This window comes from Novosphingobium lindaniclasticum LE124 (assembly GCF_000445125.1).
GTDB lineage: Bacteria > Pseudomonadota > Alphaproteobacteria > Sphingomonadales > Sphingomonadaceae > Novosphingobium > Novosphingobium lindaniclasticum.
The window spans coordinates 1-57,671 of the sequence record NZ_ATHL01000024.1 but is presented as its reverse complement, the minus strand read 5'-3'; the positions used below and the strand labels follow the sequence as shown (position 1 = coordinate 57,671).

Annotated in this window: 47 protein-coding genes and 1 pseudogene (1 of these 48 running past the window's edge); 29 read left to right on the top strand and 19 right to left on the bottom strand. The window is 65.0% G+C overall.

The annotated features are described in order from the left end of the window. On the top strand, positions 1-595 hold the 3' portion of the coding sequence (locus L284_RS27785; RefSeq protein ID WP_152524597.1) for a Crp/Fnr family transcriptional regulator. 452 nt of this gene lie to the left of the window's left edge; only the last 595 of its 1,047 coding nucleotides appear in the window; its start codon lies off the left edge, out of view; it ends in the stop codon at positions 593-595. Positions 596-1,572: 977 nt separating this feature from the next. Here L284_RS27785 and L284_RS27780 read toward each other — a convergent pair. From L284_RS27780 to L284_RS27755, 6 genes are all read right to left on the bottom strand, one after another. Beyond that, positions 1,573-1,770, bottom strand: coding sequence for a hypothetical protein (locus L284_RS27780; protein ID WP_152524596.1), 198 nt, complete (start codon positions 1,768-1,770; stop codon positions 1,573-1,575). 152 nt (positions 1,771-1,922) lie between these two features. Beyond that, complete coding sequence (locus L284_RS27775) at positions 1,923-2,795, bottom strand: BadF/BadG/BcrA/BcrD ATPase family protein (protein WP_021232544.1); 873 nt, start codon at positions 2,793-2,795, stop codon at positions 1,923-1,925. Further along, positions 2,792-4,504 carry a D-lactate dehydrogenase gene (gene dld / locus L284_RS27770; RefSeq protein ID WP_031341453.1) on the bottom strand — a complete coding sequence of 571 codons (1,713 nt, stop codon included), beginning with the start codon at positions 4,502-4,504 and terminating at the stop codon, positions 2,792-2,794. The genes L284_RS27775 and dld overlap by 4 nt, the downstream gene beginning before the upstream one ends. A 26-nt stretch (positions 4,505-4,530) precedes the next feature. Further along, positions 4,531-5,595 (bottom strand): beta-N-acetylglucosaminidase domain-containing protein, encoded by a 1,065-nt coding sequence (locus L284_RS27765; RefSeq protein WP_021232542.1) that lies wholly within the window; start codon positions 5,593-5,595, stop codon positions 4,531-4,533. Further along, the gene (nagA, locus tag L284_RS27760) at positions 5,592-6,743 is read right to left on the bottom strand and encodes an N-acetylglucosamine-6-phosphate deacetylase (protein ID WP_021232541.1); all 1,152 of its coding nucleotides are present in this window, start codon (positions 6,741-6,743) and stop codon (positions 5,592-5,594) included. The genes L284_RS27765 and nagA overlap by 4 nt, the downstream gene beginning before the upstream one ends. Further along, complete coding sequence (locus L284_RS27755) at positions 6,740-7,777, bottom strand: SIS domain-containing protein (protein WP_235054280.1); 1,038 nt, start codon at positions 7,775-7,777, stop codon at positions 6,740-6,742. The genes nagA and L284_RS27755 overlap by 4 nt, the downstream gene beginning before the upstream one ends. A 151-nt stretch (positions 7,778-7,928) precedes the next feature. Here L284_RS27755 and L284_RS27750 point away from each other — a divergent pair, with 151 nt between their 5' ends. From L284_RS27750 to L284_RS27720, 7 genes are all read left to right on the top strand, one after another. Then, a complete protein-coding gene (locus tag L284_RS27750; RefSeq protein WP_021232539.1) occupies positions 7,929-8,108 on the top strand; it encodes a hypothetical protein in 180 nt (59 codons plus the stop codon). After that, positions 8,108-9,214: an anhydro-N-acetylmuramic acid kinase gene (locus L284_RS27745; RefSeq protein ID WP_021232538.1), complete on the top strand. Its 1,107-nt coding sequence runs from the start codon at positions 8,108-8,110 to the stop codon at positions 9,212-9,214. Before L284_RS27750 ends, L284_RS27745 begins: the two co-directional genes overlap by 1 nt. 161 nt (positions 9,215-9,375) lie before the next feature. Continuing rightward, positions 9,376-12,096 carry a TonB-dependent receptor plug domain-containing protein gene (locus L284_RS27740; RefSeq protein WP_031341452.1) on the top strand — a complete coding sequence of 907 codons (2,721 nt, stop codon included), beginning with the start codon at positions 9,376-9,378 and terminating at the stop codon, positions 12,094-12,096. Between the two features lie 108 nt (positions 12,097-12,204). After that, positions 12,205-13,782: a sodium:solute symporter gene (locus L284_RS27735; protein ID WP_031341451.1), complete on the top strand. Its 1,578-nt coding sequence runs from the start codon at positions 12,205-12,207 to the stop codon at positions 13,780-13,782. A gap of 28 nt (positions 13,783-13,810) precedes the next feature. Next, a complete protein-coding gene (locus tag L284_RS27730) occupies positions 13,811-14,701 on the top strand; it encodes an N-acetylmuramic acid 6-phosphate etherase (protein WP_021232535.1) in 891 nt (296 codons plus the stop codon). A gap of 6 nt (positions 14,702-14,707) precedes the next feature. Next, complete coding sequence (locus L284_RS27725) at positions 14,708-15,436, top strand: GntR family transcriptional regulator (RefSeq protein ID WP_021232534.1); 729 nt, start codon at positions 14,708-14,710, stop codon at positions 15,434-15,436. A gap of 719 nt (positions 15,437-16,155) precedes the next feature. Continuing rightward, positions 16,156-16,431 carry an HU family DNA-binding protein gene (locus tag L284_RS27720; protein ID WP_031341449.1) on the top strand — a complete coding sequence of 92 codons (276 nt, stop codon included), beginning with the start codon at positions 16,156-16,158 and terminating at the stop codon, positions 16,429-16,431. A 253-nt stretch (positions 16,432-16,684) separates the two neighbouring features. On the opposite strand, the gene L284_RS27715 is transcribed toward L284_RS27720, so the two are convergent. Next, positions 16,685-17,779, bottom strand: coding sequence for a sensor histidine kinase (locus L284_RS27715; RefSeq protein WP_021232532.1), 1,095 nt, complete (start codon positions 17,777-17,779; stop codon positions 16,685-16,687). 230 nt (positions 17,780-18,009) lie between these two features. Between L284_RS27715 and L284_RS27710 the strand changes: the two genes are divergently transcribed. From L284_RS27710 to L284_RS27695, 4 genes are all read left to right on the top strand, one after another. After that, positions 18,010-18,597 (top strand): cysteine hydrolase family protein, encoded by a 588-nt coding sequence (locus L284_RS27710; RefSeq protein WP_021232531.1) that lies wholly within the window; start codon positions 18,010-18,012, stop codon positions 18,595-18,597. 72 nt (positions 18,598-18,669) lie between these two features. Continuing rightward, complete coding sequence (locus tag L284_RS27705) at positions 18,670-21,843, top strand: DEAD/DEAH box helicase (protein ID WP_081673872.1); 3,174 nt, start codon at positions 18,670-18,672, stop codon at positions 21,841-21,843. 141 nt (positions 21,844-21,984) lie between these two features. Next, entirely contained in the window at positions 21,985-23,538 is a 1,554-nt protein-coding gene (locus L284_RS27700; protein ID WP_081673871.1) for a sensor histidine kinase, read from the top strand. Further along, positions 23,528-23,893 (top strand): response regulator, encoded by a 366-nt coding sequence (locus L284_RS27695; RefSeq protein ID WP_021232528.1) that lies wholly within the window; start codon positions 23,528-23,530, stop codon positions 23,891-23,893. The genes L284_RS27700 and L284_RS27695 overlap by 11 nt, the downstream gene beginning before the upstream one ends. 78 nt (positions 23,894-23,971) lie before the next feature. Here L284_RS27695 and L284_RS27690 read toward each other — a convergent pair whose 3' ends face one another. From L284_RS27690 to L284_RS27670, 5 genes are all read right to left on the bottom strand, one after another. Further along, complete coding sequence (locus L284_RS27690; RefSeq protein ID WP_021232527.1) at positions 23,972-24,763, bottom strand: SDR family NAD(P)-dependent oxidoreductase; 792 nt, start codon at positions 24,761-24,763, stop codon at positions 23,972-23,974. Between the two features lie 12 nt (positions 24,764-24,775). Continuing rightward, complete coding sequence (locus tag L284_RS27685) at positions 24,776-25,960, bottom strand: zinc-dependent alcohol dehydrogenase (protein ID WP_021232526.1); 1,185 nt, start codon at positions 25,958-25,960, stop codon at positions 24,776-24,778. Beyond that, positions 25,960-26,553: an SRPBCC family protein gene (locus tag L284_RS27680; RefSeq protein ID WP_021232525.1), complete on the bottom strand. Its 594-nt coding sequence runs from the start codon at positions 26,551-26,553 to the stop codon at positions 25,960-25,962. Before L284_RS27680 ends, L284_RS27685 begins: the two co-directional genes overlap by 1 nt. Positions 26,554-26,683: 130 nt before the next feature. Beyond that, the gene (locus L284_RS27675) at positions 26,684-27,424 is read right to left on the bottom strand and encodes a Crp/Fnr family transcriptional regulator (protein WP_021232524.1); all 741 of its coding nucleotides are present in this window, start codon (positions 27,422-27,424) and stop codon (positions 26,684-26,686) included. A gap of 542 nt (positions 27,425-27,966) precedes the next feature. Then, positions 27,967-28,860, bottom strand: coding sequence for an SDR family oxidoreductase (locus tag L284_RS27670; protein ID WP_031341443.1), 894 nt, complete (start codon positions 28,858-28,860; stop codon positions 27,967-27,969). A gap of 176 nt (positions 28,861-29,036) precedes the next feature. Between L284_RS27670 and L284_RS27665 the strand changes: the two genes are divergently transcribed. The 6 genes and pseudogenes from L284_RS27665 to L284_RS27645 all read left to right on the top strand — a co-directional run bounded on the left by L284_RS27665 (position 29,037) and on the right by L284_RS27645 (position 34,639). Next, entirely contained in the window at positions 29,037-30,860 is a 1,824-nt protein-coding gene (locus L284_RS27665; protein WP_081673875.1) for a glycoside hydrolase family 15 protein, read from the top strand. Positions 30,861-31,302: 442 nt separating this feature from the next. Next, on the top strand, positions 31,303-32,718 hold the full coding sequence (gene nhaA / locus L284_RS27660; RefSeq protein ID WP_021232520.1) for a Na+/H+ antiporter NhaA: 1,416 nt from the start codon (positions 31,303-31,305) through the stop codon (positions 32,716-32,718). A 375-nt stretch (positions 32,719-33,093) separates the two neighbouring features. Further along, positions 33,094-33,297 (top strand): annotated as a pseudogene (locus tag L284_RS27655) (DUF3131 domain-containing protein); the annotation flags it as partial. A 287-nt stretch (positions 33,298-33,584) separates the two neighbouring features. Continuing rightward, on the top strand, positions 33,585-33,995 hold the full coding sequence (gene sdhC / locus L284_RS0123670; RefSeq protein ID WP_031341439.1) for a succinate dehydrogenase, cytochrome b556 subunit: 411 nt from the start codon (positions 33,585-33,587) through the stop codon (positions 33,993-33,995). 4 nt (positions 33,996-33,999) lie between these two features. Beyond that, positions 34,000-34,386: a succinate dehydrogenase, hydrophobic membrane anchor protein gene (gene sdhD, locus L284_RS27650; RefSeq protein ID WP_021232517.1), complete on the top strand. Its 387-nt coding sequence runs from the start codon at positions 34,000-34,002 to the stop codon at positions 34,384-34,386. Positions 34,387-34,444: 58 nt separating this feature from the next. Beyond that, complete coding sequence (locus L284_RS27645; protein ID WP_021232516.1) at positions 34,445-34,639, top strand: hypothetical protein; 195 nt, start codon at positions 34,445-34,447, stop codon at positions 34,637-34,639. 606 nt (positions 34,640-35,245) lie between these two features. On the opposite strand, the gene L284_RS27640 is transcribed toward L284_RS27645, so the two are convergent. From L284_RS27640 to L284_RS27630, 3 genes are all read right to left on the bottom strand, one after another. Next, positions 35,246-37,606 (bottom strand): FdhF/YdeP family oxidoreductase, encoded by a 2,361-nt coding sequence (locus L284_RS27640; RefSeq protein WP_021232515.1) that lies wholly within the window; start codon positions 37,604-37,606, stop codon positions 35,246-35,248. Between the two features lie 240 nt (positions 37,607-37,846). Then, on the bottom strand, positions 37,847-40,162 hold the full coding sequence (locus L284_RS27635; RefSeq protein ID WP_031341437.1) for an arylsulfatase: 2,316 nt from the start codon (positions 40,160-40,162) through the stop codon (positions 37,847-37,849). A gap of 77 nt (positions 40,163-40,239) precedes the next feature. Further along, a complete protein-coding gene (locus L284_RS27630) occupies positions 40,240-42,768 on the bottom strand; it encodes a TonB-dependent receptor (protein ID WP_052018307.1) in 2,529 nt (842 codons plus the stop codon). Positions 42,769-42,929: 161 nt separating this feature from the next. Here L284_RS27630 and L284_RS46765 point away from each other — a divergent pair, with 161 nt between their 5' ends. Together L284_RS46765 and L284_RS27620 are read left to right on the top strand one after the other, a co-directional pair. Next, entirely contained in the window at positions 42,930-43,613 is a 684-nt protein-coding gene (locus L284_RS46765) for a TetR/AcrR family transcriptional regulator (RefSeq protein ID WP_160172087.1), read from the top strand. Between the two features lie 63 nt (positions 43,614-43,676). Beyond that, the gene (locus L284_RS27620; protein ID WP_021232511.1) at positions 43,677-44,408 is read left to right on the top strand and encodes a TonB-dependent receptor domain-containing protein; all 732 of its coding nucleotides are present in this window, start codon (positions 43,677-43,679) and stop codon (positions 44,406-44,408) included. Between the two features lie 105 nt (positions 44,409-44,513). Here L284_RS27620 and L284_RS27615 read toward each other — a convergent pair whose 3' ends face one another. Next, a complete protein-coding gene (locus L284_RS27615) occupies positions 44,514-45,266 on the bottom strand; it encodes an SDR family NAD(P)-dependent oxidoreductase (RefSeq protein WP_021232510.1) in 753 nt (250 codons plus the stop codon). Between the two features lie 113 nt (positions 45,267-45,379). Here L284_RS27615 and L284_RS27610 point away from each other — a divergent pair, with 113 nt between their 5' ends. Continuing rightward, positions 45,380-46,288 (top strand): LysR substrate-binding domain-containing protein, encoded by a 909-nt coding sequence (locus tag L284_RS27610; protein ID WP_021232509.1) that lies wholly within the window; start codon positions 45,380-45,382, stop codon positions 46,286-46,288. A 49-nt stretch (positions 46,289-46,337) separates the two neighbouring features. Here L284_RS27610 and L284_RS27605 read toward each other — a convergent pair whose 3' ends face one another. Further along, positions 46,338-47,681 (bottom strand): MFS transporter, encoded by a 1,344-nt coding sequence (locus L284_RS27605; protein ID WP_200861624.1) that lies wholly within the window; start codon positions 47,679-47,681, stop codon positions 46,338-46,340. Between the two features lie 136 nt (positions 47,682-47,817). After that, positions 47,818-48,534 (bottom strand): GntR family transcriptional regulator, encoded by a 717-nt coding sequence (locus tag L284_RS27600; protein ID WP_052018306.1) that lies wholly within the window; start codon positions 48,532-48,534, stop codon positions 47,818-47,820. A gap of 218 nt (positions 48,535-48,752) precedes the next feature. On the opposite strand from L284_RS27600, the gene L284_RS27595 reads away from it, so the two are divergent. From L284_RS27595 to L284_RS27560, 8 genes are read left to right on the top strand one after another with little or no spacing between them, the layout of a single operon-like run. Further along, positions 48,753-49,736: a PDR/VanB family oxidoreductase gene (locus L284_RS27595; protein WP_021232506.1), complete on the top strand. Its 984-nt coding sequence runs from the start codon at positions 48,753-48,755 to the stop codon at positions 49,734-49,736. A 13-nt stretch (positions 49,737-49,749) separates the two neighbouring features. Next, positions 49,750-50,844, top strand: coding sequence for a Rieske 2Fe-2S domain-containing protein (locus L284_RS27590; RefSeq protein WP_021232505.1), 1,095 nt, complete (start codon positions 49,750-49,752; stop codon positions 50,842-50,844). Positions 50,845-50,854: 10 nt separating this feature from the next. After that, positions 50,855-51,733 carry a gallate dioxygenase gene (locus L284_RS27585; protein WP_021232504.1) on the top strand — a complete coding sequence of 293 codons (879 nt, stop codon included), beginning with the start codon at positions 50,855-50,857 and terminating at the stop codon, positions 51,731-51,733. After that, positions 51,733-52,095, top strand: coding sequence for a hypothetical protein (locus L284_RS27580; protein ID WP_021232503.1), 363 nt, complete (start codon positions 51,733-51,735; stop codon positions 52,093-52,095). Before L284_RS27585 ends, L284_RS27580 begins: the two co-directional genes overlap by 1 nt. 22 nt (positions 52,096-52,117) lie before the next feature. Then, a complete protein-coding gene (locus L284_RS27575) occupies positions 52,118-53,170 on the top strand; it encodes an aromatic ring-hydroxylating dioxygenase subunit alpha (protein WP_031341431.1) in 1,053 nt (350 codons plus the stop codon). Then, entirely contained in the window at positions 53,167-54,189 is a 1,023-nt protein-coding gene (locus L284_RS27570; protein ID WP_021232501.1) for a PDR/VanB family oxidoreductase, read from the top strand. Before L284_RS27575 ends, L284_RS27570 begins: the two co-directional genes overlap by 4 nt. Further along, positions 54,186-55,370 carry a formaldehyde dehydrogenase, glutathione-independent gene (gene fdhA, locus L284_RS27565; RefSeq protein ID WP_021232500.1) on the top strand — a complete coding sequence of 395 codons (1,185 nt, stop codon included), beginning with the start codon at positions 54,186-54,188 and terminating at the stop codon, positions 55,368-55,370. The genes L284_RS27570 and fdhA overlap by 4 nt, the downstream gene beginning before the upstream one ends. Before the next feature lies 1 nt (position 55,371). Beyond that, positions 55,372-56,316 carry a LysR family transcriptional regulator gene (locus L284_RS27560; protein ID WP_021232499.1) on the top strand — a complete coding sequence of 315 codons (945 nt, stop codon included), beginning with the start codon at positions 55,372-55,374 and terminating at the stop codon, positions 56,314-56,316. Between the two features lie 7 nt (positions 56,317-56,323). On the opposite strand, the gene L284_RS27555 is transcribed toward L284_RS27560, so the two are convergent. Further along, the coding region (locus L284_RS27555) for an alginate export family protein (RefSeq protein ID WP_021232498.1) at positions 56,324-57,671 on the bottom strand (1,348 nt) is incomplete at its 5' end.

The window sequence follows — 57,671 nt, the reverse complement described above, 5'->3', positions numbered from 1 at the left end:
CATGATGCCGGGCGATTTCTGCGATCTGCATGCCACGATCCTCTGCGCGATGGATCACGGCATCATGGCGATCACCGATTGCAAGGTCGCCTATGTCGCCAATGAGGATATCGACCGGATCACCCGCAGTTCTGCAACTCTGGCGCGCGCTTTCTGGAGAGCGACGCTCGTCGACGAAGCCGTTCTGCGTCAATGGCTGGTGAACAGCGGTCGGCGCGTGGCCGTCGAGGCGATCGCGCACCTTCTGTGCGAACTCCATCTCCGTGCGCAATTGGTAGGGCTTGAAAGCAGGGACCGCTTCAATCTGCCGCTGACCCAGGAAGATCTTGCCGATGCGACCGGCCTCACCACCGTTCATGTCAACCGCATGTTGCAGGAATTGCGCAAGCAAGGGCTGATCGAGATGGATCGCGGCCAGTTGTTCATTCCCCATGTGGCGGCCTTGCGCCGCGCGTGCAACTTCGAAGATGACTATTTCCATCTGAAGATGTCGGATGAGTATCCTACGGACCGGCCGCGCCATTCGCGGCTTGCAGGAGAGCGCCCCGACGCCGACTCTTCGGGCGAGATAAGGTTTAGCCCCGGCCGGCGGTGAAGCTCTTCCGACGGGGCAGGCCTTGAGGAACCTCCCTGGACTCACACCTCGCGGGAACATCGGGACCGCGGCTCGCGTTGGATCGGTTGGAAAGGAACCGTCATGCCGAACCGTCGAAAGGCAGGGAAAGCCCGCTTCGTCCGTCCGAGACCGGGGCAGATCTGGAGTCCGTCACTGAGGAAAGCCTGGGCGGTGTGCAAGGAGCCGAACCGGGGGGAGACAGCGGGACAAACGCGCAAGTCGCCAAGCCCGGTGCCCCTGCCGATCAGCCGGCTCCGGACGCAGGTGAGATCGAGTGGGCCGGTCAAGTCATCAGGAAACCACCTTCTCCGCAGCGGTGAATGCCGACATGGATGAGCATAAGTCCGAAAACGCGGGCCTGGAGGCATGCCGGTAGAATGGTGAACTTCCGGATTTGTCCGGAGACACGGATCAGCCGGGGCTGGACCAAGCGCGGCACAAAGCCTGTCGCGTCGGTCGATCTGCGTCGGCCTTAAGCCTGCTGTTCGGCGCAATCCGTCACGCTGAGGCAAATGTACCGGGCTGGTCATGCCGCAGTGTAACGGCCAGCAATAGCGTGTACTTTGCCCCAATCAGCAGTGAGATTGGGCCCGGCGCTCGCGCCGTGCTCATGCTCGATCAGGCTGGATGGGATATGTCCGGCAAGCTCGGCCTTCCGCCGAACACGATTATCTTACCATTGCCCCTGTCTCGGCCAAATGCGCCTCCGATCCTGAAGCAGTTCATGTGTGACGAGTGGCGCTCGAACCCGCGTCCCTGCTCGCCGACGTGGAACCGTCGCGTCGACCGATGGTGGATCACGTCAACGGGCTTAGGCCCGTGTCCCGTGGACGGTCATCAGAGAGCCCAGGTGTCAGCTTCATCACACGGGCAGCACCGGCGAAGAGGTTGCTCTTGTCAGGCGAACCTGCTCCGCCGGCCTCTCCCGTACCGCTGCAGGCTTTGCGGCGGCAGCGTCAGCGATGACGTCCCGGCCGGTGCGGACCTGCTCCGCCCAGGCCTCCGCCCGTTTCCGCGCCTCGCGGATTGTTGGTTTCCGGATCGTTGCGCCCTGAAAGCTGCGAGCCCTTGACGGATCCGTGGCTTTCGTCTGCCTGTGCCTCGGGGCTGAAGTCGGGCTTACCCTCTTCTGCGGGATTTTTCGGGTGCGACATCGGCTTCTCCTTTCGGAAGATCCAACGCACCGGGGCGAAGCGCGTATCCTCGGCTTGATGGAAAGCAATGATGGGCGGATCCGTGTCTTACCGCTTCCCGATCCCGGCATCGATCGAGCAACCCGCCAACGCGGCGGCGCCGGCCGAGCGCATTATGGAGGATCAATCGGCGCAAAACCGGCCAGGCGCAGGGCGCCGTCCAGTGAATCGCCGAGCGCCGGGCTCAGGCGTTCGACGGTGCGCCAGCGAAGCCAGGGCTGCATGCGCGGTGCAAGGCCGCCCACCAGCGTGCAGCGAGTGGCGCCGCGCTCGAAGATCGTTTCGATGAACCGCTCGATGTGGCCCGCGGCATGTTCGACGATCGAGCGGGCGATGGCGTCATCCGCTTCGGCATAATCCATGACCAGCGGCGCGAAAGTTCCGTAGTCTCGGGGGGCGGCCTGGTCCATCCAGGCGATGGCCTGTGCCGTATCGTGACCGAATCGCTCTGTCACGGCGGCGCTCAGAGGGGTCTTGCGGGTGCGGCCGTCCAGAGCGCGCAGGGCGTGGCGCATGGCGGAAAGACCGAGGGCGGCGCCGCTGCCCTCGTCGGAGATCGGGAAGCCGTAGCCGCCGATGGTGAAGTCCTTGCCGTCCAGGCGCACTTGCGCGGCGCTGCCGGTGCCGATGATGAGGATCGCGCCGTCCCGTCCGCCATGGGCGCCAAGATTGGCGATCAGCGCATCCGTGGCGTAGTTCACCGATGCCAAGCCGAAGTCCAGTTCGGCCAGAGCCTCGCGCACACCGGGACGGGTGATCCCGGCGATGCCCATGCCGGCGCGGATGGCGGCGCGCTGTTCGCGGCCCAGCCCTGCTTCGGCGACCGCCTGATCCACGGTTTCCTTGAGCGTGTCGTAGAGCGCTTCCATGCCGATCCGGGCATTGGCCGTGCCGGACTTGCCGTGGCCGATCTCCGTCCCGGCCGCATCGACAAGCCTGGCGCGGCAATTGCTGCCGCCTGCGTCGATGCCGAGGAAATAGGTCATGGCTGTTCTCCGTGAGGCCCCGTCCAGTCGCGGCCACGGGGGGTATGGCCGATGCCGGGGTTGAGCTGGTTGCGCGGGTCGATCTGGCGGTAGAAGTCCGCAAGGTCCGGCTTGGCGACGTAAAGGTGGCCGACATTGTGCTCGGCGGGATACTGGGCGCCGCGCGCGTCGAGCAGGCTCCACAGGGCATGTTCGAAGGCGAGCGGATCGGCGCCCTTCTTCACGATGTAGTCCTGGTGGAATACCTGGCAGAAGAAGTGCCCGTAATAGAGCGCATGGACGGTGCGAGCCGCGAGTTCCGGCGGCAGCTGCTCCACCCATTGGCGATTGTTGCGGGGCAGGGCGACGTCTAGCGCGACGATATCTTCCACCTCCTTGCGGTGAACGGCGCGGTAACGCACGGCTGCGCCTGCCGCGACGAAGCGGTGGAGGAAGGCCTTCGCGGCTTCCTGCGGCGTGCATTCGAAATGATCGCCGCCTGCGCCGGGGAACAGTTCGGCAAGCAGTACGCGCGCCGCGTCCACCTGATCGCGGGGGACTTTGAGGATCAGATGATGCTCGAAGCGCTGGCGGAACGCGCGCATGCGGGCAGGGAGATGATCGGGGATGAACCTGCTCGACCATTGCATGACACGATCGCTGAGGCCGCTTCCGAGGATTCCGTCGAAGCGGGACTTCGCGGCGAAGAGGGCGGGCAGGCGATCGGTGCCCAGCCGTTCGATGGCGAAGAACATGTCGCGGCCGTAGCGATCCGCAATGTCGAAAGCGACCGCGTGCATATATTCGCCGGCGATCGGCAGGGTATCGAAATCGCGCAGCATGGTGCGGCGCAGTTCGGTCAGGCGGTCGGGCTCGCCGGTGCCGATATAGAAAGTGCTGGTCTGTTCCTCGCGTGGAAAGGTGTCGAGGCGAACGGCGAAGACGATGAGCTTGCCCGCGCTGCCGGCGGCTTCGAACAGGCAGCGGGGATCGGCATTGAACCGCGCGGGCACTTCGCTTTCGATGTCGCGGACATGCTCGGCATAGGCGTGATCGTGGGCCCACTTGTCCGAAGCCGGGTCGATGTCGGCTTCGGTATATTGCTCGCGGTCGAGGCGGGAGAGGATGGTCTCGGGATCGTCGCCCAAATCGATGCCAAGGTGGTTGAACAGGCGCAGCGAGCCGTCGCCGAGGACCTGGGCGTAGAGCGCGAGCTGGGTATAGGCTGGACCCCGGCGGATCAGCGAGCCGCCCGAATTGTTGCAGACCCCGCCCACGACCGAAGCGCCCAGGCAGGACGAGCCGATCACCGAATGGGGCTCGCGGCCATAGGGACGCAGTGCCTGCTCCAGCCTGTGGAGCGTCGTGCCCGGGAGGCAGAGCACCTGTTCGCCGCGCCGGATCACCTTGAGGGCCGAAAGCCGTGTCGTGCTGATGATGACCAGGCCTCCGGGATAGTCGTCCCCATCGGGCGTGGAGCCGCCGGTGAGACCGGTGTTCGAAGCCTGCATGATGATCGACACGTCCGCCGCCACGCAGGCCTCTACCGTGCGCCACAGCTCGACCAGGCTGCCGGGGCGCACGACCGCGATGGCGGCGCCTTCGCCGGTGCGATACCCCTTGCGGAAGCGGGCGGTGGCGCGGGGCGCAGTGAGCAGGTGGCGCTTGCCCACGGCCTTGCTCAAGGCCGCCAAAAGTGCGGCTGTGCCTGGGGAGGTGCTTTGGGTCATGCTCGCTGCCATGGTGATCTGCCCGCCTACTGGGTCTGGACCTCGTCGTCGGTCATCAGGTCCGCGCCGTCCAGCCAGCGCAGGATCTCGCGCGCGGCGGGATGGTCGATGCCCTGATAGCGCGCCCGCAGCCGATCCGCGCGGGCGCCGAGGCGCTCGTGGCCCACGTCCTGCAACGCGGGTAGATCCTGTTGCAGCATGTGCGCGAACTCGGATCCGAGCAGAGCGCGGGCGGCCGACTCAAAGGCCGCGCCGTAGGCATAGTCATCGCCCTGCGCATAGACCATCGGCAGGGTCACGGCCGGGATGCAGCCGAGATGGGCCTGGATCGCCGGATTGATCGCGTGGCCCGAGAGATGTTCGGAGTTCCTTGCCGAACGGCCGGTGAAAGCGCGCAAGTGCAGGAAGCGCGACATGCGGGCACCGTCGTTGACCGGCCAGTTGTCCCACAGGCAGACCTTGCGGCCCAGTTCGCTCGCCACGCGTTCGAGATGGGCAGGCCCGATCTCCTTCGAGCAGACTTCCTCGCCCGTCCAATAGACCTGCACCGCAGGATCGAGCAGCCGTCCCAGCTTGCCGAGGTAATCCGCTGGCCGGTGCGCGAAGACCAGGTCCAGCACCGGATCGTCGGAGTAGTAGGTCGGGCAGGTATAGACCCGTGCGGCCCGGGTCAGCCCGGCGCAGAAATTGACGACATCCGCCTGCCGCTCGGCAAGTTCGGGCATGTCGCCGCGAAGGTCGTCGAAGAGCACGGCCAGATCGTCGATGCCGATCGCGTCGAGTTCCGCGACCCGCCGGGCCAGATCGGTGCGGGCGCCGGCGTCGAAGGGATGGGTGGAGCCCACGGGCGTGATCGCCATGCCGAAGCGCATGCCCGCCGCGCGGCATTCGGCCGAGAGGCGCGCGAGGGCCTCGGTCTGGGCCGCGTCGTGTCCCCGTCGCCAGTCGCGGCGCAGCGAACGGTCCGCCTTGGGGCCATAATGGTAGAACCCGTAGCCCGCCCGCGCCAGCGTCTTCACCACGTAGCTGCGTTCGGTCTCGTTCCAGATCCGGCCGAAGCGGCCCTCGATCAGCCCCAGCTCGGGCGTCATTCGCCGAAATCCTCGCGCGCGCCGCCGATCCAGGTCGATTGCACCAGCCGCGCGTCATCGAGATGAACGAGGTCGGCGCGCAGGCCCGGAGCGATCGTTCCGGTCTCGTGATCCAGCCGCAGGAACCGCGCCGGATTGCCGCTCGCCATGCGCGACGCCGTGACCATGTCGCAGCCGATCATGTCCATGGCATTGCGCAGCGCCTGCGCCATCGTCAGCGCGGAGCCGGCTAGAGTTCCGTCCGGGCCGGTGCATAGACCGTCCGCCACCTTGATGTCCTGGTCCATCAGCGTGAAGCGGCCCAGGGTTCCACCCACCGGCGGCATGGCGTCGGTGACGAGCATGACGCCTTCCGCCCCGCGCGCCGCCAGGGCCACGCGCATCGCGGCGGGATGGACATGGAAGCCGTCGGCAATGAGGCCGAAATGGCTGGTGCGGTCTTCCAGCGCGGCGCCGACCATGCCTGGATCGCGGCTGAGGAGCTGGGTCATGGCGTTGAACAAGTGCGTGAAGCCGGTAAGGCCCTCAGCCAGCGCGGCCCGTGCCTGATCGTAAGTCGCCAGGCTATGTCCCGCGCAGACCAGAACGCCCGCTTCCGTCAGGGCGCGCACGGTGCCTTCCGGGGCGAGTTCCGGGGCCAGCGTGACGATGCGGCGGCCGGCCGTGGGTGCCGAAAGCCGTGCGATGACCTCTGCGTCGACGCGCGTGAAGCGGTTCTGGTCGTGGATGCCCTTCTTCGCGGCGTTGAGGTGCGGACCTTCGATATGAACGCCCAGAACGCCGGGGATGCCCCGGACCAGTGCCGCTTCCCCGGCCGCGATGGCGGCTTCCACCACCTTGGGATAGTCGCTGATGAGCGTTGGCAGCAGGCCGGTCGTGCCATAACGCCGATGAGCCTTGGCAATGGCGCAGATGCCCTCGATACAGGGCATGTCGTTGAACAGCACGTCGCCGCCACCGTTGACCTGGGTGTCGATGAAGCCGGGCAGCAGATAGCCCCCGTTCAGCGGCTCCACCATGCAATCCGCAGGCAGCGCGTCGGCAGCGGCGAGACCGAGAATGCGGTCGCCCTCGAGCAGCAGCGCCTGGCCTTCGACCACGCGGTCGGCCAGGACGATGCGCGTTCCCGTAAGCGCGATTCGGCTCATAACGTGCGGGTCACCTTGTTGAGATGCGGAGGATTGTCCGGGTTGCGCCCGCGCGCCAGCGAAAGTTCGTTGGCGAGGCCATAGAAGCTCTGGATCTGGGCGATCGCGCCGAGCACCGGATGGACGTCCGTCCGCGAGGGCAGCACCAGGCCTGCCGGTTCGACATCCTCGGGAAGACCGGCGGCGATGACGCGGGCGCCGCGCGCCGCGAAGTCGTCCAGACGTTCGCGCAGGCCGGCGCGCGCCACGTCGAGCGGCGCCAGCACCAGAACCGGATCGCCTGGGCCCACGAGCGTCATCGGGCCATGGGCGACTTCCGCGCTGCTGAAGGCTTCGGCGTGGAGGCTGGAGGTCTCCTTCAGCTTGAGCGCTGCCTCTCCGGCGATCGGCAGGGTCGGGCCGCGTCCGAGCACCAGCATGTCGCTGGCGCCCTTCAGCAGATCGACAGCCGAAGTCCAGTCGGCGCGGGCCGCTGCTTCCAGCACTTCGCCCACATTCTCCAGGGCCGCGAGCAGCGCGCCATCCTGACTCCACTCGGCCACGAGATGCGTGAGCGCGACCAGGGTGCAGACGAAGCTCTTGGTTGCCGCGACGCTGGTTTCCGGGCCGGCGTGAACCGGGATGACGATCTGGGCCAGCCGGGCGAGCGGCGAGTCGGCATCGTTGACCACGGCGATCACCACGGCGCCCTTGTTACGCGCATCCTGCGCGGCGGCGAGCAGGTCGGGGCTGCGGCCCGATTGCGAGATGGCGATCAGCGGCACGTCCAGGAACTGCGCCGAAGTGGCGTGATAGAGCGACCCGACCGAAGGTGCATGGCTCAGGGTCGGCACCTGGGCGTGGGTCTCGAGCAGGAACTTGGCGAAAGCCGCCGCCTGGTCCGAACTGCCGCGCGCCAGGGTGGCGGCAAACGGCGGCGCAAGCTCGCGAAGTTGTCGTCCGGCCTGCCGCACCAGGTCGGCATTGAGGCGCAGTTGCTCGGCGCAGCGTGCGGGAGCCTGATGCGCTTCGCGAAACATTTGCGTGCGGGTCACGGATGCCGCTTGCGGCTTGCTCGGGGTCGCTTGGGTCATGTGGAAGATAGATACCAGTTTGGACTATCGGCACAAGTGGCATTAAAGTGGTTTCATCGTTACCCTAACTCGTGATACCTGTGCGGCGGGCCGGAAGCTATCGGAGAGGACGATGCTCAGGATCGAGATTGCAGCATCGGAGGGACAAGGCGACGTCAACGAGGACGGCGTGGGTCATCGCGGCGATGCTGCCTGGGTCGTCGACGGCGCGACCGGAATCGATCCCGCGCTGCCCGATCCGATGCATGACGATGCTAGCCTTGTTGTCTGTACTTGGGAGAATGCGCGCTGATGCTGGTCATGGGATATATGAGCGGAACCTCCCTCGACGGCGTGGACGTGGCGGTGCTGGATACCGACGGTGAGCGGATCGAAGCATTCGGGCCGGCCATGATGATGCCGTTCTCGGCGGCGGAGCGGGCGGCGCTGGAGAAGGCGACGCGCGATGCGCTCGCCTGGGATGGAGATGGGCCGCAGCCGCTGTCCTTCGGTCTGGCGGGCGAAGTCATCGAAGCGGCCCACTTGCGCGCCGGGAACCGTCTCATCGCGCAACTAGGGCGTCGCCCCGACCTCGTCGGCTTTCATGGGCAGACCGTGCTTCACCGCCCGGAGCGCAGGCTCTCGGTACAAATCGGCGATCCGCAGGTGATCGCCGAGGAACTGGGTGTCTCGGTCGTGGCGCAAATGCGGCAGGACGACCTGCTTGCGGGCGGGCAGGGCGCGCCCCTGGTTCCGTGCTACCATGCGGCGCTGGCGGAGAACATCGGGGTGGCCGGGCCGATGGCCTTCCTCAACCTCGGCGGAGTGGCGAACCTCACCTGGATCGGAGCCGATGGCACGCTCCTGGCCTGCGACACCGGGCCCGGCAACGGCCTCATCGATCAGCTCGTGCAGGCGCGCGGGGCAGGGCGCTATGACGACGACGGGCGACTCGCGGCGGCGGGCACTGTCGACGAGGTCGTTCTGGCGCGGTTGCTTTCGCATGATCATTTCCGGGGGGAAGGCCCCAAGTCGCTCGATCGCTACGACTTCCCTCTCGACTGGACCGCGGATCGTTCCCTGGAAGACGCGGCGGCAACCCTGACGGCGTTCACGGCAGAGGCCGTCGCGGTAACGGCGCGGGCTTTGCCGCAGGCGCCGAAAGTATGGGTCGTCTGTGGCGGCGGGAGCCACAATCCCACGCTGATGCAGGCGCTGCGCGCGCGGCTGGGCGATTGCCGGACTGCCGACCAGGTGGGACTGCGGAGCGATTTCGTAGAGGCCGAGGCGATGGCCTTCTTGGCGGCCCGCAGCCTGCGGGGCTTGCCGCTGACCTTTCCTGCGACTACCGGAGCGCCGCATCCGCTGACGGGCGGGACGCTCCATCGGCCGGAACGGGCACCTGCTGAAATGGTCTGATCGGTTCGTGGCAGGATCATCACCATTTGCATACCAGATCTTTACATATCCATGACAGGTATGCATGGTAGAAGCCGTCTGGAAAGGGCATGCCATCGAGTCTTCGGGTCGCGCCAAACTCCGATGGAACGAAGGTTCAGGGAAGTTAATGAGGAAGTCTAATGGTTAAGTCACAACGACACACCGTGGCTATGGCGGCGCTTGCCATCGCCCTTTCGCAAGCATCTGGCGCCGCCCGGGCCCAGTCGGTCGAGGCCAGCGAAGCGACCGGGGCCGATATCGTCGTCACCGGCACACGCATCGCGGTTCCCGGCCTGACGTCCAGCAGCCCGGTCGCGTCTACCGGCGAAGAGCAGATCAAGCTCCAGTCGGCCCTGACGGTCGAAGACTTCTCCACCAAGATCCCGCAGCTTTCCGGCGGCGTTCGCCAGGGCTCGCAGGGCAGCGACGCTTTTGGCGCGCAAGTTCTGGAACTGCGCAACTTCGGCCAAAGCCGCTCGCTTGTCCTGATCGACGGCACCCGCGCGACGCCGTTCAGCTTCCGCAACTCGGCAGACGTCAACGCCATTCCCGCCTCGCTGATCAAGCGGGTCGACGTGCTGACCGGCGGCGCCGCCGCCGTCTATGGCGCGGATGCCGTGGCCGGCGTGGTCAACTTCATCCTCAATGACGATTTCGAGGGCATCCGCGGCACCGCCACCAGCCGCTTGTCCGAGCATGGCGGCGCGCAATATGGCGGATCGCTCATGGTCGGCACCGGCCTTGGCGATCGCGGCCATATCGTCGTCGCCGCGGACTATACCCAGCGCGACCTGATCCGCGCGGGCAGGCGCGATTGGGCGGAAACGCCGAACCAGACGATCCCCAGCATCGGCGGTGTGTTCACCGACGTGGCGAGCGGCCGCAAGTTCGGCTTCACCGACAGCGGCCAGTTCACCACCAGTCCGTCTGCCACTTCGAACATTTCGGATCGCTATCCGCTGGTCTCGCCGCTCAAGCGCATCAACGTGGCGGCGCTGTTCAAGTACGAGATCACCCCGCAGGTCGAAGTCTACGGCCGCGCCATGTATACCAACTCGCGCACGCAGGAAACCGGCACTCCCGGCGCGACTCCGGCCTCGGTCAACCGCACCGTCTCGATCAGCGAGAGCAACCCGTTCCTGACCGACGACATCCGCAACCAGCTGACCTTCGTCAACGGCGCGGCGCGGGTGAACGTCTCTCGCTCGCTGGCTGAACTCGGCCTCATCAACTACGAGACCGAGCGCAATACCTTCCAGGTCCAGACCGGCCTGCGCGGCCCGGTAACCGATGCGGTCAAGTGGAACCTATATGCCCAGTACGGCCGTTCCACCGAGAACACGCTGATCACCGGCGACGGCCTCGTCACCAGCCCCACGGGCGCGAACAACTTCGACGGGATCGTCAACAGCGTGAACATCTTCGGTCCAAACCAGACCGAACTGGCCGATGCGCTGGGCAGCACGATCAACGGCTTCAACCGCAAACGCGACCAGTTCGTGACGGCGGCGACTCTCAGCGGCACCCTGGAGGAGCTGTTCTCGCTCCCCGCCGGCCCCATCGGTTTTGCCGTCGGCGCCGAATATCGCCGCGAGACCGCCAGCATCGATCAGGACACCGCGCTTCTGACCGGCAACACCTATCGCCAGGGCGTCCAGGCGGCTTACAGCGGTGCCTTCGACGTCAAGGAACTCTACGGCGAACTCCTGGTGCCGGTGCTCCGCGACCTGCCGCTGATCCGCAAGCTGGACGTGGGCGGCGCCTACCGCCTTTCGGACTACAACATGTTCGGCACCCACGGAACCTGGAAAGTCGAGGGCAACTGGGAAGTCGATCGCAACTTGCGTGTACGCGGCACTTACCAGCGCGTCCTTCGCACGCCGAACTTCGGCGAGTTCGCAGCCGGCATGTCCTCGCTGCCGTTCAGCAACCTTGTCACCGTGGACCGCCTGAAGCCCCGTTACGCCGGCGATCCCTGTGTGCTGGGCACCGGAGATGCGGCCCAATGCGCCCGCTTCGGTGCGCCTGCCGCAGGTTCGGCGGACTCCACCGCGCCCGGCTACCTGACCGGCAACTACTACTATGGCGGCAACCCGGAGATCAAACCGGAGACCGGCTACACCACGACGCTGGGCGCCGTGTTCACGCCGACGTTCCTGCCGGGGCTTAACCTGACGGTGGACTGGTACGAGCTTGACCTGCGCGGTGCCGTGGGTGTGATCCAGCCAGTGGCGGCGATTACCAGCTGCTACGTCACCAACCCCACGGCGAACAATCCGCTGTGCTCGCTGGTGACCCGCAATGCCGACGGCACCTTCAAGGATGCCTTCGTCAACAACCAGAACCTGGGCCGCCTGCTGCAGCGCGGTTTCGACATCTCGGCCAGCTATACGCTGCACCCGGCGTTCCTGCCGGGCGAGGGCCTGCGCCTTGCCTACCAGGGCAATATCGTCACCTCCTATCTGATCCAGGCCAACTCCACCGTTTCCGCCGTGCAGTGCAAGGGCACCTTCGGGGCCACCTGCTCCAGCGACGGCACCACGCTGGTCCAGCCCGACTATCGTCACACGGCCGGCCTCTCGTGGCTGTTCGACAAGGGCGTGATCCAGTTCGACTGGCAGCGCATCGGCAAGGTGAAGTCGAGCACGGTGGGATCGACCGAGACACTTTCGGCCCAGAACACCTTCGACCTTTCCGCATCGTACGCGTTCACCGATGCGATCACCTTCAGCGCGGGCATCTACAACATGTTCGACAAGAGCCCTCCTCGCGTGTCCACGGGCGGCGTGTTCAACACCTTCCCCGACACATACGACATCCTCGGACGCACGATCGGCTTCTCGCTGACCGCGCATATCTGAGGGTAACCCACCCTGCGGGCGCCCGGTCACCTCCTCCTCCGGCCGGGCGCCCGCTTTTTTGCGAGGCTCTGAAATCTGCGTTCGGAGCCGGGTTCGGAGATGAATTCGATGACGCTGCCTTTCTCGATGGCGGACTGGCTGGTGATCGCCGCCTATCTGCTGCTGCTGGTCGCGGGAGGCTGGATCTTCACGCCGCGCAAGACCGAGTCCGCACATGACTACTTCCTGGCGGGCGGCAGCGTGCCGGCCTGGCTCGCGGCGATTTCGGTGCTTTCGGCGACCCAGTCGGCCGCGACCTTCCTGGGCGGGCCGGACTACGGTTATCACGGCGATCTCACCTATCTCAGCGGGAACATCGGCGGGCTGATCGGCGCGATCTTCGTCGCCCACGTCATGATCCCGCGCTTCTACGCCATCAAGGCGACCACGGCCTACGAACTGCTGACCTTGCGCTTCAGCGAGAAGGCCACCCGCTGGGCCGGGGGCATGTTCCTGGTCGGCCGCGTCTTCGCGGGCGGGGCGCGCGTCTATCTGGCCGCCATCGCGCTGGCCATGGTGATCACCGGCACGGTCGAGGCGCAAGGCATCATGATCGCCGCTGCCGTGCTGATCGTGGCGAGCGTGCTCTTCACCTTCGTCGGCGGGCTCAAGTCGGTGCTCTGGAACGACCTCATCCAGTTCGTGGTCTACCTGGGATCCGCGATCGCGGTGCTGGTGTTCCTGCGGCTTTCGATCCCGGCTTCCACCGGGGAGATCATCCAGGGGCTCGCGCATACACCGGAAGGCGTGAACAAGCTGAAGTTCTTCGATTTCTCGACCGACCTTTCGCGCCCGTTCTCGATGCTGGCGATCGTGCTCGGCCTCTCGCTGCTCTACATCGCCAATGCCGGGATGGACCAGGACACCACGCAGCGCCTGCTGGCCTGCAAGGATGCCAGGACCGGCGCGCGCGGGCTCTACCTGTCCGTCTTCGCGACGCTGCCGGTCGTGGGCATGTTCATCGTGATCGGCCTGCTGCTCTATGTGTTCTATGACCGGCCCGACCTGATGGGCGGCGCCACGGCGGCGGCGGGGAACCAGTTCGGCGGAGAGAAGATCAGCATCTTCATGCACTATATTCTCACCCAGCTTCCCGGCGGCCTGCGCGGACTGGTGACCGTGGGGATCTGTGCGGCGGCGGTGGCCACCACGAACTCCGCGCTCAACGCCATGTCCTCGGTGCTGGTTCAGGACTTCTACCGTCCCTGGCGCGAGAAGCGCGGCACCGCGCCCGAGCATCACTTCGTCTCCGCCGGGCGCGTGGGCATGGGGGTGATCGGCTTCCTGATGTTCGTGATGGCGGTGGTATCGTTCTTCTGGCAGCGTTATACCGACATGGGGCTGCTGGAGTTCGCGCTGCAGGTCATGGTCTTTACGTATGCCGGCCTGCTGGGTGTCTACTTTACCGCGCTGTTCACGAAACGCGGCACGACCGGCTCGGTCATCGCTTCGCTGCTGATCGGCTTCGTCACGATCCTGCTGCTCCAGCCGGCAATCGCCCAGGTGATCGGCATGCCGAGCGTGCTCAGCGGCCTGTCTTTCCCCTTCCAGCTCTGCATCGGCACCATCGTGGCCTTCGTGGTCTGCGCGGCGCCGGCCGGCGCCATCTCGAAGGACGCCGGCAAGCTGCTGGCTCCGGCCGAATAACGATCCCGTGAGAGGGATGAAGGATACTATGAATACTGAAGCGCTCGACGCCCGTTATCGCGATCTCGACCTCTGGCCCACCGAACTGGCGGTGGAAGCGATGCTCGAAGGCCAGATGGCCGCCATCGCCGCCATCCAGACGCAGACCCGCGCCATAGCCCGTGCGGCGGAGGCTGCTGCCGAGCGACTCGGCGCCAGCGGCCGCCTGGTCTTCGTGGGCGCGGGCACTTCCGGCCGCCTCGCGGTTCAGGACGGCACCGAGCTTTATCCGACATACGGCTGGCCGATGGATCGCATGGTCTTCCTCATGGCCGGAGGGATCGGGGCGCTGACCGAAGCCTATGAAGGGGCCGAGGACGATGTCGCGGCCGGGCGCGCGGAAGTGCGGGAGCACGGGATCGGTCCCGCAGACGTCGTGATCGGCGTGGCGGCCAGCGGCCGCACGCCTTATACCGTGGCCGCTATCGAGGCAGCCAGCGCGGCCGGTGCGTTGACCATCGGCGTGGCCAACAACCCCGGATCGGTCCTTCTGGAAAAGTCGGAGCACGGCATCCTTGCGGTGACCGGAAGCGAGATCGTCGCCGGCTCTACCCGCATGAAGGCCGGCACCGCGCAGAAGGCCGTGCTGAACCTGCTGTCCACCGCCATCATGCTGCGCCGCGGCCTCGTCTACGAAGGACGGATGGTGGCGATGCGCATTTCCAATGCGAAGCTCTTGCAAAGGGGCCGCGCCATGGTCCAGGATATCGCCGGGGTCGATGCGGAGGCCGCCGCTTCCGCACTCGAAGCGGCGGGTAACGAGATCAGGCTCGGCGTGATCGTGGCGCTGGGAGTTCCCGCGGGGGAGGCGAAGACACTGCTCGAAGCGAACCAAGGCGATCTGCGCCAGGTCATGCGGGTGCTGGAACAGCGAGACTGATCGGGCATGCGCGATATCGCCTGGACCCGCAGCGAGGAAGGGACGCCGCTTTACCTGCAGCTTGCCCGCAGCCTTCGCGAGCATATCAGCAGCGGGGCCATCGATCCGGGCAGCGCGCTCCCTTCCGAGCGAGACCTGAGCGAGATGGCGGGCCTGTCGCGCGTCACCGTGCGCAAGGGTATCGAGCAGTTGATCGACGAAGGCGTGCTGGTCCGCAAGCAGGGCTCCGGCACGTTCGTCGCCCGGCGGATCGAGGCGCCGGGCGCGCGGCTCAGCAGCTTCAGCGACGACACCCGCTCACGGGGGGAAGATCCCGGTGTCGTGTGGATCAACAAGTCCTATGCCCAGCCCACCGAGGAAGAAGCCGCGGCGCTGGAAATCCCCGCCAACGCGTCGGTCGCCCGGCTCGGCCGCGTCCGTCTTGCGGGGGGCGAACCCCTGGCGATAGAACATGCGGTGATCCCGGCCCAGTTCATGCCCGACCTTGGCGCGCTGGGAGATTCGCTCTACCAGGCGCTGGATCTCTATGGCTTTCGCCCCACGTCCGGGACCCAGCGCGTCCGCGCCTCGCTGGCCTCTCCCACCGAAGCGGGGATCCTCTGCGTGAAGCAGAACTCGGAAGTTCTGCGCATCGAACGCAAGACGCGCATCGGCGACGGGCGGATCGTGGAGTTCACGCGCTCCGTCTATCGCGGGGACCGCTACGAATTCGTCACCGAACTCAAGGAAATCTGAGCGGTCACGGCGAATAGCCGGTGAAGACCAGGTCGCATCCGGCATCCAGCCTCGAATGACAGACGAAGCACGACCGGGTGAGGGCTTCGCTCCGGTTGGGCTTGCCCTCCTCGAACTGACCTTAGCCCCGGCCGCCGCTACCCGGCCGGCCAGGTAGCGGCGGGAATCCTTCACGCTGGCCTGGACGTTGGTAGGTGTACCTGCCACGAAGGATTGCGGCGCGGGGAATACCGCGTCTCTGCGCCGCGAGGATTCGTACTGCCAGGCGAGGCGGACGATCACGGCGCCGTGATTGCCAAGGCTCAGTTGCGAGGGGACGAGCGCGGCGGCGGACGCCGTCTGGGCGGGAAACCACTCAGGAATGTGGCCGCCAATGCTGCCGTGCCGGACATGAAATCGCGGCGCCGGGGGCGGGTAAGGCTGGTTTCCTCCTGCATGACGGCCTCCTTTTCTCTGGAAAAGACACGGAGCGCAGCTGCATCGCATCCGCCCTCTAGATGGCGTGAGGTCTTGTGAGAAAAAGCGGCGAATGGCCAAAAAATCGCTGAAATCTGCGGTTTTTTCGCCTCCAGGCAGGATGCGGCAGGGGCATTGCATGGGCAAGCGGGGCAAGTGACAACCCATGTTATTCGCCAAGAAGCGCTCGGGTAATCGTGACGGACGGGTTTTAGCGGGCTAGAGCGGGCCTTCCACCAACTCTGATGGACAGGACGGAATTCATGAACAACAATGATATTGCTGACTCGATCGCCGAAACCGCAGGCGTGACCAAGGCCGACGCCCGCAAGATCGTCGATGCCGTCTTCACCGCGATCGGCGACGCGGCAGCCCGGGGCGACGAGATCTCGCTCAACGGTTTCGGCAAGTTCAAGGTGAAGGATTCGCCGGAGCGCGAAGGCCGCAATCCCGCCACCGGCGAAGCCATGACCATCAAGGCCTCGAAGAAGCTGTCGTTCTCGCCCGCAAAGGCGATCAAGGACAAGCTGAACGGCTGAGGACCACGGGGTGGTGCACGCGCTTCCAGGCGCCGAGCGCCACCCCGGCGATCCTGCCGATCGCTCGTTCCAGCGGTTACCGGCGAGCAGTCCCTCAACGAAGGGAAAAGGGCCGCTACCGGGGGTACAGTGGCAGCGGCCCTCCCGCCTGGCCATCCTCGTCCGAGGATGGGAGCATGAGCCCGTCAGGATCCGCCAAACCAACCCTGCCGCGTCCTCCAGGTTCCGCAGCATGATCCCTGTTACAAAGCCGTTACCGGCTGCAAGCGTCCGACAGGGTTCGAGCATGCACCACCAGCAGCGGATCGGCGGCTGACAGGCTATAGCGAAGACCCGCAGCGGCGAAGTCGAGCCGGGACTCTCCCCGGAATGCCGCCGCCACATGGTTCTCGATCAGATAGGAGCCGAAGCCGCGTCTTTCCGGCGGCTGCACCTGAGGCCCGCTCTCCTCGATCCATTCGAAAAGGAAATGGCGGCCCGTTTCGGGATTGGCGGCGCACCACCGGCACGTCACGCGGCCTTGCGCCATCGAGAGCGCACCGTATTTCACGGCATTGCTGGCCAATTCGTTGACGGCCAGCGCCAGGGCAAGCGTCTGCTGCTCGTCCAGACAGACGGCGGGTCCGGCGATCGTGAACCGGTCCAGCCCGATATGCGCCGCCAGCGTCTCCTTCACGACATCGGCGACCAGCGCCTCCCGGCGGCCGGCCTTTGTCAGCACGGATTGCGCGCGGCCCATGGCGGCGAGGCGTGTGGAGAGTGCCCGCCGCGCATCGGGCAGCGATGCGGCCGACCTCACCGTGCGGTCGGCAATGGCGCCGACGATCGTGAGCAGGTTGCCGATCCGGTGCGACAGCTCGGCATTGAGCAGTTCGGCGCGCTTTTCGGCCTCGACCCGCGCCGTCGTCTCCATGACAGTGTCCAGCATCCCCAGCACATGCCCGTCGTGGTCCCGCACCGGGCTGTAGCAGAATGTGAAGTAGGCTCGCTCCGGGGCGCCGCAGCGCTCGATTTCGAGCGGAAAATCCTCGATGAACGTGGCCTCGCCCGACAGGGCCCCTGCTGCGATCGGCCCGATCACCGGCCAGGCTTCCGCCCAGACGCTGGAGAAAGGCAGGCCGAGCGCGGGCGGCTTGTCCCCCAGGATCGGCGCATAGGCATCGTTGTGGAGCGTGACGAGGTCCGGTCCCCAGGCCAGGCACATCGGAAACCGCGAGGCCAGCATCATCGCCACGGAGATCTTCAGCACCTCGGGCCAATGCGCGATCGGGCCGAGCGGGGAATGGGACCAGTCATGCGACCCGATCGCCGCTCCCTGTCTGCCGCCGCCTTTCAGGAATTCATGCATTAGGTCGATGATCGTTCCCCCAAGGCCGATCGTTTTTCTGATTTCACCCTTAGCGCTTTCTGAGGGGGGTACATTATACTGGAGCAAGATCGGCCAGGGAGGGCGGCAGCGTCGCGCCCGCCTATGGGGCTTCGGCGCGGCGGCCGGAAACCTTTGCGCTCTCCGGGAACTTCACCGAAACCGCGACGGCAGGGCGCGCGGGCGCTGGGAGAGAGGAGGAACGCGCAGGCATGGAACCCGACACCTCGACCGATACGAGCGGGCATACGGCCTTGCTGATCATCGACATGATCAACCGCTTCGATTTCGAGGGCGCAGAGGCGCTCCTGCCGAAGGCGCGGGAAGCCGCCAAGGTCATCGCGGACCTGCGGCAGGAGGCGGTCAAGCGCGGACATCCCGTCATCTACGTCAACGACAACTTCGGCGAATGGCATTCCGAGCGGTCCCGGCTCGTCGCCCAGGCGCTGGATGGCGGAGAGGAGATCGCCCGTTTGCTGGAGCCTGCCCGGGATGACTACTTCGTCATCAAGCCGCAGTTCTCCGGCTTCTACGCTACCAATCTGCCGGTCCTGCTACCGAAGCTCGGCGTGACGCGGCTGGTGCTTACGGGCGTGGCGACCGACATATGCGTGCTGTTCACGGCAGCCGACGCCCACATGCGGGAATACGGGCTGTGGGTTCCAAGCGATGCGGTAGCGGCGGAAAGCGACGAACGGTCGCGCTGGGCGCTGGGCATCATGGAACATGCCATGTCCGCCTGCACGGATCCGGCGGGCGATCGCGGTACGAAACACTGGCCGCTACCAAGGTCGGGTTGAGCCGTCGCGACGGCCGTCTCGCAGAAGGGGCGCCCGCCGGGAACTTGCGGACGAAGTTCAGGTTGAGCCTTCATGCATGACATAGCCAGACGCGGCGCCGCGCTCTCCGCCGACCCTGCTTTTCCGGTTCGCCCGGCGCAGTCCCTCTCGGAAATGGTCGCCGTTCTGCTCGATTCCGTGGAGCATGGCGACGTGCTTTTCGTTGCGAGGGACGACCAGCGCGCGGGCGAGATCGCACGTTCGCTCAGCGCGGCCAATGGCGAAGGAAGCGTGCTCCTGTGTCCGGCCAGCGACGCCCTGCCGGGTGACGACGCCCCGCCCACGCCCGCCAATGCCGGCGCACGGACCAGCGCGCTTCGGCAGCTTCGGCGAAATCTGGCGAGCGAAGCGCGTCCTTTCGCGATCCTGGTGACCACGGGCGAGGCTTGCGCAAGGCTCTATCCGCCTCCTGCCGCATTCGACGCCGCGCCGCCCGCCGTGTGTCCCGGAGATCGGCTCCAGGCGGAGGAGTGGGAGCAGCGGCTGTGCGACATCGGATACTTTGCGGATGAGCGGGTCGACGAACCGGGCGAGTACGCCGTGCGCGGAAAAGTGATCGACATCTATCCCGCCGATGCCGAGCGGCCCTATCGCATAGAGCTTGAAGGCGATCTGGTCAGCGCGATCCATGCCTACGATCCGGTGTCGCAGCGTACACTCGATCCTTGCGACCGACTCGAACTCGGCCGCGCGCGCGAGCCGGCGCTGGAGGGCGGTGTTTGCCTGCTAGACCACTTTCCCGCAGCCCGCGTTTTCGTCGACGAAGGCGCCGACAAGCGGCGGCGCGCGCTTCTAACGCTTGCAGGCGAGGTGGGGCGGGGCGGCAGCGGACCGGCGGCCCTCTGCGCCGAGGCGGATTGGCGCGAAGCACTTGCCGCGCGGGACGTCGCGGAGCCGATCGGCGCCTTCGGGGAGACGCCCCGGCGCTTTGTCGAAATGGAGCAGCCGGCGAAATGCTTCGCGAAAGAGGCGGGCGCCGTTCTGAAGCAGGGCAGCGTGCTGGTGGTGGGAACGGTGCGGGACTTGCGTTTTCTGGCCCCGCGCCTGCGCAAGGCGCTTGGCCGAGACCCTGTGGAGGTCGGCACATGGCGGGAAGCGCGGGCACTTCCCGCGGGGTCGCTGGGGCAATTGGCCATGCCGCTCGCCCGAGGGTTGCGCACGGCCGACATGCTGGTCGTGGCCGCCGCCGACCTCCTTGGCAGCCGGGCGGAGCGGGGCGACGAACAGGTGGTGATCGCCGACGCCGAACTGTTCCGTATTTCGGAACTGCGCTGCGGCGATGTGGTGGTTCACGAGGATCATGGTCTCTGCGTCGTCGAGGGGCTGGAGGAGCAGTCCGGTTCCGGCGAAGCGATCGTCCTGCGCTTTGCCAAGGACACGCGACGGCTGGTTCCTCTTTCGCACGCCAACCGGATCTGGCGCTACGGCGCGGACGAGGATGCCGTCTCCCTCGACCGGCTCGACGGTTCGACCTGGATGAAGCGCCGCCACGAAGTGGAGGAGGCTTTGCAGGAAACGGCCTCGGGATTGCGGAAGCTCGCCAGGCAGCGCCAGGAGGCCGCCGCGCCCGTGCTCGAGGCCGATCCGGCGGCCTACGAGCGGATTGCCGACCGTTTTCCCTACACCGAGACCGCCGACCAGGCCCGCGCGATCGCCGCCGTGCGGGAGGATCTCGCATCCGGGCAGCCGATGGACAGGCTGGTGGTGGGCGATGTCGGCTACGGCAAGACCGAAGTGGCCCTCCGCGCCGCCGCGATCGCCGCGCTGGCGGGACGTCAGGTGGTGCTCGCGGTGCCGACCACGGTGCTGGCGCGTCAGCACCTGGAGACTTTCACGAAGCGCTTTGCCCAGAGCGGCATCGTGGTTGCCGGACTTTCCCGCCTTTCCAGCGTGGCCGAGAAGAACGCCGTGCTCAAGGGGATTGCGGAAGGCGGCATCCACATCGTGATCGGGACCGGAGCGGTCGCGGGCAAGCACGTGCGCTATGCCGATCTCGGTCTGGTGATCATCGACGAGGAACAGCGTTTCGGCGCCGGGGACAAGAAGAAGCTGCGTGCCATGGGGAGCGGGCATGTTCTGGCCCTGAGCGCCACGCCGATCCCGCGAACCTTGCAGAGCGCGCTGGTCGGCCTGCAGGATCTGTCGGTCATCGCCACGCCGCCCGCGCGCCGCCAGCCCATCCGCACGTTCGTCGGGATTTTCGAAGATCATCGCGTCCGGTCCGCGCTGCTGCGTGAGAAAAGCCGGGGAGGGCAGAGCTTCGTCGTCGTCCCGCGGATCGAGGATCTGGCCGCGTTGGAACGTCGGCTGGCACGGCTTGTACCGGAACTGACGATCATCCAGGCACACGGCAAGATGGCTGCCGGTGATCTCGACGACGCGATGGTCCGGTTCGCCGGAGGAGATGGGGATGTGCTGCTGGCCACCAACATCATCGAGGCCGGGCTCGACGTGCCCCGCGCCAACACGATGGTGGTCTGGCGGGCCGATCGCTTCGGCCTGTCGCAGCTGCACCAGTTGCGCGGACGCGTGGGGCGCAGTGCGCGTCGCGGTCAGATCCTGCTGCTGACGGAACCGGAGGCGCAAGTGGCGCCGCGCACGCTGGCGCGCCTGAACACGCTGGCCGCTCTGGACCGCCTGGGCGCCGGCTTCGCCATCAGCGCACGGGATCTGGACATGCGCGGAGCCGGAGACCTGCTGGGCGAGGAGCAGTCCGGCCATGCCCGCCTTCTCGGCGTGGACCTCTACCAGCATCTGCTCGGTTTGGCCCTGGCACGGGCGCGCGGCGAAACTGCCGAGGACGACGTTCCGGTGGTGAAGGCGGGCAGCGAGGGCATGTTGCCGGGCGCATGGATTCCCGATGTAGACCTCCGGCTCGGCCTCTATGCCCGTCTTGCGCGGCTGGGGGATCTTTCCGCGCTGGAGAGCTTTGCGGACGAGCTGGAGGACCGGTTCGGAACCTTGCCTGCCGAGGCGCTGCGCCTGCTGGACCTGGCGCGTTTGCGCCTGCTCGCCCGGTCGGCGCGCATAGGCGGCGTGGAGGCAGGCCCCGCAGCGATCGCCCTGACTCCCGCTCCGGGGCGACGCGGGAAGCTTGCGGCACCGGGGCTGCGCAAATCGAAGGAGCGCTATCTGCTCTCCGGGAACTACGAGGATGAGGAGAGCAGGCTTGCCGCGGCCCTAGATCTTGTCGCAAGTCTGCGGTGAGGCAAAAAAGCGGCGCGTTCTTAACCTCAAGTGTTGCGCCGCAGACCCCGGACGTCGATAATCCACCGGAGCAGATCGCAACCTGCGTCGCGTTGTCTGCTGCGCAACGCGAATGCGATAGTGGCCGGAGCCGAGTGAGCGATGTCGAAGCCGAATGTGGCACTGGAAAGCGACCGGGCTAGGGCAAGCGGCATGATGCAGCGGCTGGTCGCCCGGCACGATTGGAGCCCTACGCTGGGGCCACGTGAAAGCTGGTCGCCGGTTCTCAGCATGACGGCCGAGATGGTGCTCGGTCATGGCTTCCCGATGATATTGCTCTGGGGCCCCCGGCTCATCCAGATCTACAACGACGGCTACGCCGAGGTGCTCGGCCCCAAGCATCCCGCCGGTCTGGGGCAGCCCACCGAGCAGTGCTGGCCCGAAGTCTGGCACATCAACGGGCCGATCTACGAGCGCGTCCGCGCCGGCGAGACCGTGACTTACGAGGACAAGCTCTATCCTCTCGCGCGCGACGGCACCTTGCGCGACGCCTGGTTCACGCTGACGTACAGCCCGATCCGTGAGCCGGGCGATGCCGAAGTCGCCGGCGTGCTGGTCACCGTGTTCGAGACGACCAAGGTCCATGTCGCCGAGCAGGAGCGCGCGGCCATGGAACTGGATCTGCGCGAGGCGGAAGCCCGCTCGCGGACGCTGGTCGAAGGCATCTCCCAGGCCGTTTGGGAGGCGGATCCCCAGGGCCAGGTGGAAGCCGCGAGCGCAAGTTGGCGCGCCTATACCGGTCAATCCGGCAGGAGCGCGAGCGGCGAAGGCTGGATGGATGCCGTCCATCCCGACGACCGGGCAAAGGTTCGCAGCGCCTGGTTCGATGCCATGGCCTCGCAGCGGGGAGTCGATGCCGATTTCCGCCTCAGACATGCGGATACACGGGATTATCGGTGGACCAACCTGAGGGCGGTCCCGTTGCGCTACGCCGATGGCGCCGTGAAGAAGTGGGTCGCGATGAACATCGATATCCATGACGAGCGTGTGCTGAAGGAACAGCAGGAGGAACTGCTGGCGCAGTTGCAGCATCGGGTTCGCAACATCCTGTCGGTAGTGCGTTCGGTCTTCGCCCGCACGGTGGATACCGGGCGTTCGCTGGACGACATCGCCGATCATTTCCGGGGACGGCTGGACAGTCTGGCGCGGACCCAGGTGGGCGTGACGCGAACCGCCGCCGGCATGCTCGACCTTGAGAATCTGATCCGGGACGAACTGCTCAGCGTGGGCGAAAGCGACGGTCCCCGGCTGGTGATCGACGGCCCGGAGATCGAACTATCGCCCAAGACGGCCGAAGGACTGGGCCTTGCCGTTCACGAGCTCACCACCAATTCGCTCAAGTACGGGGCGCTGCGGGCGCATTGCGGCGATCTTGCCATCAAGTGGCGGCTGGAAAGATCGGCACTGGGCGCGCGTAGTCTCGAGTTTACCTGGGAGGAGTTCCGGGTGCCGACGGTCCCCGTGCAGCCGGATCATCTCGGGTTCGGCACCGAACTGATCGAACAGGCGCTGCCCTATCAGTTGAAGGCCACGACCGAACTGGAATTTCGCGGCGGAGGCGTGCGCTGCAAAATCAGCGTGCCTCTGTCGGACGAAGAGGGCATTCCGGCGTCGGGCAGGGCACGCGGACGGGGGGAACGCGAACATGGGCGATGAACTGGCGGGCAAGCGCATCCTCGTGCTGGAGGACGAATTCTACATAGCGTCCGATATCGACCGGGCCTTGCGCGGCGCCGGAGGAACCGTGGTAGGGCCCTTCGCGCAGGTGGCGGAAGGTCTTGCCAGCATCGAGAGCGAGACGATCGACGCTGCGGTTCTCGATGTCAATCTCCAGGACGAAAGCACGCATGCCCTGGCGGACAAGCTGGCGGACATGCGCGTAGCCTGCCTGTTCGTGACCGGCTACGACAAGGACTGGGTCGCTCGCCGCCACGGGGACGTGCCCTGCCTCACCAAGCCGGTGCGTGCCCAGACGGTCGTGAAGCGCCTGGGCGAACTGCTCGGCCGCTGAAGGGGAGGACGACAGGCCCCGCCAACTGCAGAACCTGTCGTCTTTCGCGTCGCGATCATGGGATCCCTCGGGTTCGCCTCAGTCGTTCTGCGGTTCTGCGGTTCCCGGCTGCGCCATCTTGCGGTGCATGCCGGCCAGCGTTGAGGCGGGGGTCACGTTGGCGATCGTCTTCTGGATCTTGTTCTTCCAGCCGGAGACGATGTGGGCCTCGCCCTTCATGAGAGCTTCCCAGCCGTCCTTGGCCACCTTGGCGGGATCGTCCTTGTCCTGGGTTCCCACGTCGGTGTCCATCATGTCGGCCCGCTCGAAGAATTCGGTCTCGGTGGGACCTGGCATCAGCGTGGTGATGACGATGCCGTCCTTCTCCTTCAGTTCATCGCGCAAGGCGTCGGTGAAGTTGTCGATGAAGGCCTTGGAGGCATTGTAGACCGCCTGGAAACTGCCGGGCAGGTAGCCGGCGATCGATCCGGTCACCAGCACCTTGCCCGCGTTGCGCCGGCTCATGTCCTTCAACACGGCCTGGAGCAGATAGAGCGTACCGGTGACATTGGTGTCCACCACATGGCGCCACTCCCGTGGCTCCTGACCCAGGAACTCGCGCCCCAGCCCGTGGCCGGCATTGGCGCAGAGCAGGTCGATCGGTCTGCCTGCTGCGGCCGCTAGAACCTCGTCGACGCCTTCGAAAGTGGAAAGGTCGGCATAGATGGCCTCGACGGTGCCCGCCTCGGCGCCGAGAGCGGCGGGAAGGTCTTCGATCGCCATGCGGTCGGCCACGACCAGCAGGTCGTAGCCTTCGCGCGAGCCGATGCGGGCGAGTTCCAGGCCGATGCCCGATGAAGCGCCGGTGATGACGGCGAACTTGCGTTGCATGCTGCTGGATCCTTACTGGGGTGCCATGCCGGGCTTGAGGACGATCTTGGTCACCTCGTTCTGCCGGTCGTGGAACATCTTGTAGCCTTCCGGCGCCTGCTCCAGCGGCAGGCGGTGGGAGATCAGGAACGTGGTATCGACCTTGTCGTCCAGAACCGCCGCCAGCAGACCGGGCAGGTAGTGCTGCACATGAGTCTGTCCCGTCTTGAGGGTGAGGCCTTTCTGCATGAAGGCGCCCAGCGGGAACTTGTCGACGATGCCGCCGTAGACCGCGGGCATCGAGACCCGGCCGCCCTTCCGGCAGGCGACGATGGCCTGGCGGATCGAATGGGTCCGGTCCGTGCCCAGGAAGGTCGAGGCCTTGATCTGATCGACCACGTTGTCGACGAAGAGACCGTGCGCCTCCATCCCCACCGCGTCGATCACGGCATCCGGCCCGATGCCGCCGGTCATCTCCATCAGGGCTTCGTAAGTGCTGCTTTCCTTGAAGTTGATGGTTTCCGCGCCGAACTTTCTGGCCAGTTCAAGGCGGCGGGGGAAGTGATCGATGGCGATCACCCGCTCGGCCCCCATCAGAAAGGCCGACTGGACCGCGAACAGACCGACCGGACCGCATCCCCAGACCGCAACCGTGTCTCCCGGTTCGATGTCGGCGTTCTCGGCCGCCATCCAGCCGGTCGGCAGGATGTCGGAAAGGAACAGGACCTTGTCGTCGTCGACGCCATCGGGGATCACGATCGGTCCGACATCGGAAAACGGCACGCGGACATATTCCGCCTGGCCGCCGGCATAGCCGCCGGTCATGTGGCTATAGCCGAACAGGGCGGACATGGGCTGGCCGTATAGCTCCATGGCGATATCCTGGTTGTCTGCGGGGTTGCCGTTGTCGCAGGCCGAATACTGGTGCTTGGAGCAGTGGAAGCAGGAACCGCAGGAAATCGTGAAGGGCACGACCACGCGCTGTCCCTTCTTCAGCGTGGACCCGGACCCGACCTCGACGACTTCGCCCATGAATTCGTGGCCGAGGATGTCGCCCTTCTGCATGGTGGGAATGTAGCCGTCGTAGAGATGCAGGTCGGAGCCGCAGATCGCGGTCGAGGTGATCTTGATGATGGCGTCGCGGGGATTGACGATCTCGGGATCGTCCACCGTGTCTACCCGGACATCGTGCTTGCCGTGCCATGTGAGCGCGCGCATCAGGCATTCTCCTCTTCGACTTGCTTTCGGGTCCAAGCGGACGTCGCGATCTCGCCGGTTTCCATGAGCTGCTTGAAACGGCGCAGGTCTCGCCGCGCCTGGATGGCGGGCTCGCGCTGGAAGATCTTGGCGATCAGCTTGCCCACCGCGCCGCCGGGAGGATCGTAGACGATGGTGGCGGTGACATAGCTTCCGCGCCCGCCCGGCGCCTCGCGAAACTCGACCTTGCCGCTGTTGCGCACTTCGGCATCCGGGGCCGAGGACCAGGCGATCGACGAGCCCTCGTTTTCCTCGGTGACGACCGAATCCCACTCGACGGTCTTGCCGCCCGGCGCCTTGACGACCCAGTGCGAGCGAACGGCGTCGATCTGCTCCACGCTCACGACGTTCTCCATGAAGGTCGCGAGCTTGGGAAAATCGCGCCAGTAGGCGTAGAGTTCGGCCGGGGGACGGTTGATCGTCACCGTCCTCCCGATCAGCGTGTCGCCGCTCGAGCCGTCGAGGCGATCTATCTCGCTAGCGACGACATCGTCGTTCTTGGTGGTGCTTGGTGGAGCGCTGTCACGCCCGTTGGAATCCTGCCAACCGGTCACGGGAATACCTCCTTGTTGATGGCCCGCTAACGGCCGCCCGCAGGGGGCGTTCCGCAGATCGGCAGGAGGAAGGGACGCCCCGTGCAGAACTTGATGTCGATCGATTTACGCCCCCAGGGCGCCCCGGCGCTCAGAACCGGGAGGAGTTGTCGAGCCGGGCCCAAGCATCGTGACCGGCGAAATCGGGCGGAAAGCTGGCGGCGAGGCGTTGCAGGCCGGCGAAATCCAGAACTTCGATCCGGCCTCTTCCCCGGCTGATGCAACCGGTTTCGTCCAGGCTCTTGAACGTCCGGTTGATGTGGACGGTCGACATGCCCAGGAGTTCGCCCAGTTGCTGCTGCGTGATGGGAAAGTCGAAGCAGCCGGCCTGCGCAAGACCTGCCGCCTGCAGACGATGATGCAGGTCCAGCAGAAAGGCCGTCAGGCGTTCCATCGCCGATGTCGCGCCGACCCAGGAGAGCTTCTGCATCAGCGCCACCCGCTCCTTCTGCGTGCTGAGGAACAAGGCCATGGCCAATCTAGGCAGTTCCCTGAACATCCTGCCGATCGCGGCATTGGGGAACGAGCAGATCGTTGCGTCGGTCAGTGCTTCCAGCGTCTCGCCTGCGTGGCTGAGGGCCAGACTAGGGAAACCCAGCATATCGCCGGGTAGGTGAACCTTGACGATCTGGCGGCGGCCGTCGCGCAGCAGCAGCGAAGAACCCGCCCAGCCGTCGAGCAGGAAGAACACGCCTTTCACCGGCTCTCCCTCCTGACGGATCGGCTTGCCGCGCGCGATCCGGCGAGAGTCGACGAGCCACCCGCGCGCCATTTCGGCCTCTTCAGCGGAGAGCGGCACGAATTCGACAAGACGGTGAAAAGGGGGCTGCATGAAGGTGCTCCGAAGATAGTGGAGCCCATCGGGCAGCAGCGGAAATGCGGCATTTACATATATTAACAAGGCCGGCGATCTTCGCACCGCTATCCGTAAAGCGGTTTGCAGGCGGTCGACGAAAGGAGCGGCAAGCCCTTTTTTGTCCGGGATTTGCCGCCGCCGCCTTGCCCCTCGGCGGCGTACCTGCTTCTAGAGCGGTTGATCCGATTGCATCGGATCAACCGCTCTAACTTTCTGGTTCTACGCATTTTCCGAGTCATCAGGTGATTCCACCTGATTGGAAAATGCTCTAAGTGTGCTTTCCGGATCCTGCGGCAAGCCGCCGCATGCGGGCAGGAGACGCAGTAAGCTGAGGGCTGTCCGTTTCATGTCGTGCGCCGCGTTTGTTGATCACGTTCGTGAGAAACGGGCGAACGATTGTGCTGTTTCGTGGACATACAACGGGGCAGGGTAGAAGGACCCTCCGGTCAGGACCTCCAGGACCTTGATTGAGCAGCCGGCGAGCGGCGATCCGGATTTCTCCGGATCGCCACTTGGCGTCACGCGATACCGGCGCCGCCCGTCACGCCGTAGACTTCTCCAGTGATGTAGCTGCCCTCCTGCGAAGCGAGCAGGACATAGACCGGTGCGATTTCGACTGGCTGCCCTGGGCGGCCGAACTGGCTCTGTTCGCCGAACTTGGCGACCTTGTCCTGCGGTTGGCCGCCGCTCGACTGAAGCACGGTCCAGAACGGGCCAGGCGCGACGACGTTGGCCCGGATGCCTTTCTCGATAAGCTGTTTGGCGAGAGCCTTGGTATAGGCGACGATTCCCGCCTTGGTGGTGGCGTAATCGAGCAAGATGTCCGAGGGCTCGTAGGCCTGCACCGAAGCGGTGGTGATGACGGCCGCGCCGGCAGGCAGGTGCGGCACGGCGGCCTGCGCGATCCAGTGCAGCGCGTAGAGGTTGGTCTTGAGCGTCTTGTCGAAATCCTCTGAGCTGACTTCGGCGATGTTCTCGCGGAACTGCTGCCTGCCTGCGTTGATCACGAGAATGTCGAGCCCGCCAAGACCGTTTACGGTCTCTTCGACAAGCTGCCTGCTCCACGCCTCGTCGGTGATGTCGCCGGGCAGCGCGATGGCCTTGCGGCCTTCGGCTTCGATGAGCGCGATCACCTCCTGCGCGTCCTTCTCCTCGCTCGGCAGGTACGAGATCGCGACGTCGGCACCTTCCCGTGCATAGGCGATCGCGGCAGCCCGGCCGATGCCGGAATCGCCGCCGGTAACCAAAGCCTTCCGACCCTTGAGTTTGCCTGCGCCGACATAGCTTTCCTCACCATGGTCGGGCTTGGGATCCATCTCTGCGGCTATGCCGGGAACGGGCTGCGGCTGCTCGGGGAAAGGCGGCTTGGGATACTGCGTACGGGGGTCTTGCAGCGCGAGGCGGTCAGCCATGATAGCTCCTTGTATGTTGAACGGGCGCGGCCTTTTCGGAAGCCGGCACACGGGAAAATTAAGGGCGGAGCCGCGATCCGGTTCCAGCTGGGCGCGGGAAATTTGATTTCGTACGAACCGCTTGCAACCTGGATCAGGATGGCGTGACGTTCGTTGTGCTGCGGTATACCAACGCAATGAAAGAAGCTGCCATCACTCCTGTTTTCAGACATACCCGCACTCCGATCCGCGACGATGAGGGCTACCTCGATCTTCATGAATACGGCGCATTGGGAGAGGGGCGTTCGGTGGCGTTGAGCGCCGCAGATGGATCGATCGACTGGTGGTGCGTGCCCAACCTGGACTCCCCGCCGCTGTTCGACCGCTTGCTCGATCCGGATGATGGAGGGTTCTTCGCCATCGCGCCGATCGGGGAATTCACCGCCGAACGGGCTTACCGTACCGAAAGCAATGTGCTGGAGACGGTATTCTCGACGTCGTCCGGCAGAGCGGTGCTGGTGGAATCCCTCAACAGCGGGACGGCGGGCCGTCTGCCCTGGTGCGAACTTGCAAGGCGGATCGAAGGGCTGGAGGGAGAAGTCGATTTCAAGATCGAACTGCGCTTTGGGCGCCGGGCAGGGCTTGTCTCGCCCTACATTCACAAGATCGGCCCGCGCAGCGTCTTCCATGCCGGGGCTGTGCTGGGGCTCTTCCTGCACAGCGAGGGCATCCGGATCGATCGTTCGGACGATTGCGGTGTCGAGGCGAAGTTCACGGTGGGAGCTGGCGCATGGGAGCTGGCGGCGATCGTCGCGGGCGAGGACGAGCCGCTGGTCGCGCCTTCGATCGACCAGATCAGCGAGCGTCTGGACATATCGGATCAGGAATGGCGCACCTGGGCTTCGCGGATCGCTTATGATGGGCCTCGCCGCCATCTCCTCATGCGCAACGCGCTTGCGCTCAAGCTGCTGCTCTACTCACCGAGCGGCGCTATCGCGGCGGCGGCGACATCCTCCCTGCCTGAGCGGGTGGGCGGCACGAAGAACTGGGACTATCGCTACGCCTGGGTCCGCGACGCCGGATATACGATCAAGGCGTTCCTCGCGATCGGTGCGGAAGCGGAAGCCAAGGCGGCGTTCACCTGGCTGCTCAAGCAGCTCGGTGAGGTTGGACCGGCCGTCTGCTATTCGCTGTCGGGCGGGCCTGCGCCCGCGGACCGCCGGATCGACGTGCCCGGCTATCGGCGATCACAGCCGGTCGTCACCGGCAACCGCGCGACCGAGCAGCTGCAGCATGGGATATATGGAGATATCTTCGAGACGGCCTCCCGCTTTGTCGCCTGCGGGAATATCCTCGATGCCAAGACCGCGCGGACGCTGTCCGACCTCGCGGACATATGCGCGGACACCTGGATGCAGAAGGATGCAGGGATTTGGGAACTGCCGGAAGCGCAGCACTACACGATGTCCAAGGTCAGCTGCTGGCAAGCGCTGGCGCGGGCGGTCGAACTGGCCGACGAAGGGCAGCTTCCTACGACTTGCCGCGACCGCTGGGGGCGCGAACGCGATCGCATCGCGCGGTGGATCGACGAGAACTGCTGGTCGGAGGAAGTGGGTGCCTACACGTTCTATCCCGGCACGACGCGCCTGGACGCCTCGCTGGCGCTGGCGGTGCGGTTCCGGTTCGACGGGCAGGAACGCCTGGCGCGCACCATCGCCGCGATCGACCGTGAACTTGCCGCCGGGCCGCTCCATTATCGCTACAGCGGAGCAGATCAGGAAGAGGGATGCTTCCTGGCCTGCTCCTTCTGGATGGTGGAAGCCAAGGCTATCTTGGGTCAACGCCAAGCCGCAGAGTCTGCGTTCGACGAACTGGTCCGCATCCTCTCTGTAGGCGACGGCGTTTACCCGGAAATGATGGACCCTCAGAGCGGCGAATACCTTGGCAACATCCCCCAAGGCCTCACACATCTTGCTGCCGTTCACGCGATCATGACTTTGGAAGAAGTGGAACGCGCATGAAATTCGTGCGGAGCAGCAACATTTCTTCAAACGTCGGAGCACGCCGATCATTATAGGCTTGGGACTCCTCCTTGCGATGATTAGCCCCAACGCTTCAATCCGGCTGGCGGGAAACTGCAAGAGCTGCGTTCGCTTTTCACCTAAGGCCGATGTAGCTTCGCTTGAACCCGGCTTTGCGCGGGCTTCTCGTTCTCACTCACGTGATACAAGACTTTGCCGACCGATTATCCTGCAGGCGATGCCTGTGCCGACCACGAAGAGCGTCATGGGTCTGGCCGTTAGCGCGGGATTGTTCCGGAAGCTGGATGCTTCCCTCATCCATACCGAATATGATGACGATTAGTTTATGAGCGCCGGTGCAACATTCGCCGCCGAACGCCGGTTCTGGGGGGCATGCATGCGCCATCCCTCATGACCGCGCCCTGCAGGGCCCTCGTATAGAATGGCACTGACACCTCGCCACTCGGGACGCATCGAGGCGCGTGCGCACCATTCGCCGTCGGCTGCGTTGCTGAGGAAGATAGAGCCTTTCTTCGTTATAGGTCAGGTCTCCGGCGGGCCTCTGGCGATCGCCTCGATCTTGGCGCTGGTACTCGTCAACGGACCTTTCGGCGGCACCTATGTCGGGATCTGGGATCAGGTGCTGCGCATCAGCTATGGCGATTATGTATTTGCCAAGCCGCTGGCAGAGTGGATCAACGATGCGCTGATGCCCTTGTTCTTCCTCATCATCGGCACGGAGGTGAAAAAGGAATTCGCGAACGGATCGCTGACGACGGTTGGAACCGCAGCTTTGCCCGTCGCCGGCGCCATCGGCGGGTTGATCGTTCCGGTGGCCATCTACCTCGCGCTGAACCTCGGGACCGAGTTCCAGAGCGGATGGGGCATAGTGGCGGCAATGGATACGGCCTTCAGCCTGGCCATCGTCGGCATGTTCACCACGCGATTGCCGGCCTCCGTTCGCGGCGTGCTGCTGGCATTTGCTGCAATAGACGACGTCTTCGGCCTTCTGGTGATTGCCATCGCCTACACTACGGCGCTTGAGCCATGGTATCTTTTCGCTGCCGGGATAGCCTATCTCTCGATACTGGGCCTGCAGCGCATGAAGTGGGCGGCAAGCGCGCCTTACGTCGTCTTGGGGCTGATCGTCTGGATCGGCGTGCTGGGTTCGGGCGTGCATCCCACGATCGCCGGCGTGGCGGTGGGTCTGCTGCTGCCGGCCAGTTCACGTCTGTCCGGCCGACGGTTCGCGCAGCGCGTGCAGAGGCCCGTCGATGAGGTGAAGGAGGCGCAGGCGGCAGCCGAACAGGCACAAGACCCGGAAGCGGCGAAGAAACACGAGGTGAGGGCGGAGCGAAGCTTGGGGTATATTCAGGAAATGGCGGCGGCAACGGATCAGCCTGCGGATCGGCTGATAAGGATCCTTACGCCGTGGGTGTCCTACCTTGTCCTGCCATTATTCGCGCTTGCGAATGTCCGCATCGTTTTCTCGCCGTCCGTCATCTCTGAGGCGGTGCACTCCCCCTTGGCTCTCGGCATCATCCTCGGCCTGGTAGTTGGAAAGCCCCTGGGCTTCATGAGCGCGGTGTGGCTGGCCGTTCGGCTGCGGGCTGCACAGCTTCCCGCAAATATGGACTGGACTATGCTGCTGGGGGTCGGGACGGTGGCCGGCATCGGCTTCACTCTGTCCCTATTCATCTCCGAACTCGCATTCGCAGAGGTTCAGCAGACCGAACAGGCGTCGCTGGCGATCCTCGCCGCCTCGGTAATGGCCGCGATCATCGGATATGTCGTGTTCTGGCGAGCGGCAGCCAAGAACCCGGCCGCGACTGAGCAGGACGACGATGCCGGTGGATAGAGGCCAGATTCACGCACCTCCAACTGACCGTTCGTCAAATCAGAACTGCAACGATCAACACGCACCCTGATCCAGTCGATGCCGTGGAGCGATCGTTGAAGGCCGATGCGGTCCGGCGCAGCGCCGAGTTCCGCCTCCATAGCCTCCGCATTCCTGGGCGTCGCGCGATCGAGCGCAGTTTGCAGGCACTGCTGCGCAATCCGCAGCGTTTTATGCCGCACTTGCCGCGTGGAGTTGGTCCGCCATGACCGGCTTTCACCGAGCAGCGCCGCCCATTTTTCCCCGTATTTCGTCTACGACACTGTCTTCGCTGATGGAAAGGCTTGAGCCACGGCCAGCGCGTCGGGGAACCCGGTTCCCGGCGCCGTCGCGCTCAAGGCGGCGGTAGGCTTGTGGGTGCTCTGGCCAACGGCTTACACGGACCGCCTCTCCAAGGAATTCGATCCCGAGAAAGGCGTCTACCGCGTCCCGGAAGCGGGCGAGCGGATCGGCACCTTCACGGCCAACAACAACGGGATCATACTGGAAGCGCTCGCTTATAAAGTGAAAGGTCCATTGCTGCGATCAAACGCCGGATAACGCCTAACCTTCCGGTTTCACATTTTCCGAGTCATCAGGTGATCCCACCTGATTGGAAAATGCTCTGGACGCGGCTTCCGACGGCTCCCGGCGGCTTTCATGATCAAGAGCAATCCCATGCGGGGAACGGATCGGACCATCGGACGTGCGAGGCTTTTTGTCTCCCGCGCTAATCGGGTGCGCTTTGCGGCGCATTTTCGAAACAACCCTGGGCGACGGAGCATGACGATAGCCCTTCAGCCTGCATGTGTTGTTGATCCAAAGCCCGCGAAGGGAGAGCCGGCGCAATGCTGAACGATAGGCGGCCACCACGGCCCACTGCCCCTCATCTGATGGACGGTCCACGTTTTCATTGGCGCTGGGGGCCGCATATGCTGGTTTCCATCCTGCATCGCGTTTCCGGAACGGTCCTGTCGCTCGCAGGCTTGCCGATCCTCATCGTCTGGCTGGGAGCTCTCGTCGCGGGCCCGGACACTTATGCTTCCTTCGCGGGAGCGACCGAGACGCTTCTCGGGCGCTTCGTGCTGTTTGTCGTCAGTTGGGCTTTCTTCATGCACATGCTCTCCGGGCTGCGCCACTTCGTGCTCGACGCCGGTGCGGGGTACGAACTGCAAACCAATAAGCGCTGGGCTCTCGTCATTCTGGTGGCGGCGCCCCTGATGACGGTCCTGTTCTGGATTCTTGTCTTGTCGAGGTAAGCTCATGGCTGCAAACAAGGGCACGCCTATCGGCCGTGCGATCAATCTGGGTTCCGCCCATCACGGCGTTCAGCACTGGCTTCGCCAGCGGGCAGCCTCGGGCTTCAACCTGTTTCTGGGTCTCTGGCTCGTCTTTTCGCTGCTGATGCTGCCGGACCTTGGCTACGCAACCTTGCGGGACTGGATGGACGGTCCCATCCCGCCGATCGCATTGGGCCTGCTGGCGATCACCGCCGCCTGGGAGACGCGGCTGGGCCTGCAGGTGGTGATCGAGGATTATCTGAAAGGCGCCGACAAAGTTGCTGCATTGTCGCTTTTGCATCTGTTCGCGGCCGGGGTCACGGCTTCCGGTCTGTATCTCGTCGTCCGGCTGATCGCCGACAGCCGGTAAGCGGCAACGGCGCTGCTCACCCGGACTCATGGATTCATCAGGAAGAAAGGAAGTTTCAATGGCGCAGAAAGGTGCAGGCGGCAATTCGGGAGCCGTGACGAACAAGGGCGGCGACGGTGCTCAGGGGAGTACCGGCACCGGCCGGGGCGGCGGCAAGTCGGGCGGCGGGACGACGGGCGAGCGAACCCGGCAGCAAGATACCGAAGCCGGGAAGCGTTCGGGCGTAGGCGATCAGGAGGAGTGGAAAGACTAGGGCGCAAACTCGTAAATGGCACCGTCGAGGCATTTGGGCGTCTTCGGATTGACGCAAAATGGTCCATCGCTTCGTCAGGAAACGTTGGGATACGGAAGTATCCCTGCGGCTTCCTTCCTCGCGCTGAACCAAATTGCCTCAAACCTCGATGGTGCCATTTATGAGTTTACGCCCTAGGTCTGCCCGTATCGATGTTCGAGGCATCGCAAAGGTGTATCGCCGGATTCAGGCACCTCGAACCGGCACACTTTTTACGAGCGTCAACAAGGGCTGGCACCGATTGGCGCATCGTCCGTTTAGTCTCTATCAGCAAACAAGGGAGGGAGTTGAAGTGGGTCGAACAGTGAGGTTTGTGCTTGCACTGCCGTTTCAGGTCGTGGCGGTACTGCTATCGATCCCGTGTTGCCTTTGCATGTACGCGGCTGCCCTGATTCAGGAGCAAGATTGGAAAGGTTCGTCCAGCAGCTGGGGGACGCAAGAACCCGCTGGCGACTGGAGAACCGATCAAGCTCAAAGGCCATCGCGCAAGGCACCGTTTGCCTGACGCGGTGAAAGCGGAAGATGCTTGATCCCAGCGGCCGGTAGAGAACGCCGGGAGCAAGCGGTTCAGGCGAGGGGCGCGATCAGCCCGGCTGCCTCGGGAGTTTGCTCCGAAACTTCCGGGGCGCTTTCGACGGGAGTGCCGGCGCTCTGGGCCACGATCTGCACCGGAACCGATTTCGCTGCCGGCGTGTTCGATCGCACATCCCTGTGCGAGAGCGGCAGCAATGCATTCGTTTCCGGATAGTAGGCTGCGCAGCACCCGCTCGGAATGTCGTAAGCCACGACCTTGAAGCCGCTCACCCGTCGTTCCAGGCCGTCCTGAGCAACGGCACGAAAGGTGATCAGGTCGCCTTCGGTCAAGCTTTCGCGCGCCATGTCGTCCTGGTTCATGAAAACGACCATCCGCTCGCCTGCCACGCCGCGATAGCGGTCGTTGTAGGAATAGATCGTCGTGTTGAACTGATCGTGGCTGCGGATCGTCATGAGCTGATAATGCGGTCGCTCCGGCACGTCGTCATCCTCGTCCATCATGCCGGCTGCGAAGAGGAAATTCGCCTTGCCGGTGGGGGTATCCCATTTTCGCTGCCGTGCCGCTATCGGCAGATGAAAGCCACCGGGTTGCGCGATGCGCGCGTTGTAGCTGTCGAAGCCCGGAATGACCGCCTCGATCTTGTCGCGAATACGCGCGTAGTCGGCCACCAGAGCGTCCCAGTCGATCGCAGCGCGGTCCGCTACGCTGCGCTTGGCCAATTGCGCGATGATCCAGGGCTCGGATCGGCAGTGCTCGCTGGCCGGCTTCAGTTGCCCCGTCGATCCATGCACCATGGCGAAACTGTCTTCCACCGTAACCGTCTGCTGCCCTTCCGCCTGCATATCGATCTCGGTCCTGCCCAGGGCCGGCAGTATGTAGGAGTGCTCGCCCGGAGTCAGATGGCTGCGGTTGAGCTTGGTGGCGACATAGACCGTCAGCTTCAGGTGTTGCACTTTCGCGCTCACCCTTTCCGTGTCGGGTATCGCGCGGAAGAAGTTGCCGCCCATGGCCAGGAACGCGTCCACCTCACCTCGCAGGATGGCTTCGCAGCATTCGGCGGTATCATGTCCCCATTTGCGCGGTGCGGTAAAGCCGAAGGCCCGGTCCAGCCGCTGCAGAAACGGTTCGGTCGGCGTCTTGTTGATGCCGACCGTGCGATCGCCTTGGACATTGGAATGCCCGCGCACCGGGCAAGCGCCGGCCCCGAGCTTGCCGATATTGCCGCGCAGCAGCAGCAAGTTCATGATCTGCTGCATGGCGTCACCGCCGTTCCGGTGCTGAGTGATGCCCATACCCCAGCAGGCGATGACGCGCTTGGACCGCATGTAGATTTCAGCGGCTTGGTTCAGTTGGGCACGGGTCAGCGCCGTGAAGCGCTCGATCTCGTTCCAGTCGAGCGATCGGCAGTAATCGGCGAAGGCTGCGAACCCATGGGTATGCTCTTCGATGAAGGCGGTATCGACGATGCGCGCGTCCCCGCGGGCCCTGGCGGCGTCGTCCGCTTCGATCACCACCTTGCACAACGCCTGCATAGCCACGATGTCGCCGCCGATACGGAGCTGGTAATAGTTCGAAGTGATGGCCTGTCCGCGTCCGGTGAGCATCTCGATCGGGCTTTGCGGATCGGTGAACTTAACGAGCGCGCGCTCCTTCAGGGGATTGAAGGTGATGATCGGAACCCCGCGCTTCGCCATGTCGTGGAGAAGCGCCAGCATTCGCGGGCTGTTGGTGCCGGGATTCTGGCCGATGATGAACAGGCAGTCGCAGGCCTCCCAGTCCTCCAGGGTCACGGTGCCTTTGCCGACGCCGATGCTCTCGGGCAAAGCGGTGGTCGTAGTCGCGTGGCACATGTCCGAACAGTCGGGGAAATTGTTGGTCCCAAGAAGCCGCCCGTAGAGCTGCCACAGGAAGGCGGCCTCGTTAGAGGTTCGGCCCGATGTGTAGAGTTCTATGCGATCAGGATCGAGCTGGCGGTTGATGGTTCCGATCTCTGAAAGCGCGCTAGCCCACTCCACGGCCTCGTAGCGATCGGTGTCGCGATTGTAGCGCAAAGGATGGGTCAGGCGTCCTTGATCCTCCAGCGCGTGATCGCTCCACCCTCTCAGCTCGCTGACGCTATGTTCGGAAAAGAAGATCGGCCCGGTGCGCTTGGCAGTCGCTTCCCAGGCGACCGCCTTGGCGCCGTTTTCGCAGTATTCCGCCTTGTGCGGTTTGACGGGATCGGGCCAGGCGCAGCTTGGACAATCGAAGCCGCCGGGCTTGTTCATGTTCAGCAGGGCGCGATTGCCCTTTACGAGGATCTTCTGCCGCGCCAGCTGGCGTTCGGTTGCGTTCAGCGCCCCCCAACCGCCCGCAGGGGGTTGCTCCGGGGCGTTCTTGCGGGCGTCTACCATGCGTGCTCCTGCTGTCGATAGCTCTTGAAGCACGATGCCGGGCACCTCGTTCCTATACTAACTTGGCCGATACCGAACCGAGTTGTCCTGGCGCGCCTATGCCGCCGAAGTCGGACGGACGCGCTGCGGGACGAGGTGTCCGAAACCCTGGGTGACGACACGCCGGACCGCTAATTGACGATCGTCTTCCCCGAGGATCCGGGATGGCGTGAAGCCGGAGGCGCGCGAAGGTGCCGGGCGTCACTTGAGCGTGACGTCCAGCCTCGTGATGGTGCCTGTGAAGCCGCTGTCGGCCACGGTATAGTCCTTGTTCACGGCGGTGACGGTGTCGGTGCCGATGTCGAACCCTTCCGTGTGCGACATCCAGCCCCGGATCGTCCGCTCGATCCGGCCGCTGCCGATCGGTTTGCCGTCGATGCGGAGAGTGAGCGTGCCGCCCGAGCCCGGCTCCTGCCTGTCCGCCTGAAACGCGGCTGTCAGCGTGTGGCGGCCGGCGGGGACCGGCCCCTGCGCCCGGATGGTGAACTGGTCGGCGCCCACGGCATTGTAGTGGAACACCGGTACGCCGTCCTTGAGATAGAAGGCATAGCCGCCGAACCGGCCGCCCTGCGTCACCAGCACGCCGTTAGCCCCGGCATTCAGTTCGACCTGGGCATCGATCGTGAAGGACTTGCCGATGGTATGGGGCGCGGCGTCCTCGTTGAGGCGGCTCAGTGGCGCGCGATAGGTAAAGCTGGTGCGGTTGCCGCCGATGGTCGGGCGTCCTGCGGTGCCTTCGGAGTAGTCGTGGATCGGCAGGATCCTGTTCGCCGCGGCTTCCTTCCAGAACAGGTCCTGCAGCTCTTTCAGTTTGGCAGGGTTATTCGCGGCCAGATCGTGCGCGGTGGTGAAGTCGCGATCGAGATTGAACAGGGTCCACTTGCGGCTCTCGGGACCGACCCCCAGCTTGCGGTCCTCGCCCACGCCCACTTCCCAGGCCATGCGCTTGGGCAGGGTGCCGGCGATCCAGCCTTCGTGATAGATCCCGAAGTTCTCCATCATCTCGTAGACCTGGGTTCGGCGCTGTGAGGGCGCCTTGGGCGCGGTGAAGCTGTAGGCCAGGCTGATGCCGTCGATTGGCTGCTGGCGGACGCCGTTCACCACCTCGGGAGCCTTCACGCCCGCCGCTTCCAGGATGGTGGGAGCGATGTCGCTGACATGGGCGTACTGGTTGCGGAACGCGCCGCCGTCCTTGATCCGTGCCGGCCAGGAGACGACCATGCCGTTGCGCACGCCGCCCGCCTGCGAAGCGATCTGCTTCCACCAGGGATAGGGGCTGTTCATCGCCCAGGCCCAGGCCGCGGGAAAATGGTTGTAGACCATGGGCCCGCCGATTTCGTCGTAGTGCGAGGCGAGTTCGGCGAATGTCTCCTTGTGCCCGGTGATTGCCGACTGTTCGAAGGCCAACCCGTTGAGCCCGCCTTCGGCGCTGGCGCCGTTGTCGCCCTCGATGAAGACGATCATCGTGTTGTCGAACTGGCCGCTGTCGCGCAGGGCCTGGATCAGGCGGCCGGTCTCGTGATCGGAATAGGCCACGGTTGCCGCATAGGCTTCCATGAGCCGGGCGTAGACCTTCCTGTGCTCGGCATCGAGGGTATCCCAGGCAGGCAGGGAATCCGGGCGCGGCGACAGAACGGAGTCCTTCGGGATCAGGCCCATGGCCTTCTGGCGACGGAAGCTCTCCTCGCGGACTTTGTCCCAGCCCTGGTCGAACTTGCCCTTGAACTTGTCGAGCCATTCCTGCGGGGCATGGTGCGGCGTGTGGGCAGCGCCGGGGGCGTAGTAGAGGAAGAAGGGCTTGTCCGGGGCGCTGGCGTGCTGGCGCTGCAGCCATGCGATCGCATGGTCCGCCATGTCCTTCTCAAGATGGTAGCCGGGGCCGACCGGAGCATCCACCGGCCGCTCGTTTTCCACCAAATTGGGATTCCACAGGGATGTGTCCGCCGAGAGGAAGCCGTAGAAGTATTCGAAGCCGAGGCCGGTCGGCCAGCGGTCGAACGGTCCGGACGGGCTCATTTCCCATTCCGGGGTGATGTGGCCCTTGCCCAGCATCGCGGTGTTGTAGCCGGCATCCTTGAGAACTTCGGCGACGGTGGCGGCGCTTTTCGGGATGACGGTCGTATAGCCGTCGTAGCCGGTGGGCAGGTTGGTGACATTGCCCATGTTGACGTTGTGCGGCATCCGTCCTGTCAGCAGCGAGGCGCGGGTGGGCGAGCATAGCGCCGTCGTGTTGAAGCGGCTGTAGCGCAGGCCCTGCCGCGCCAGGGCATCGAAGTTGGGAGTGGCTACCGGCCCTCCGAAGGCACTGGTCACGCCGTAGCCGACATCGTCGGTCATGATCAGCAGGACGTTCGGCGCTCCCTTGGGCGCGGTGGGCCGGTCCGGCCAGCGTGGCGCATGCGTGGTCTCGACGGTCCTGCCCACCGTATCGGCGGCCACTTGCGCGAAGCCCGGCGCCGCGCAGACGAGCGTGGAAGTGGCGAGCAGGGCAGCCAGGATCTGCGAGGGCCTGTTCATCATCCTATCCTTTTCTTTGGGGAAAAGAAGGATCTCCGGCCCGCGCCGGAGACCCTCCAGGGAGGAAAGCGGGGCGTTCAGTAGCGGAAGGTCACCTGGGCCTGCACGGTGCGGGGAACGCTGGCGAAGCCGGTCTGGTCGGCGACGATGCCGGCGTTGGTGCCGGTCCCCGAACCGCTGTTGGGCGTGTCGTTGCCGCCGATCGCATACCAGCGGTTGGTCAGGTTCTTGCCGATGACCTGGAACTGCCAGTGCTCGTCGGCGGTGGTGAACCCGACGGAGGCATCCAGCGAGACGTAGCGGCGCTGGCGCGTGAAGGGATTGCCGAAGGCCGTGGCGAGATAGCTACCGCTGTAGCGGGCATCCACGCCGAGATTGACTTTCGCCCCGCTGGCGAACAGCGCCTCGTAGGACATGCCGAGATTGCCCGTCCAGTTCGGCGCGTTGGCGGTCGGCAGGCCCTTGAGGTTCTGCCGGTTGGCCACGAGGTCGGTCGCCGGATCGAAAGGCCGCGAACTGTCCGTCGCGGGGACGTAAACGAGGTTGCAGCCCTGGCTGCGGGTCTGCCCCGCCCAGCACGGCGCCCCGGGGGCGTCGCCGTAGCGCGCGCGGTTGTAGTTCACGCTGCCGTGGAGGTCGAAACCGGGCAGGGCATGAGGCGCGAACTGCATTTCCAGCTCGATCCCCTTGGTGCGGGCGGAACCAGCGTTGATCGTGGTGAAGGCGAAGATGTCCGAGCGGAAGAAGTCCAGCTGGAGGTTGCTGTACTTGAACGTATACCCGGTCAGATTCAGCCGCAGCTGACGGTCGAGCAGCGTGGTCTTGATGCCCGCTTCGAAGCCTTTGGCCTTTTCGGGATCGAACTCGAAATCGGCCAGGCCGGCGCTGGGGCTGAAAATGCCCGAGTTGGAGAACCCGCCCGACTTGTAAGCGGTCTTGTAGGCGCCGTAGACGGTGATGTCCGGCGTCGGCTTCCAGGTGACCGTGGCTTCGGGCGACCAGTCCTGGAAATCCTGGTTGGAGCGCAAGGTCACGCCGGGCAGGAAGATTCCCTGGGCCACGCGGATCGGGTGCGAATAGGGCTGTAGGAAGTAACTGTCCTTGCTCTCCGAAGTATAGCGGGCCCCGCCGGCCAGTTCGACATTCTCGATAGGTCGCACGATCAACTGCCCGAACAGGGCGAAAGTCTTGCCTCTGGTTTGCGAATCCTTGGAATTGGCCAGGTAGCGGCGAAAGGCGGGCGTCGCCGTGCTGTCCTCCAGGCCGCCCGAGACGGTCCAGGCGTCGTAGTCGCGCATGGTCGACTGATAGTAGCCGCCAACCATCGCATCCCAGAAGCTGCCGGTGCTGGTCTGTGCCCTTACTTCCTGTGAAAAGGCGTGGAAGTCCGAATCCTCGGTCGCGAACACGCCTTGCGGCCCGGAGCGGGAGAGACTGTCGCCGTCGAACTGGAAGGTGTTGCGGTTCCAGTTGTAGTTGGTGACGGAGGAGATCGTCAGCCGGTCGAGCGCCCAGGTGAGGCCCAGGTTCACTGCCCAGGACTTGTACTGGTTGCCGGTCTGCCCGTTGCCGTTGGCGAAAGGCTGGGTGGCGGCGATGTCCACGGGGGTGCGGTTCGCCGAGGATTCGAAGCGGCGGCGGCAGGCGATCGCGGGATTTCCGGCCGTAACGCCGGTGGGGCAGTAGTAGATCACCGAGCCGGCGCTTGGGTTGTTGTTCTCGTTTATGCCGTAATTGGCCTTGAGCACCGCCGTCAGCGTGTCGGTCGGCTGCCATTTCAGAGTGGCGCGAATATAGGCTTCCTTGGCGCGGCCATCACCCGCCGCTTCCGAGCTGTGGAGCGTCGTCGTGCCCACCGCTGCGGTGGAAGTGCGGTCTATCGTCGGATAGACCTGGGGCGTTCCAAGTTGCTTGTAGTACCCGTCGAACTGCTTGCTGGCCCGCGCCGCGACGCGGATGCCGAGCGTGTCGCTCAGCGGGCTCGAGATGATCGCCTCGCCGTAGACCTGCTTCGCGGCGAATTCGTATCCGGCACGCCCGATCACTTCCAGCTTGTCGCCCGGATCGGCGGTGGTGATCGAGACGACGCCGGCGGTCGCGTTCTTGCCGAAGAACAGGGCCTGCGGGCCTTTCAGGATCTCAAGCCGGCCAAGGTCGAAGAAGCCCTCGTTGATCGTTCGGCCCTGGCCGTAATAGGCGCCGTCGACGATGACCGCGACCGATTGCTCCAGCCCGATCGAAGTCGTGTTCGACCCGATCCCGCGCAGCACCAGGGTCGCGCCCGAACCCGACGGCGTGCGGCCGATGGAGAACGAGGGCGTAATCGCCGCCACGCGCTCCAGGTTGGAGAGATCGTATTGCTGCATCCGCTCGGCACTGATGGCGACGACGGCGACCGGCACGTCCTGCGTGGTTTCCTGTCGCTTGCGGGCGGTGACGATGATTTCCGCAATGCCGCCTTCCTGCGCCTGGGGGCTGGCGGTGTCCTGCGCGAAAGCCGGCGGAGCCAGTACGAACGCGGGCACTACGGCGGCCGAAGCGGCCAGAAGCAATGCGCGGCGCGAGCGAAGATGGCGAGCGGGGACGGCCTGATCCTGTCGAGGCATGGTTCTTCTCCCGGTTCTTATTCCAGGCCGTCGTTTCTTGTGCGGCCTGGATTTAAAACATATGCGTTAATCGCCTGGGCGCACCTGCTCTAATGATCAGGGAAGGCGAAATCGGCCAAAAGCGCTATCTTCAGGCAAGCCGCGAAAGGAGACAGGCGCGGATGCTGCGCGAACTGGAATTCGAAGCCCGCCCGGCCTTGGCGGAGGACACGCGCCCGCCGCGGATCTTCGCCGACGAGACCAAGCTGCGCATCCTTGCCGCGGCCGAATCGCTCTATGCGGCGCGCTCCATCGAAAGCGTTTCGTTCCGGGAGATCGCGCAACTGGCCGGCAACCGGAACACCAATGCGGTGCAGTATCATTTCGGCAATCGCGAAACACTGGTGCAGGCGATCTTCGCCTGGCGGGTCTGGCAGATGGAGCCGATCCGCGGCGCGATGCTCGACGCGGCGGGCGAGGAGCCGGACCTCGCGGCGCTGTTCCGCATTCTCTGCGAGCCGCTACTCGACCTGGTCGACGACGAGGGACGTCACACATACGCGGCGTTCATGAGCAAGTACCTGATGCTTCAACGCCCGGTCGGCATCCCGCACGCCGGCGACATCCGCCCGGATATCAACGGCAACTTGCGCCGCATCCTCGACCGCGTGAACGCGATCGTCGCTGCCGAGGATATGCAGATGGGCGACTATCGCATCGCCCTTAGCTACCTTGTCGTCACCAATATGCTGGTCTTGTCCGACAACGAGCGGCTTCAGCAGCGCGACCCTACGCTGCTCCGCCGGCGGTTCGAGGTCGCGCTCTCCATGGCGGTTGCGGCCATGAAGAACTCCTGTGGGATCTGACGCTTCCCGCCGCGCGAGTCGTCAACCCCGATGGCCTTTTTTGTCGCGATATGTGGAGTAGACGTGTTCGATGGAAAGGTGGCACTCAACCTTGCCGGCTTCTACCAGAAGTTCAAAAACTACATCTCGTATTTCCCCACGTTCTACACCGCCTCGGGACGCGATGGTGTGATCGATACCGCGATCTCGCCTCTGCCGTTTACCGGCGATGCAGCTTCCAAGGGGGCCGAAGTCCAGCTGTCGGTGCGGCCGAGCGAGAACCTCGACCTTTCGATCAACGCCTCCTACGCCGATGCGCACTACGACAATGCCGAAATCCCCTGCAACACCTTCGATGCGAACGGCAATCCGACGGTTCCGCTCGGTCAGCAGATTTCGACCTGCAACAGTACCGATCGCCTTGCGCAGATTCCGAAGTTCAACCTTTCCGCCAATGGCGAAGTCCGCATGCCGGTGGGGTCGGTCACGCCGTTCCTGCGTGGCCTGGTGACCTATCGCCCGGGCTTCAACTCGGTGCGCGACAATTACACTTATCGCGACTACGTGAAGCTCGATCTCTTCCTGGGCCTGCGCGGCGAGAACGCACGTTGGGAGGTCAACGTCTTCGCCAAGAACCTGCTGAACCAGACGCGCGCCCTTTCCGTAGGGGACAGCCTCTTCCAGCAGGCGACGAGCGAGCTGGACTTCACTTTCGCGCCGACCGGGGCCGGAGGCATTCCGTTCAACTCCGGCTACCGCACGGCAAGCATCACCCCGCCACGGGAATTCGGCATTACGTCGATCTTCCGTTGGTGATCGCGGGAGAGGTGCCCGTCCCGGCCGCACTTCCCTTCGCGCCAGCGCCTTTGGGCCGCCGTATCCTCGGCGGCCCTTCGACGTCTGCAGAAGCGGAATGCGTGATCAGATCTGGACCTGACCGCCGTCGACGAAAAGCTCGATGCCGTTGATGAAGCTGGCTTCGTCCGAGGCGAGGAACAGCACGGCTTTGGCGATTTCTTCGGGCTGGCCGACGCGTCCGGCCGGGATGAGGCCGGCGAGGTAATCCTTCGTGTCCTTCGCCTGTTCGCCGCCGCCGAACAGGTCGTTGAGGCCTGCCGTGTCCGTAACGCCGGGGCTGACGGCGTTCACGCGGATCCGGCGGTCCTTGAGGTCCAGGATCCAGTTGCGGGCGAAGTTGCGCACCGCGGCCTTCGTCGCCGAATAGACGCTCAGCGCCGGCGTGCCGGAGACACTGGTGGTCGAGGCGGTGAGAATGATCGAGGCACCGTCTTTCAGGAGGGGCAGGGCCTTCTGGACAGTGAAGAGTACGCCTTTGACATTGGTGTCGAAGGTCTGCTGGTAGTGCTCCTCGCTGATCGTGCCGAGCGGGGCGAACGCGCCGCCGCCGGCATTGGCGAAGAGCACGTCGATCTGTCCATGCTGCTGCTGGACAGCATCGTAGAGCCGGTCGATGTCGGCCAGGATCGACATGTCGCCCCTGACGCCGGTGATCCGGCCGCCGATGGTACGCACCGCTGCATCTAGCGCTTCCTGGCGCCGGCCGGTGATGAACACCGATGCGCCTTCGTCGGCAAAGGCTTTGGCCGTTGCCAGACCGATGCCGCTGGTGCCGCCGGTCACCACGACCACTTTGTTGTCGAACTTGTCAATCATCGTTTTTCTCCTTGTCGCCTCCGGCGGGATCGCCGTTGCCCTACCGATATGTTCCTGCAACGATGATGCGTGTAGTCACTGGATTCTGCACTTAGCGTTCCATAGAAAGAACGATGATGAAGATAGACCTCAACGACTATGCCTATTTTGCCGAAGTGGTGAGCCATGGCGGCTTCGCGGCTGCAGGACGGGCGCTGCGCGAACCGAAGTCCAAGCTATCGCGCCGCATCGCCGGGCTGGAGGAGCGGCTGGGTATGCGGCTGATCGAGCGTTCGAGCCGGCGTTTCCGGGTGACGGATACCGGCCAGGCATTCTATGAACGCTGCCGCACCATCCTGGCCGAGGTGGAGCAGGCCGAAACGCTCGTGCTGCAGGCGCAGGCGGAACCGCATGGACGGGTTCGCTTCAGCTGTCCGACCGGTCTGGTGGAACTCGTCTCGGGCCTGGTATCATCGTTTCTGGATCGTTATCCGAAGGTCCGCCTTCAGATCGTGGCGACCGATCGCGCCGTAGATCTTATCGGAGAGCGGATCGATGTCGCCTTGCGCGTTAGAACCGCGCTGACGAGCGATGCGGCGCTGACGATGCGGTCGCTGGGCGCGTCGACGCGGATACTGGTCGGCAGCCCGCAGATGGCGAGCCGCGTCGCGCAAGTTGCCGATCTGGGCGCGCTGCCGTGTCTGAGCACCAGCGCGCTTGGCGAAGTGAGCGAATGGCATCTGGAGACCGATGGCGGCCTGTCTCACGTCGCGCGTTTCGAACCGCGCCTGGGCTGCGAGGACATGATGGCGATCCGCAGCGCGGCGATCGGCGGGCTGGGCGTCGCATTGTTGCCCGACCACATCTGCCGCGAAGCACTGGACGCGGGCAGGTTGGTGCGCATCCTGCCCGCATGGCGCGGCGCCGCGGGGCTGGTGCATCTGGTCTTCACCACCCGGCGCGGCCTTCCTCCAGCGGTGCGCGCCTGGATCGATCATCTGGCCGCCGGGTTTCCGCAGATGACTCAGGCGAGCAAGGGCTGAGCGTCGGTCATCGGCTTCGCGGGATGATCGGCAGTGCTCGCGTATCTCCTCACTTGGCCTCTGAGGAAACACCGTTTTTCCCGATAGGCAGCGCCGCCACGATGGCGATCGCGGCCAGCATCGGCACGGCCAGAGCGATGCAATAGGCCGCGCGGCTCCAGCCTGCCGCGATCAGCATGCCGGCAAGATAAGGTCCGGCCACCGCGCCGATCCGCCCGCCACCCAGGCCGATGCCCGTTCCGGTGGCGCGCATCTCGGGCGGGAAGACCTGCGGCAGGATCGTATAGAGGCAGGTAATCGCGGTATTGAGGAAAAAGCCGGTGATGAAAGCGGCGGCGATCAGCGCGACCGCGCGCGGAGGAGCCAGACCGTACGCCGTGAGCGCCAACCCCATGCCCACGAAAACGGCGGCAGACAAGTTGCGCAGGCCGAAGCGATTGGCCATGAGTCCGAACAGGAGGCAGCCGATGGCGCCCGCCACGTTCATCATCATCGAGGCATAGATGCCGATGCTGTCGCTGAAGCCGAGTTCGGAGAGGATCTTCGGCGTCCAGCTGATGGCGAAGTATACCGTGGCCATCACGCTCATGTTGAGCAGCATGACGAGGATCGTCGAAGTGAGCATGTCGCCTCGGAACAGGTCCGCGAAGCCGGCGCGGCGACCGGCAGCGCCGGCGGGGACGGGCGGCAGTCGGTCGAGGGGCGGCCGGCCGAGTTTGCGCTGCACCCGGTTTATCTTGTCCAGCGCGCCGGCGGGGCGGCGGGCCGCCAGGAACTGAATGGACTCCGGCAGCAGCCAGAGTACCAGGGGGACCAGCAAGGCGGCGGCCACCGCGCCGAGCATGTATATCGACCGCCAGCCCAACGCTTCGATCAGCGGGACGGCTGCCAGCGCGCCCACCGTTGCTCCCACCGGATAGCCCAGGGCCATGCACGAGATGGCAAGGCTGCGGCGGCGGGCAGAGGCATATTCCGCTACCACCGTGTTGATGCTGGCCAGAATGCCTCCGATGCCCAGGCCGGTGACGATCCGCGTTGCGGCCAACTGGCTCAGGTCGCCGGAAAATGCGGAAGCGAACATGCCCCCTGCCAGAAGGGCGAGGCACAGGAGGATCGCCGGGCGCCGTCCCCATTTGTCGCCCAGGGGAGAGATCGTGAAGGCGCCTATGCCCATTCCGGCCAGCCCGGCGCTGAAAAGTCCTCCCACTTGCGTCGGGGAGAGGCCCCATTCCCGCGATATGGCCGGCGCCGTGAATGCCACCGCCAAAACGTCGAAGCCGTCCAGCGCATTGATCAATACACAGACGCTGATCGCGGCGATCTGGAAGATCGACATCTTCTCTTCGCCGCCAATTCCGATGCCGGGCGATCCTGCCGCCGTCACACTTGCCATGGTCATCCTCCAATCGGCATCCGCTGAAGCGGTGCTTTGGGAAGGATGCTAGGCACGCTGTCCGCGAACGCCGTATCGCATTGTTGGTGGGAGCTATGCCGCTCCCGTTATAACGGGCGCGATGATGCGCAGAGTTTTAGAGCGAACGCCGCAGCGTCTCGCCCATGGCCATGCTGCTTTCCTGCGTCGTCGCATGCTCGCGGAACAGCATTTCCGCCCGCAAGGCGTCTCCGGCGCGCAGTGAATTGACGATCGCGTGGTGCTGGCGCTGGGCGTAGCGCATGAGGTCCATGATTTCCGCCTCGTCGAGTTCTTCGAAGGCGATGACCGCCGGCGATGTAAACGGCACCACGTTGCAGCGGGCGATGAGATCTCGCAGCAGGGGATCGTCGGCGCCTTCGACGACGGCACTGTGGAACCGCTCGTTGAGCTGGCCGTATCGCTCTTCCAGCACTTCGGACAGGGTTCCCGCCCGCAGCAATTCGTCCACTTCCGCGATCAGCGGGGCGAGTGCGTCGGCAACCGCCCCGCCGCGGCCGGCGAGCACGATGCTGCGCGCCGCATAGCCTTCGAGCACGGCGCGCAAGTGCAGGGCCTGGAGGCTTTCGGCGCGCGTGAACGAGCGCACCGCATAGCCGCGCACTCCCGCCTGGACGAGCAGGCCCTCCAGGGCCAGCGCGGGAAGCGCCTGGCGGATGGGCGTCCGGGACATGGCAAGCCGCTCCGCCAGCTCGACTTCACGCAGCCGTTCGCCCGGCTTCAAGGTGCCGCGCAGGATCATTTCGCGCAGCCGGGTCAGCGCCGAAGATTTCGCGCGAAGGCAGGTCGCATCGTCGGGAAATGAGCTTGTCATGGCCGCGAACCTACACATCAGCCGGCAAGCCGCCAAGATCTCCGGATTCATTCATGGGATCCAAAATTGGCGAAAAACATGGGATATCGAAAGCTATTGACGTACTTTGGATCCAAAGTGATGATCACAGCATCGAATCGCGGCTGAGATCGCGATCGTTTCCACGGGAACGGGCAAGCCGCTCCGCTCCATGGGAACAGGCAGACAAGGAGAGGCCGATGCACGGGCAATTGATCGACATGGTGGTGGCGGACGTGCGCCAGCTGACGCCGCGTATCCGCGAGTACCTCCTGGCATCGGCGGACGGATCTCCGCTGCCTCGCGGTGCGCCGGGTGCGCACGTCGAACTGCACACCCATTCCGATCACAGCGGACCGATCGTGCGGCACTACTCGCTCGTCGGCGGGCTGGGGCTTGCGGACGACCGGGCCGATCATTACCGGATCGCGGTCCAGCGCGAGGATCGCCAGCGCGGATCCGCCCACATCCACGATACTTTCGCTCCGGGCACACGGCTCAAGGTCTCACGGCCCAAGAACAACTTTCCGCTCGACTTGCGCGATCGGCGCAGCCTGCTGATCGCCGGCGGCATCGGCATCACGCCCATTTACGCGATGCTGCGGAGCCTGGCGCGGCGCGGGCGGCCATTCGAACTCGTCTATGCCGGCCGCATGCAGGCGCAGCTCGCCTATGCCGCTGAAGCCATGGAGCTGGCAGGCGCGGCAGGCAGGCTGCACATCAGCGGCGATCCTGCCACCGAGCACCTCGATCTGGCTGCGCTGCTCGCCGCCCAGAGCGACGATACCGCAGTCTACGTGTGCGGTCCGCTGCCGATGATCGAGGCCGTGCACGGCGCTGCGCGAACTTTGGGCTGGCCCGACGCGCGGGTGCGATCGGAGCGGTTCACCGCCGGTCCCGCCCCCGACGATGCGCCTTTCGCCGTCGAACTGCGCCGAACCGGCCGCACTGTCGAAGTCGGCCGAGACACCAGCATCCTCGACGCGCTGACCGCCTCCGGGATCGATGTCCTGTCGGACTGTCGACGCGGGGAGTGCGGATTGTGCCCGCTGCCCGTCCTGGAAGGGGGAGAGCGGATCAGCCACCGCGACAGCTATCTTTCCGACGAGGAACGCGCCGGCGGGGACACGCTGTGTATCTGCGTGTCGCGCGTGCCCGGCGGCACCCTCGTACTCGACGCCTGACCGGAGATCCGACATGAACCAGATGACCGCCATCCCCGCCGCTGCCTCTCCACTGGAGATGGGCCGCTTTGCCGACCAGAACACGCCCCTCGTGCGCAACTGCTGGTACGTTGCCGGCTTCGCGGACGAAATCAGTCGCCATATCCTCAGCCGCCGACTTCTGGGCGTGGACGTCGCGCTCTATCGGACACTGGCGGGAGAGCCCGTGGCTGTGCGCAACCGCTGCCCGCACCGCTCGTTCCCGCTCGCCAAGGGCCGGCTGGAAGGCGACGTGCTGGTCTGCGGCTATCACGGCATGCAGTTCGATCCCTCGGGCCGCTGCGTGAACATGCCTTCGATGCCGATCGTGCCGACCAATGCCAACGTTGCCGCTTTCCCTACGGCGGAACGCGGGCCCCTGGTGTGGATCTGGATGGGCGACCCCGATCACGCCGATGAAGCGCTGATTCCGGATACCTCCTGGCTTGCAAGTCCTGAGTGGAAGAGCGTGCGCGGGGCCTATCACATCAAGTCCGACTATGTGGCGATGCACGAAAACCTGCTCGACCAGACGCATTTCCCGTTTCTCCATCCGGGCACCGTGGGCACGCCCGAGTTCGCGCGTTCCAAGCTGGACGTGCGACTGGAGGACGATGTCGTCGTCATCTACCGCGCGCTTCGAAACGCGCCGCCTCCCGGCATCTACGGGATCCCGATGGGGCTGATGGACAAGCGCGTCGATCGCTTCTCGGAAGCCCGTTATGTCTCCCCGGCGCTCCATACCGCCTATGCCAGCGTCACGGACAACGAAGACGCCTCGGGCAGGCCGATCAAGTACCGCTTCAATATCACCCATCTCATCACGCCGGAAACACAGACTTCGCTCCACTACTGGTGGTTCAATTCGCGCGACCAGAAGCTGGACGACATGGAGGCGGACGAGTTCCTGCGCACGGCGTCGGAGAAGGCGTACCTGGAAGACGTGGACGCGCTGGAATGGATCGCACAGACCGTCGCGCTGGATTCCGAACCGCAGTTCGACCTGAATTTCGCCCCCGACAAGCCCGGCCTGCTGATGCGTCGCTCGATCTTCGAGCGTGCCGAGGCCGAGCAGGCGCGCGGGCTCTGAGGAGACAGACATGGCCAGAATAATCGGCGGCATCGGCACGTCGCACGTACCCACTATCGGCGTCGCCTACGACAAGGGGCGTCAGGAAGATCCCGTCTGGGCCCCGCTGTTCGAGGGCTACAAGCCCGTCGCGAAATGGCTGGCCGAGAAGCAGCCCGACGTGCTGCTGTTCTTCTACAACGACCACGCGACCACGCTGTTCTTCGACCTCTACCCAACGTTCGCATTGGGCGTGGGCGAGCGCTTCCCGATTGCCGACGAGGGCGCGGGCCTGCGGGGCCTTCCGGATATCCGGGGGGACGTGGACTTCCAGGCGCATATCGGCGAGGCACTGGTGAACGAGGAATTCGATCTGGCGTTCTTCCAGAACAAGCCGATCGACCACGGCATCGCCTCGCCCTTGCCGCTGCTCTGGCCGCATGAGCCGGACTGGCCCGGCACCGTCGTGCCGATCGCCATCAACGTCCTGCAATACCCCTTGCCCACGGCCCGGCGCTGCTACCGGCTGGGGCAGGCCGTGCGCCGCGCGGTGGAGAGCTATCCTGAGGATCTCAAGGTCGTCGTCGTCGGCACGGGCGGCCTTTCGCACCAGATCCACGGCGAGCGCACGGGCTTCAACAATACCGAGTGGGATCTCGATTTCCTGGAAACCCTGCGCGACGATCCCGAGCGGCTGACCCAGCTTACCCATGCGGACTACGTGCGGCTCGGCGGCGCGGAGAGCGTCGAGCAGATCATGTGGCTGGCGATGCGCGGCGCCCTGGGCGCCTCGCTCGAGGAGATGCACCGCAACTATTACCTCATGACCACTACGGCGATGACCGTCGTCACGTACGAGGAACGCGAGAATGCGGCAGTGGGGTCGCAGCGCGAGCGGGAGGTCGCCTGATGTTCACGCAGAACCCGCAGACGCTGGGCATGCCCGAGGGCACTTACGTCTTCGACTTGCGCACCTGCAACCGCCGCCTCGCGTTCAACCGCTTCTTCTGGAACATGATCCGGCCCGAGGCGCGTCAGGCCTTCTGGGACGACGAGGAAGCGGCGATGCGCGCGGCTGGCCTCGACGACGAGGAGATGGCGCTGGTGCGCGCGCGCGACTGGCTGGGCATCGTCCAGGCCGGCGTCAACTTCTTCGTCCTCGAAAAGTGGGCCCGCGTGGTCAGGAAAACCAATCTCGAAGTCTACGCGATCATGCGCGGCGAGAGTTTCGAGGAATTCATGCAGACCCGCGCCGTGCCGCATGCACGGTGAAGCGGGGCTTGGGAGAAAAACCATGACGACACAGACATTTCCGATGAACGCCTGGTATGTCGCGGCGTGGGACGCGGAAGTCGGGCGCAGCCTGCTGCCGCGGACGATCTGCAACCGCAAGATGGTTCTCTATCGCCGGCAGGACGGCACGCCGGTGGCGCTGGAGGATGCATGCTGGCACCGGCTGGTACCGCTTTCGATCGGCACGCTCCAGGGAGACGAAGTCCGCTGCGGCTATCATGGGCTGGTGTTCGGCCCCAACGGGCGCTGCACCCACATGCCCTCGCAGGAGACGATCAACCCTTCGGCCTGCGTGCGCGCGTTCCCGGTGGCGCAGCGCCATCGCTTCGTCTGGGTCTGGCCGGGCGATGCCGCGCTGGCCGATCCGGCGCTCATCCCCGACCTGCCCTGGCCCGATCACCCGGATTGGGCGGGGGACGGCAGCATGACCGAGGTGAAGGCCGACTATCGCCTGGTGATCGACAACCTCATGGACCTGACCCACGAGACGTTCGTCCATTCCTCCAGCATCGGAAACGAGGCGCTCGCCGAGGCGCCGTTCGATGCCTATCACGGCGAACGCACCGCCCGGGTCGAACGCTGGGTGCTGGACGAGGAAGCGCCGCCGTTCTGGGCGGGGCAGCTCGGCAAGCCGGGCAAGACCGATCGCTGGCAGGTCATCAACTTCCTGGCGCCTTCGGTGATCTATCTGGAAGTGGGTGTCGCACCCGCCGGAAGCGGTGCGCCAGAGGGCGACCGCTCGCAAGGCGTCGACATGCGTGTGCTGCATCTGCCCACGCCCTCGACCGACAAGACCTGCTATTATTTCTGGGCCCATCTCCGCAACTACAACATAGGCGATCAGGCCCATACGCGCCGCGTCCTCGATGCAGGCGGCGGCATCATGCTGGAAGACGAGACGGTGATCGAAGCGCAGCAGCGCGCCATCGATGAACATCCCGATCACGTCTTCTACAACCTCAACATCGATGCCGGCTCCATGTGGGCGCGTCGCGCGATCGATCGCATGATAGCAGCGGAAAATGGGCCGGTCCTGGCGGAGGCTGCGGAATGAGCGGCGAGATTCCCGCCGGCTGGCAATCGGGCCGCGTGACCTCCATTCGCGATGTCACGCCGACTATCCGAGAGTTCGGCATCGTCCTGGATCGCGCCGCCGCCTGCCCGCCCGGCAGTCACGTCAAGGTGCAGGTCGATCTGGGTGGCAGGATCGACCAGCGGTCCTATTCGGTCGTCGGTCAAGAGGGTTCCACGTTGCGCATCGCCGTGAAGCGCCAGCCGGAGAGCCGGGGCGGCTCGGCCTATATGTGGCGCCTTCGATCGGGTGACGCGCTGGCCGTCGCGCCGCCGCGTTGCGATTTCCCGCTCATGCACGGCGCTCCGCATTACCTGCTCTTGGCCGGAGGTGTCGGCATTACGCCGATGGTGGCGATGGCTGCGCAACTTGCGGGGCGCGGTACGGATGTCCGCATGGTCTACGCCGCCCGCTCCGCAGGCGAGTTCGCCTATGGCGAGGAACTGGCCGGGTTCCTGGGCGATAGGCTGGCTCTCTTCGCATCCGACCGAGGCGAGCAGATCGACATTGCGGACGAGATCCGTCGCATGCACCCGGACGGCGAACTCTACATGTGCGGTCCGCTAGGATTGATGGAAGCCGTGCGAGGCGCCTGGGAGGAAGCAGGGCGTCCGCGCTCCAAACTGCGGTATGAAACCTTCGGATCGAGCGGCAGCCACGCGGCCAAGGCGTTCACCGTGAAGGTCCCGCGGCTTGGCGCAGAAGTGCTGGTGCGCGAGAACGAATCCATGCTGGATGCCCTTGAAGCGGCGGGCGTAGAGGTCGTGTTCGAATGCAGGCGCGGGGAATGCGGCCTCTGTGCGGTGGAGATCGTCGAGGCGGAGGGCGAGATGGATCATCGCGATGTCTTCTTCTCGCCCCGCCAGCACCGCGAAAATCGCCAGATGTGCGCCTGTGTCTCGCGCGTGGCAGGGGGCAGCGTGACGATCGAACCGGCGTGGCGAGGCGACGATGCCTTTGCTTTCGCCGGACCTGAACTTTCCATGGGAGAACCTGCATGAGCAGCAATCGCGGCGTCGTCTATCTGGAACCCGGCAAAGTCGAGGTTCGGGACATTCCCGACCCCAAGTTCGAGGATCCGCGCGGCCGTAAGATCGATCACGCGGTCATCCTCAAGATCGTGACCACCAACATCTGCGGATCCGACCAGCACATGGTGCGCGGCCGCACCACCGCTCCGGCGGGCCTGGTGCTCGGTCACGAGATCACCGGCGAAGTCATCGAGAAGGGCGCCGATGTCGAGATGCTCGACGTGGGTGATCTGGTCTCGGTGCCGTTCAACGTCGCATGCGGCCGCTGCCGCACCTGCCGCCACGGAGACACCGGCGTATGCCTGACGGTAAACGACGGGCGCGCGGGCGGAGCCTATGGCTATGTCGACATGGGCGACTGGATCGGCGGACAGGCGCGCTACGTCATGGTGCCCTATGCCGATTTCAACCTGCTCAAGTTCCCCGATCGCGACCGGGCCATGGCCAAGATCCGCGACCTCACGATGCTGACGGACATCCTGCCCACCGGCTTTCACGGTGCGGTCAATGCCGGCGTGGGCGTCGGCTCCACCGTCTATGTGGCGGGGGCGGGGCCAGTGGGCCTCGCGGCAGCGGCCTCCGCCCGCCTGCTCGGCGCGGCCGTGGTGATGATCGGCGATTTCAACCCCGATCGCCTGGCTCACGCCAGGAAGGTGGGCTTCGAACCGATCGATCTCTCCAGCCACGATCGGCTGGGCGACCTGGTTGAGCAAGTGATCGGTGTGCCGGAGGTGGACAGCGCCATCGACGCGGTGGGCTTCGAAGCGGTCGGTCACGGCGGCAAGGAGCAGCCCGCCATCGTGCTCAACCAGATGATGGAAGTCACCCGCGCGGCGGGCTCCATCGGCATTCCGGGGCTATACGTCACGGAAGACCCCGGCGCGCACGAGGCACAGGCGAAGACCGGCAATCTCAGCCTGCGATTGGGGCTGGGATGGGCCAAGTCGCACAGCTTCCACACGGGGCAAACGCCCGTGCTGAAATACAATCGGCAGTTGATGATGGCCTTGCTGCACGACCGTTTGCCGATCGCCGACATCGTCAACGCGCAAGTGATCTCTTTGGAGGATGCGCCCAAGGGTTACGCGACTTTCGACAAGGGCGCGGCGGCCAAGTTCGTCATCGATCCGCACGGCCTGGTGGCATCCTGACTTGGCGCATTACCTCGAACAACGACTCAAGATCCGCCATTTGCGGGTGATCGACGCGCTGGAGCAGCACAAGAGCCTGCTCCGCGCGTCGCGCGCGTTGCGGGTCAGTCAGCCCGCGTTGTCGCGCACGTTGCAGGAAGTGGAGGAGATCGTCGGTGCCGAGATCTTCGAACGCCATCCTCGCGGCGTGCGTCCCAATGCGACGGGCGCTCTGCTGACGGCAGGTGCGCGCAAGCTGCTGACCACCATCCGGGAACTCGAGGCGCAATTGGACCAGTTGTCGGACGGGCAGAAGCGCACGATCCGTGTCGGCGCTCTCCCGGTGGCGGCACATGGACTGCTGCCGGCCTTGCTGGCCAATGCCGGGGAGCAGGCGGCGGGCCTGGCGATTTCCGTCATCGAAGGGAAAACGGACCAGATGATCCCGGCCCTGCTGTCGGGCGAAATCGATATCATCGTCGGCCGCCTCTATCCGCCGTCGCAGCCGGACGATCTCGTACGCCGGGTGCTCTATGACGAGCCGATCTCGCTGGTCGCCCGCAGCGACCATCCGCTCTTCGATCTTCCTGCCGTGACCGTGGCGGACGTGCAGCGCTATACGCTCGTGCTGCCTTCGGTGAGCACCTTGATGGAGCGCGACGTGAGGGAAATCCTGGAGCAGCTCGGGCTGGAAACCGATGCCGCTGTGCAATCGACTTCCGTTGGCTTCATGCGCGAGTTGCTGCTCTCCGGCACGTTCGTCAGCGCCGTACCCCGTATCCTCGTCGCGGGCGATCTGGCAAGGGACACCATGCGGATCCTGCCGGTGGCGGTCCCTTCCGCGCCGCGTCCGGCCGGGATCATCCACCGGGGACCGCTGGGTGATGCCGGAAAATTGCTGCTGGCGGAGCTGCAACGGGAAATCGCCCGCCTCGAAGAGAGCGACATCGTCGAGAGCGCGGACTGACCGGACATCAGAACCGGAACGCGGCCCAGAAGCCGAAGTAATCCGAATTTCGTCCGCCGCCCGACTTGAGGGAATCGCTGGCGATGAAATGCGTGAAGAACGCATGGAAACTGAGGTTTTTCGTCATCAGGTAGTCGGCCTGCGCGTTCAGTCCCGTGCCGACGAAGCGGCTACCGTCGGTCGGACGCAGCAGCGGGAAGTTGGTCGGTCCGGCATAGACGGCATCGGCGGAAGTCGCGCGCCAGAACAGTTCCGGCCCGCCGACCAGAGTGAGCTTCTTGGTGGGCTTCACCGTCAGCGTGGGTGTCACGTCGATCAGGTTGGACATGTTGAGCCAGCCCGCATCGCTGTAGAGCGGCGTACGCGGGAAGGGAGGTGCGAACGTACCGATCTTGCCGTCGCCCGGATCGTCATCGCCGCTGAACCAGTTGAATCGCGCACCGAGGCGGGGCTTCATCGGCATGTCGGCGAACGTATAGCCACCCTCCAGCAGCATGCCCCATGCCTGGATCTTCCGTCCGGCAAAGCTGCCGTTCTGATACGTGCCCTCCGCGTCCCAGTCGAAGCCGCGGGCGCGTCCGGAGAGGCGCAGGCCCCAGCTGCGGCGGCTCTCGGTTCCGGTCAGCGCGGCGTAGCGGGCGTTCTCGCGGTAGAGGTCGTACCAGTAAAGGTCGACCGCCAGATTGGGCGCCAGAAGCCCCGGCGCGCTGGCGAGGTAGACGCCGTTGAAGTGGCGGCCCTTCTCGGGGCTGTCGTCGAACATGCCGGGTTCGAAGGTCACCGGCTTGACCGCAAAGGCATCGACCCGGAACTTTCCTTCCTCGATCAGCGTGCCGCGAATGCCCTGGTAGACGTAGCGGACGTTCACCCCGTCACGCAGGCCCACCAGCTTGCCATTGCCGATCGGCATCTCGAACCGGCCCGGCCGCAGGGTCAGCTTGGTCGTCTCGCCGACCGGCAGCGTCACATCCACGAAGGCCTGGTTGATGTCCAGCTTGTCGCGGTTGGGCGGGGTGGCGAACGTCTCGAAGAATTCGCGGTTGTCACCCAGTTCCACGAAAGCGCGCACGTTGCGCCCCAGGTGCAGGTCTGCCACCAGGCGCAGGCGCTGCTGAAGGGCGGAGAGCTTATCCTTGCCTTTGGCGCCCATGTTGAGCGCGCTCCAGTAGGTATAGTTGTATCGCGCCTCTCCGCCGATGGAGAGGTAGACGTCGGGGTCGTCTCCCAGGGGCAGGTAGCGCAGCGCCTCCAGCGGAGAGGTCCGCTTGGCGGGATCGGCCAGGCAGGTCCAGTCCTCCGTCCAGCGCAGGCTCTGCGGCGTGCAGGGCGGTGCGGTTCGCCCGCCCGGCACCGGC

Bases quoted from the DNA above. Each gene is read 5' to 3' on its own strand.
- L284_RS27780 (WP_152524596.1), bottom strand. From the start codon at position 1,770: ATGTCGCACCCGAAAAATCCCGCAGAAGAGGGTAAGCCCGACTTCAGC.
- L284_RS27775 (WP_021232544.1), bottom strand. From the start codon at position 2,795: ATGACCTATTTCCTCGGCATCGACGCAGGCGGCAGCAATTGCCGCGCC.
- dld (WP_031341453.1), bottom strand. From the start codon at position 4,504: ATGACCCAAAGCACCTCCCCAGGCACAGCCGCACTTTTGGCGGCCTTG.
- L284_RS27765 (WP_021232542.1), bottom strand. From the start codon at position 5,595: ATGACGCCCGAGCTGGGGCTGATCGAGGGCCGCTTCGGCCGGATCTGG.
- nagA (WP_021232541.1), bottom strand. From the start codon at position 6,743: ATGAGCCGAATCGCGCTTACGGGAACGCGCATCGTCCTGGCCGACCGC.
- L284_RS27750 (WP_021232539.1), top strand. From the start codon at position 7,929: ATGCTCAGGATCGAGATTGCAGCATCGGAGGGACAAGGCGACGTCAAC.
- L284_RS27745 (WP_021232538.1), top strand. From the start codon at position 8,108: ATGCTGGTCATGGGATATATGAGCGGAACCTCCCTCGACGGCGTGGAC.
- L284_RS27740 (WP_031341452.1), top strand. From the start codon at position 9,376: ATGGTTAAGTCACAACGACACACCGTGGCTATGGCGGCGCTTGCCATC.
- L284_RS27735 (WP_031341451.1), top strand. From the start codon at position 12,205: ATGACGCTGCCTTTCTCGATGGCGGACTGGCTGGTGATCGCCGCCTAT.
- L284_RS27730 (WP_021232535.1), top strand. From the start codon at position 13,811: ATGAATACTGAAGCGCTCGACGCCCGTTATCGCGATCTCGACCTCTGG.
- L284_RS27725 (WP_021232534.1), top strand. From the start codon at position 14,708: ATGCGCGATATCGCCTGGACCCGCAGCGAGGAAGGGACGCCGCTTTAC.
- L284_RS27720 (WP_031341449.1), top strand. From the start codon at position 16,156: ATGAACAACAATGATATTGCTGACTCGATCGCCGAAACCGCAGGCGTG.
- L284_RS27715 (WP_021232532.1), bottom strand. From the start codon at position 17,779: ATGCATGAATTCCTGAAAGGCGGCGGCAGACAGGGAGCGGCGATCGGG.
- L284_RS27710 (WP_021232531.1), top strand. From the start codon at position 18,010: ATGGAACCCGACACCTCGACCGATACGAGCGGGCATACGGCCTTGCTG.
- L284_RS27705 (WP_081673872.1), top strand. From the start codon at position 18,670: ATGCATGACATAGCCAGACGCGGCGCCGCGCTCTCCGCCGACCCTGCT.
- L284_RS27700 (WP_081673871.1), top strand. From the start codon at position 21,985: ATGTCGAAGCCGAATGTGGCACTGGAAAGCGACCGGGCTAGGGCAAGC.
- L284_RS27695 (WP_021232528.1), top strand. From the start codon at position 23,528: ATGGGCGATGAACTGGCGGGCAAGCGCATCCTCGTGCTGGAGGACGAA.
- L284_RS27690 (WP_021232527.1), bottom strand. From the start codon at position 24,763: ATGCAACGCAAGTTCGCCGTCATCACCGGCGCTTCATCGGGCATCGGC.
- L284_RS27685 (WP_021232526.1), bottom strand. From the start codon at position 25,960: ATGCGCGCGCTCACATGGCACGGCAAGCACGATGTCCGGGTAGACACG.
- L284_RS27675 (WP_021232524.1), bottom strand. From the start codon at position 27,424: ATGCAGCCCCCTTTTCACCGTCTTGTCGAATTCGTGCCGCTCTCCGCT.
- L284_RS27670 (WP_031341443.1), bottom strand. From the start codon at position 28,860: ATGGCTGACCGCCTCGCGCTGCAAGACCCCCGTACGCAGTATCCCAAG.
- L284_RS27665 (WP_081673875.1), top strand. From the start codon at position 29,037: ATGAAAGAAGCTGCCATCACTCCTGTTTTCAGACATACCCGCACTCCG.
- nhaA (WP_021232520.1), top strand. From the start codon at position 31,303: ATGGCACTGACACCTCGCCACTCGGGACGCATCGAGGCGCGTGCGCAC.
- sdhC (WP_031341439.1), top strand. From the start codon at position 33,585: ATGCTGAACGATAGGCGGCCACCACGGCCCACTGCCCCTCATCTGATG.
- sdhD (WP_021232517.1), top strand. From the start codon at position 34,000: ATGGCTGCAAACAAGGGCACGCCTATCGGCCGTGCGATCAATCTGGGT.
- L284_RS27645 (WP_021232516.1), top strand. From the start codon at position 34,445: ATGGCGCAGAAAGGTGCAGGCGGCAATTCGGGAGCCGTGACGAACAAG.
- L284_RS27640 (WP_021232515.1), bottom strand. From the start codon at position 37,606: ATGGTAGACGCCCGCAAGAACGCCCCGGAGCAACCCCCTGCGGGCGGT.
- L284_RS27635 (WP_031341437.1), bottom strand. From the start codon at position 40,162: ATGAACAGGCCCTCGCAGATCCTGGCTGCCCTGCTCGCCACTTCCACG.
- L284_RS27630 (WP_052018307.1), bottom strand. From the start codon at position 42,768: ATGCCTCGACAGGATCAGGCCGTCCCCGCTCGCCATCTTCGCTCGCGC.
- L284_RS46765 (WP_160172087.1), top strand. From the start codon at position 42,930: ATGCTGCGCGAACTGGAATTCGAAGCCCGCCCGGCCTTGGCGGAGGAC.
- L284_RS27615 (WP_021232510.1), bottom strand. From the start codon at position 45,266: ATGATTGACAAGTTCGACAACAAAGTGGTCGTGGTGACCGGCGGCACC.
- L284_RS27610 (WP_021232509.1), top strand. From the start codon at position 45,380: ATGATGAAGATAGACCTCAACGACTATGCCTATTTTGCCGAAGTGGTG.
- L284_RS27605 (WP_200861624.1), bottom strand. From the start codon at position 47,681: ATGGCAAGTGTGACGGCGGCAGGATCGCCCGGCATCGGAATTGGCGGC.
- L284_RS27600 (WP_052018306.1), bottom strand. From the start codon at position 48,534: ATGACAAGCTCATTTCCCGACGATGCGACCTGCCTTCGCGCGAAATCT.
- L284_RS27595 (WP_021232506.1), top strand. From the start codon at position 48,753: ATGCACGGGCAATTGATCGACATGGTGGTGGCGGACGTGCGCCAGCTG.
- L284_RS27590 (WP_021232505.1), top strand. From the start codon at position 49,750: ATGAACCAGATGACCGCCATCCCCGCCGCTGCCTCTCCACTGGAGATG.
- L284_RS27585 (WP_021232504.1), top strand. From the start codon at position 50,855: ATGGCCAGAATAATCGGCGGCATCGGCACGTCGCACGTACCCACTATC.
- L284_RS27580 (WP_021232503.1), top strand. From the start codon at position 51,733: ATGTTCACGCAGAACCCGCAGACGCTGGGCATGCCCGAGGGCACTTAC.
- L284_RS27575 (WP_031341431.1), top strand. From the start codon at position 52,118: ATGACGACACAGACATTTCCGATGAACGCCTGGTATGTCGCGGCGTGG.
- L284_RS27570 (WP_021232501.1), top strand. From the start codon at position 53,167: ATGAGCGGCGAGATTCCCGCCGGCTGGCAATCGGGCCGCGTGACCTCC.
- fdhA (WP_021232500.1), top strand. From the start codon at position 54,186: ATGAGCAGCAATCGCGGCGTCGTCTATCTGGAACCCGGCAAAGTCGAG.